This window comes from Flavobacterium sp. PLA-DH12, from assembly GCF_059511845.1.
In genome coordinates this window covers 115,343-173,013 of sequence record NZ_JCAMPD010000007.1, presented here as the reverse complement: position 1 = coordinate 173,013, position 57,671 = coordinate 115,343, and the positions used below count along the sequence as shown (strand labels likewise).

At 33.6% G+C, this 57,671-nt stretch carries 52 protein-coding genes and 2 tRNA genes (2 of these 54 running past the window's edge); 22 read left to right on the top strand and 32 right to left on the bottom strand.

Translation table 11 applies throughout. The features are described from left to right. From AC5ZCW_RS15255 to AC5ZCW_RS15215, 9 genes are all read right to left on the bottom strand, one after another. Window positions 1-418, bottom strand: the start of a protein-coding gene (locus tag AC5ZCW_RS15255) for an RHS repeat-associated core domain-containing protein (protein WP_281631307.1). 497 nt of this gene lie to the left of the window's left edge; only the first 418 of its 915 coding nucleotides appear in the window; it begins with the start codon at window positions 416-418; its stop codon lies beyond the left edge, outside the window. 217 nt (window positions 419-635) lie between these two features. Continuing rightward, window positions 636-1,112: a hypothetical protein gene (locus AC5ZCW_RS15250; protein WP_281631306.1), complete on the bottom strand. Its 477-nt coding sequence runs from the start codon at window positions 1,110-1,112 to the stop codon at window positions 636-638. Between the two features lie 12 nt (window positions 1,113-1,124). Further along, window positions 1,125-2,045 carry an RHS repeat domain-containing protein gene (locus AC5ZCW_RS15245; protein WP_496120735.1) on the bottom strand — a complete coding sequence of 307 codons (921 nt, stop codon included), beginning with the start codon at window positions 2,043-2,045 and terminating at the stop codon, window positions 1,125-1,127. Window positions 2,046-2,502: 457 nt separating this feature from the next. Continuing rightward, window positions 2,503-2,943, bottom strand: coding sequence for a hypothetical protein (locus tag AC5ZCW_RS15240; protein ID WP_109192007.1), 441 nt, complete (start codon window positions 2,941-2,943; stop codon window positions 2,503-2,505). 16 nt (window positions 2,944-2,959) lie between these two features. Then, entirely contained in the window at window positions 2,960-3,526 is a 567-nt protein-coding gene (locus AC5ZCW_RS15235; protein ID WP_343542815.1) for a hypothetical protein, read from the bottom strand. Beyond that, on the bottom strand, window positions 3,523-13,326 hold the full coding sequence (locus AC5ZCW_RS15230; protein ID WP_496120734.1) for a SpvB/TcaC N-terminal domain-containing protein: 9,804 nt from the start codon (window positions 13,324-13,326) through the stop codon (window positions 3,523-3,525). The genes AC5ZCW_RS15235 and AC5ZCW_RS15230 overlap by 4 nt, the downstream gene beginning before the upstream one ends. Window positions 13,327-13,395: 69 nt before the next feature. Beyond that, window positions 13,396-15,363 (bottom strand): T9SS type A sorting domain-containing protein, encoded by a 1,968-nt coding sequence (locus AC5ZCW_RS15225; protein ID WP_496120733.1) that lies wholly within the window; start codon window positions 15,361-15,363, stop codon window positions 13,396-13,398. 32 nt (window positions 15,364-15,395) lie between these two features. After that, entirely contained in the window at window positions 15,396-16,127 is a 732-nt protein-coding gene (locus AC5ZCW_RS15220; protein ID WP_496120732.1) for a porin family protein, read from the bottom strand. An 11-nt stretch (window positions 16,128-16,138) separates the two neighbouring features. After that, window positions 16,139-16,840 (bottom strand): outer membrane beta-barrel protein, encoded by a 702-nt coding sequence (locus tag AC5ZCW_RS15215; protein ID WP_343542820.1) that lies wholly within the window; start codon window positions 16,838-16,840, stop codon window positions 16,139-16,141. Window positions 16,841-17,247: 407 nt separating this feature from the next. Here AC5ZCW_RS15215 and AC5ZCW_RS15210 point away from each other — a divergent pair, with 407 nt between their 5' ends. After that, the gene (locus AC5ZCW_RS15210) at window positions 17,248-17,922 is read left to right on the top strand and encodes a hypothetical protein (protein WP_343542821.1); all 675 of its coding nucleotides are present in this window, start codon (window positions 17,248-17,250) and stop codon (window positions 17,920-17,922) included. 187 nt (window positions 17,923-18,109) lie between these two features. Here the strand turns inward: AC5ZCW_RS15210 and AC5ZCW_RS15205 are convergent, their stop codons facing one another. Continuing rightward, window positions 18,110-18,508 (bottom strand): hypothetical protein, encoded by a 399-nt coding sequence (locus AC5ZCW_RS15205; RefSeq protein WP_496120731.1) that lies wholly within the window; start codon window positions 18,506-18,508, stop codon window positions 18,110-18,112. Between the two features lie 268 nt (window positions 18,509-18,776). Between AC5ZCW_RS15205 and AC5ZCW_RS15200 the strand changes: the two genes are divergently transcribed. Further along, window positions 18,777-19,541, top strand: coding sequence for a ThuA domain-containing protein (locus AC5ZCW_RS15200; protein WP_496120730.1), 765 nt, complete (start codon window positions 18,777-18,779; stop codon window positions 19,539-19,541). Window positions 19,542-19,678: 137 nt separating this feature from the next. Here AC5ZCW_RS15200 and AC5ZCW_RS15195 read toward each other — a convergent pair whose 3' ends face one another. From AC5ZCW_RS15195 to AC5ZCW_RS15180, 4 genes are all read right to left on the bottom strand, one after another. After that, the gene (locus AC5ZCW_RS15195; RefSeq protein WP_496120729.1) at window positions 19,679-20,515 is read right to left on the bottom strand and encodes a hypothetical protein; all 837 of its coding nucleotides are present in this window, start codon (window positions 20,513-20,515) and stop codon (window positions 19,679-19,681) included. Window positions 20,516-20,735: 220 nt separating this feature from the next. Next, a complete protein-coding gene (locus AC5ZCW_RS15190) occupies window positions 20,736-21,437 on the bottom strand; it encodes a M23 family metallopeptidase (RefSeq protein WP_343542826.1) in 702 nt (233 codons plus the stop codon). A 2-nt stretch (window positions 21,438-21,439) separates the two neighbouring features. Next, window positions 21,440-22,168 (bottom strand): hypothetical protein, encoded by a 729-nt coding sequence (locus AC5ZCW_RS15185; protein ID WP_343542828.1) that lies wholly within the window; start codon window positions 22,166-22,168, stop codon window positions 21,440-21,442. A 94-nt stretch (window positions 22,169-22,262) separates the two neighbouring features. Continuing rightward, the gene (locus AC5ZCW_RS15180) at window positions 22,263-23,408 is read right to left on the bottom strand and encodes a helix-turn-helix domain-containing protein (RefSeq protein WP_496120728.1); all 1,146 of its coding nucleotides are present in this window, start codon (window positions 23,406-23,408) and stop codon (window positions 22,263-22,265) included. A gap of 431 nt (window positions 23,409-23,839) precedes the next feature. Between AC5ZCW_RS15180 and AC5ZCW_RS15175 the strand changes: the two genes are divergently transcribed. The 8 genes from AC5ZCW_RS15175 to AC5ZCW_RS15140 all read left to right on the top strand — a co-directional run bounded on the left by AC5ZCW_RS15175 (window position 23,840) and on the right by AC5ZCW_RS15140 (window position 31,772). Further along, window positions 23,840-24,376 carry a porin family protein gene (locus tag AC5ZCW_RS15175; protein WP_496120727.1) on the top strand — a complete coding sequence of 179 codons (537 nt, stop codon included), beginning with the start codon at window positions 23,840-23,842 and terminating at the stop codon, window positions 24,374-24,376. A gap of 334 nt (window positions 24,377-24,710) precedes the next feature. Continuing rightward, window positions 24,711-25,808, top strand: a complete 1,098-nt coding sequence (locus tag AC5ZCW_RS15170; protein ID WP_177210709.1) for an exopolyphosphatase — start codon at window positions 24,711-24,713, stop codon at window positions 25,806-25,808. Between the two features lie 138 nt (window positions 25,809-25,946). After that, window positions 25,947-27,239 carry a nucleoside hydrolase-like domain-containing protein gene (locus AC5ZCW_RS15165; protein ID WP_496120726.1) on the top strand — a complete coding sequence of 431 codons (1,293 nt, stop codon included), beginning with the start codon at window positions 25,947-25,949 and terminating at the stop codon, window positions 27,237-27,239. Window positions 27,240-27,685: 446 nt separating this feature from the next. Then, window positions 27,686-29,086, top strand: coding sequence for a DUF1254 domain-containing protein (locus AC5ZCW_RS15160; RefSeq protein WP_496120725.1), 1,401 nt, complete (start codon window positions 27,686-27,688; stop codon window positions 29,084-29,086). 58 nt (window positions 29,087-29,144) lie between these two features. Next, a complete protein-coding gene (locus tag AC5ZCW_RS15155; RefSeq protein WP_496120724.1) occupies window positions 29,145-30,242 on the top strand; it encodes a DUF1214 domain-containing protein in 1,098 nt (365 codons plus the stop codon). Between the two features lie 123 nt (window positions 30,243-30,365). Beyond that, on the top strand, window positions 30,366-30,692 hold the full coding sequence (locus tag AC5ZCW_RS15150) for an ArsR/SmtB family transcription factor (protein ID WP_496120723.1): 327 nt from the start codon (window positions 30,366-30,368) through the stop codon (window positions 30,690-30,692). Window positions 30,693-30,749: 57 nt separating this feature from the next. After that, the gene (locus AC5ZCW_RS15145) at window positions 30,750-31,223 is read left to right on the top strand and encodes a DUF6428 family protein (protein WP_343542842.1); all 474 of its coding nucleotides are present in this window, start codon (window positions 30,750-30,752) and stop codon (window positions 31,221-31,223) included. A 129-nt stretch (window positions 31,224-31,352) separates the two neighbouring features. Further along, window positions 31,353-31,772, top strand: a complete 420-nt coding sequence (locus AC5ZCW_RS15140) for an arsenate reductase ArsC (RefSeq protein WP_343542843.1) — start codon at window positions 31,353-31,355, stop codon at window positions 31,770-31,772. A gap of 276 nt (window positions 31,773-32,048) precedes the next feature. Here AC5ZCW_RS15140 and AC5ZCW_RS15135 read toward each other — a convergent pair whose 3' ends face one another. From AC5ZCW_RS15135 to AC5ZCW_RS15105, 7 genes are all read right to left on the bottom strand, one after another. Continuing rightward, a complete protein-coding gene (locus AC5ZCW_RS15135) occupies window positions 32,049-32,354 on the bottom strand; it encodes a hypothetical protein (RefSeq protein ID WP_496120722.1) in 306 nt (101 codons plus the stop codon). A gap of 601 nt (window positions 32,355-32,955) precedes the next feature. Next, entirely contained in the window at window positions 32,956-34,026 is a 1,071-nt protein-coding gene (locus AC5ZCW_RS15130) for a hypothetical protein (protein ID WP_343542844.1), read from the bottom strand. 77 nt (window positions 34,027-34,103) lie between these two features. Then, window positions 34,104-34,583, bottom strand: coding sequence for a hypothetical protein (locus AC5ZCW_RS15125; protein WP_496120721.1), 480 nt, complete (start codon window positions 34,581-34,583; stop codon window positions 34,104-34,106). Between the two features lie 37 nt (window positions 34,584-34,620). Then, window positions 34,621-35,100 (bottom strand): YybH family protein, encoded by a 480-nt coding sequence (locus tag AC5ZCW_RS15120; RefSeq protein WP_281631328.1) that lies wholly within the window; start codon window positions 35,098-35,100, stop codon window positions 34,621-34,623. Between the two features lie 81 nt (window positions 35,101-35,181). Further along, on the bottom strand, window positions 35,182-36,252 hold the full coding sequence (locus AC5ZCW_RS15115) for a type II asparaginase (RefSeq protein ID WP_496120720.1): 1,071 nt from the start codon (window positions 36,250-36,252) through the stop codon (window positions 35,182-35,184). Window positions 36,253-36,273: 21 nt separating this feature from the next. After that, window positions 36,274-37,722 (bottom strand): aspartate ammonia-lyase, encoded by a 1,449-nt coding sequence (locus AC5ZCW_RS15110; RefSeq protein ID WP_343542851.1) that lies wholly within the window; start codon window positions 37,720-37,722, stop codon window positions 36,274-36,276. 38 nt (window positions 37,723-37,760) lie between these two features. Then, window positions 37,761-38,987: a DcaP family trimeric outer membrane transporter gene (locus AC5ZCW_RS15105; protein WP_343542852.1), complete on the bottom strand. Its 1,227-nt coding sequence runs from the start codon at window positions 38,985-38,987 to the stop codon at window positions 37,761-37,763. 435 nt (window positions 38,988-39,422) lie between these two features. On the opposite strand from AC5ZCW_RS15105, the gene AC5ZCW_RS15100 reads away from it, so the two are divergent. Next, window positions 39,423-41,003, top strand: a complete 1,581-nt coding sequence (locus AC5ZCW_RS15100; protein WP_496120719.1) for a tetratricopeptide repeat protein — start codon at window positions 39,423-39,425, stop codon at window positions 41,001-41,003. Between the two features lie 70 nt (window positions 41,004-41,073). On the opposite strand, the gene AC5ZCW_RS15095 is transcribed toward AC5ZCW_RS15100, so the two are convergent. Beyond that, window positions 41,074-41,532 carry an Lrp/AsnC family transcriptional regulator gene (locus AC5ZCW_RS15095; protein WP_111377338.1) on the bottom strand — a complete coding sequence of 153 codons (459 nt, stop codon included), beginning with the start codon at window positions 41,530-41,532 and terminating at the stop codon, window positions 41,074-41,076. Window positions 41,533-41,693: 161 nt separating this feature from the next. Between AC5ZCW_RS15095 and AC5ZCW_RS15090 the strand changes: the two genes are divergently transcribed. Further along, window positions 41,694-42,596, top strand: coding sequence for an EamA family transporter (locus tag AC5ZCW_RS15090; RefSeq protein WP_496120718.1), 903 nt, complete (start codon window positions 41,694-41,696; stop codon window positions 42,594-42,596). A gap of 8 nt (window positions 42,597-42,604) precedes the next feature. On the opposite strand, the gene AC5ZCW_RS15085 is transcribed toward AC5ZCW_RS15090, so the two are convergent. Both AC5ZCW_RS15085 and AC5ZCW_RS15080 read right to left on the bottom strand, forming a co-directional pair. Beyond that, window positions 42,605-42,847 carry a hypothetical protein gene (locus AC5ZCW_RS15085; protein ID WP_496120717.1) on the bottom strand — a complete coding sequence of 81 codons (243 nt, stop codon included), beginning with the start codon at window positions 42,845-42,847 and terminating at the stop codon, window positions 42,605-42,607. Between the two features lie 221 nt (window positions 42,848-43,068). After that, complete coding sequence (locus tag AC5ZCW_RS15080) at window positions 43,069-44,535, bottom strand: glycoside hydrolase family 130 protein (protein ID WP_496120716.1); 1,467 nt, start codon at window positions 44,533-44,535, stop codon at window positions 43,069-43,071. A 189-nt stretch (window positions 44,536-44,724) separates the two neighbouring features. Here AC5ZCW_RS15080 and AC5ZCW_RS15075 point away from each other — a divergent pair, with 189 nt between their 5' ends. Together AC5ZCW_RS15075 and AC5ZCW_RS15070 are read left to right on the top strand one after the other, a co-directional pair. Next, on the top strand, window positions 44,725-45,264 hold the full coding sequence (locus tag AC5ZCW_RS15075; protein WP_343542860.1) for a helix-turn-helix domain-containing protein: 540 nt from the start codon (window positions 44,725-44,727) through the stop codon (window positions 45,262-45,264). 88 nt (window positions 45,265-45,352) lie between these two features. After that, on the top strand, window positions 45,353-46,291 hold the full coding sequence (locus AC5ZCW_RS15070) for a hypothetical protein (RefSeq protein WP_496120715.1): 939 nt from the start codon (window positions 45,353-45,355) through the stop codon (window positions 46,289-46,291). A gap of 28 nt (window positions 46,292-46,319) precedes the next feature. Here AC5ZCW_RS15070 and AC5ZCW_RS15065 read toward each other — a convergent pair whose 3' ends face one another. Further along, window positions 46,320-46,562: a hypothetical protein gene (locus AC5ZCW_RS15065; protein ID WP_496120714.1), complete on the bottom strand. Its 243-nt coding sequence runs from the start codon at window positions 46,560-46,562 to the stop codon at window positions 46,320-46,322. 418 nt (window positions 46,563-46,980) lie between these two features. On the opposite strand from AC5ZCW_RS15065, the gene AC5ZCW_RS15060 reads away from it, so the two are divergent. Then, window positions 46,981-47,526 (top strand): DUF4494 domain-containing protein, encoded by a 546-nt coding sequence (locus AC5ZCW_RS15060; protein ID WP_343542866.1) that lies wholly within the window; start codon window positions 46,981-46,983, stop codon window positions 47,524-47,526. Window positions 47,527-47,613: 87 nt separating this feature from the next. Here AC5ZCW_RS15060 and AC5ZCW_RS15055 read toward each other — a convergent pair whose 3' ends face one another. After that, complete coding sequence (locus AC5ZCW_RS15055; RefSeq protein WP_343542868.1) at window positions 47,614-48,033, bottom strand: hypothetical protein; 420 nt, start codon at window positions 48,031-48,033, stop codon at window positions 47,614-47,616. 231 nt (window positions 48,034-48,264) lie between these two features. Here AC5ZCW_RS15055 and AC5ZCW_RS15050 point away from each other — a divergent pair, with 231 nt between their 5' ends. The 3 genes from AC5ZCW_RS15050 (at window position 48,265) to AC5ZCW_RS15040 (ending at window position 50,478) form a co-directional block, all read left to right on the top strand. Next, window positions 48,265-49,797, top strand: a complete 1,533-nt coding sequence (locus tag AC5ZCW_RS15050; RefSeq protein WP_496120713.1) for a glycosyltransferase family 39 protein — start codon at window positions 48,265-48,267, stop codon at window positions 49,795-49,797. After that, a complete protein-coding gene (locus tag AC5ZCW_RS15045; RefSeq protein WP_496120712.1) occupies window positions 49,790-50,314 on the top strand; it encodes a DUF4269 domain-containing protein in 525 nt (174 codons plus the stop codon). Before AC5ZCW_RS15050 ends, AC5ZCW_RS15045 begins: the two co-directional genes overlap by 8 nt. A gap of 91 nt (window positions 50,315-50,405) precedes the next feature. Continuing rightward, window positions 50,406-50,478, top strand: a tRNA-Met gene (locus AC5ZCW_RS15040). An 86-nt stretch (window positions 50,479-50,564) separates the two neighbouring features. Here AC5ZCW_RS15040 and AC5ZCW_RS15035 read toward each other — a convergent pair. The 4 genes from AC5ZCW_RS15035 to AC5ZCW_RS15020 all read right to left on the bottom strand — a co-directional run bounded on the left by AC5ZCW_RS15035 (window position 50,565) and on the right by AC5ZCW_RS15020 (window position 53,116). Beyond that, window positions 50,565-51,095 (bottom strand): DUF6985 domain-containing protein, encoded by a 531-nt coding sequence (locus tag AC5ZCW_RS15035; RefSeq protein WP_343542877.1) that lies wholly within the window; start codon window positions 51,093-51,095, stop codon window positions 50,565-50,567. 57 nt (window positions 51,096-51,152) lie between these two features. Next, entirely contained in the window at window positions 51,153-51,530 is a 378-nt protein-coding gene (locus tag AC5ZCW_RS15030; RefSeq protein WP_496120711.1) for a nuclear transport factor 2 family protein, read from the bottom strand. Window positions 51,531-51,624: 94 nt separating this feature from the next. After that, a complete protein-coding gene (locus AC5ZCW_RS15025) occupies window positions 51,625-52,425 on the bottom strand; it encodes an SDR family NAD(P)-dependent oxidoreductase (RefSeq protein ID WP_496120710.1) in 801 nt (266 codons plus the stop codon). 193 nt (window positions 52,426-52,618) lie between these two features. Then, the gene (locus AC5ZCW_RS15020; RefSeq protein WP_496120709.1) at window positions 52,619-53,116 is read right to left on the bottom strand and encodes a CAP domain-containing protein; all 498 of its coding nucleotides are present in this window, start codon (window positions 53,114-53,116) and stop codon (window positions 52,619-52,621) included. Window positions 53,117-53,788: 672 nt separating this feature from the next. On the opposite strand from AC5ZCW_RS15020, the gene AC5ZCW_RS15015 reads away from it, so the two are divergent. Beyond that, window positions 53,789-53,860, top strand: a tRNA-Glu gene (locus tag AC5ZCW_RS15015). Between the two features lie 105 nt (window positions 53,861-53,965). Then, window positions 53,966-55,165 carry an outer membrane protein assembly factor BamB family protein gene (locus AC5ZCW_RS15010; RefSeq protein ID WP_496120708.1) on the top strand — a complete coding sequence of 400 codons (1,200 nt, stop codon included), beginning with the start codon at window positions 53,966-53,968 and terminating at the stop codon, window positions 55,163-55,165. 73 nt (window positions 55,166-55,238) lie between these two features. Here AC5ZCW_RS15010 and AC5ZCW_RS15005 read toward each other — a convergent pair whose 3' ends face one another. Together AC5ZCW_RS15005 and AC5ZCW_RS15000 are read right to left on the bottom strand one after the other, a co-directional pair. Further along, the gene (locus AC5ZCW_RS15005) at window positions 55,239-55,544 is read right to left on the bottom strand and encodes a hypothetical protein (protein WP_177210753.1); all 306 of its coding nucleotides are present in this window, start codon (window positions 55,542-55,544) and stop codon (window positions 55,239-55,241) included. Between the two features lie 260 nt (window positions 55,545-55,804). Beyond that, on the bottom strand, window positions 55,805-56,647 hold the full coding sequence (locus tag AC5ZCW_RS15000) for a leucine-rich repeat domain-containing protein (RefSeq protein ID WP_496120707.1): 843 nt from the start codon (window positions 56,645-56,647) through the stop codon (window positions 55,805-55,807). Window positions 56,648-56,827: 180 nt separating this feature from the next. Between AC5ZCW_RS15000 and AC5ZCW_RS14995 the strand changes: the two genes are divergently transcribed. Further along, window positions 56,828-57,316, top strand: a complete 489-nt coding sequence (locus AC5ZCW_RS14995) for a DUF1761 domain-containing protein (RefSeq protein WP_177210755.1) — start codon at window positions 56,828-56,830, stop codon at window positions 57,314-57,316. Window positions 57,317-57,433: 117 nt separating this feature from the next. After that, on the top strand, window positions 57,434-57,671 hold the 5' portion of the coding sequence (locus tag AC5ZCW_RS14990) for a peptidogalycan biosysnthesis protein (RefSeq protein WP_496120706.1). It continues 908 nt past the right edge of the window; 238 of the gene's 1,146 nt are visible here — the first part of the coding sequence; the start codon lies at window positions 57,434-57,436; its stop codon lies off the right edge, out of view.

The following is a 57,671-nucleotide window of genomic DNA, read 5'->3' as shown; positions in this document are numbered from 1 at the left end:
AACATCTTAAAGAAGCTTCTTTAGCTATTATTCTAGATACCGCATATCTAGTGCCTTTTTTAGTATAGTCAAGTCCTGATAAATACCTTAAGCCGTGTTTTGTTTGTATCATAATTTTAGTGCCTACACCTGTATCTCTAATCAATCTGCCTGAGGCACTATAAATTCTATCCATTCCATCAGGATCTACAAAAGCAATAGGATTATTACCACAATATATATATGAGCTTTCATGCGGATATTTTTCCATTTTTGGATCTGTAGTTAACCAAAGCGAAGTCTTCATATCCAAATATCTAGCCCCATAGTAAGAAAGATTAGTCTCTCTATCCAGCTCCTTCCCATTAAACAAATAAGGCGAAGAAAAACTAGACGAATGCTCCTCAAACAAAACCTCCCCAAAAGCAATATACTCCACATGCTGGCTAATGCTTCCGTTTTTGGTTGTAATATACGAAGTACTTCCTAAATGATCAGAAAAATAATAAGTCTAACTATAAAACACAAAAAACCTCGCAACTTGCGAGGTTCTATTTTTGCTATTCTTTATCGATTATCTTTGCGCCTCACGAAAGGATTCGTGCGGGAGCGAGGGAAAGGCGGATATATCCGCGTGATCGTTTTTTTTTCTAAATTTATTCTTTAAATAAATTTCTATATTTTAAACAATCCTTCTTTAGATAAATTATTTTATCAGAATTAAAATTAGAGTAACAATATTTATTACACCTAAAATCAAACTTTGCAACACCAATCATTTTATTTTTTTTATAAAAGATTAAAATATCTTGGTAACAATTTAAACATTTATAATCTGGATAATATTTTCCCGGATTTTGATTTGTAAAAAAATCATCTATCTTTTCTGAGAAGTTATTACTAATTTCAATTTTTACAAATCCAAAATGCGATAGGTTTTCATAAGTAGTTTTAGCTTTTTTTTCCACAAAATCAGAATAATAAATATCAAATTTTTTAGTTCCATCTGGTGGACCAGGAATATTATAATGATCACTATGATAATATTCTACTTTGTCATAAAAAGAGTTTTGTTTTTTATCTTTAACACAACTAAGAAAGATTAAACTTATTAGAATAGAAGAAATTTTCATTTGAATATTAATTTATTTACTATCGATTATATTTTTTACGTCTTTACTATTTGGCTTCCAATTCCATGGAAATGATTTAATTACTTTACCATTTTTATAGACATTCCAAGAACCTTTATTTTTAGTACCATTAGATGCTGTACCCATATATTCTCCTTTTTCATCATATAGTACATTTCCAGTAGCCCCCACGGTAATTAAACCTGTATTTTTATTTTCCTTAGAAAGTGTTTCTGCTATTGAATTCTCTCCGTAAGCACTTCTGCATCCGTGAAGTATTAATATTTCATCTTTTTTAGATAAAAAATCACTTTTAACATTATTACTTGCAAGCCAATTTTTTAAATCTTCAGTATTCCGAATAGCAAAATGTTTTTGTTCTTTTTCGTAAAAAATTGATAAATAAGAAAATCCTTTAGAGTTTTTATCTCCATCAGTATACCATCCGTGAGAATAAATATGTGTTGTATTTTTCTCCTGTTTTTGATTTAATGCATTTTTATATATTGAAGCATTCGTTCTTATATGAGATTGTTCTGTTATTCTGTCAACTCCTCGTAACAAAGGATCTATCTTAGTATTTTTGTTAGCATTAAAAATAGTTCCATTATTTGTAACTTCAGTTTGTTTCCCATTTGGGTCAATGTATTTGATTGGATTTTGATAGCAGTAGATGTAAGAGCTTAGATTTCCACTATAAAAAACCCCTCCATTATGTTGTCCATCAAAATAAAATTCTTCTTCAAATATAGGATTATATAAAGCCAGCGGATCAACATTCAACCACAAACTTGTCTTCGCGTCATAATACCTAGCCCCATAATAACTTAAATTCGTTTCCCTATCCAGCTCCTTCCCATTAAACAAATAAGGCGAAGAAAAACTAGACGAATGCTCCTCAAACAAAACCTCCCCAAAAGCAATATACTCCACATGCTGGCTAATGCTTCCGTTTTTGGTTGTAATATACGAAGTACTTCCTTAATGATCCGGATGGAAATAGAAAATATCATTTTCTGGCATTCCTGTTCCGGTAAAACCTTCCCCAGATTTTACGGTTTCTGGTTCTATAGGTGGGCCAAATTGTACTGGCGGTCCAGGAACATCACCGGGTGCATTGAAAACTGGATTTCTCGGCCAGCCTGCTGGAGGTTCTTGGTTTTCTTCTACGGGTTTAATGACCTCGCTTGGGTACTGTAATTTTAAGGCTCATTAAAAGCAAAAAAACAAAAGAGACGACCAACGGGTCGTCTCAATTTTATGTAAATTTCACTAACGTTTAATTCTTTATCAGCTATTTACAGTACTTTTTTATAAAAACACCTAATCTGAAACATTACCCGAAGTATAATTATTTACTCCGTTAAAATGCTTTTAACTTAAAAATAAATTATTTATCTAAATTTAAATTAAAAATTTTCGCAGCTTGTTCAATTTCATCATCTAAGGAATCATCAATTTTTAATGAAAATAAAATCCATTTATCATTTGGCTTGTACAGCTTAAAAATAAATCTAATTGGTTGCCTATCATATTTAAGCATGTAGGAGTACAAAATAAAGCTATCTGATAGTTGTTTTTTTACTATTAACTCGTTTCCATAATATTTCCCTACATAATCAACAGTAAGCTTATTAACTTCATTTTTCATTTCTTCAATCCCATCGGTCATCCTCATTGTCCAAGTATTTGTATTGTAAATTTTTTCCACTGCCCTAGATGGACTTTTTGAATACTCAGCAAAAAAATTTTTGATAATTTCATCTGATGACACTTGTGAATATGTCAATTTACAGAAAAAAAATGTCGTAATTATTAATATTCTTTTCATTGTTAATATTTAATTTTTATAAAATTTTATTACTATTCTCTATAAGCAAATCATAATCGGGTTTAGTAACATTTTTTAAAACTAACTTATAAAAAGGATCTAATGAATTTTTAGGTTTTACTACAATTGTTAATTCACCATTTGCATAAGTACTTATCGAATCTATATAAAACATACCGGATTCAGCTTCAATCTCTCTTTTAATATAAAAGGGTCCTTCATATATACCTATGAAATTACTAAAATACATATAGATAACTTGATCGTCAAAAAAAAACCTCACAAAAGATATCTGATTATTACGTTCTATAAAACCTTTTGTTGTGTAGCAACTGACTCTGATTTTTTTTGTATTCGATAACAAATTTACGTTACTGATACCTTTCGGATTAACCAATTTGATTGCAGCCCAATAACCTAAAAAAGGAAGCGAAACAAGGAGCGCCGTTTTAAAAAAATCAACAATCTTCTTATTAAAATCTATTCCCCATAAATCCAAAGAGCCTAATATAAATATTAGAATAAATGCTCCCAAAATACAACACAAAGCTAATTTATTAGCTTGTTTAGACAACTTTATCATTTATTAAATGTTTTAACTACTTTTTCTGTGATTTTTACGATCGGTATCTCTACCAAAACTCCAAGTTTTGCTCCAATTTCGAGACCCAACATTTCAGTGCCCTTTATTACCAAATTTCCTTTTTTAGCATCAAAATATATTCCAACGTTTGCTGCAGCACCTACACATTCAATACACCCTCCTTTAGTTGTTGCCATTTTAAAACCAAAATAAGTTACTCCAGAATTCACTTCTCCTTTAAATGCTCCTGCTTCAGCACCTCCTCCAAAATTAAATCCATATTTCCCCGTCTCTCCTGTTAATATACCATTATCTGCAGTTGCTTCAGCATATAAAACAGAGCCTTCCGCATTATAGAAAATATTAAAGTCTTCAGTGCCTAATCTATTTTTCGTTTCCCCGTGAATCCCTCTAGCTTTTGCAGAAAGTGACTTAGAATATCGACCGCTTACATTTTTACCTTCAACATTAAATAATTTCACATTACTTTTAGTGGAAAAATTCTTTTTTTCTTTATTATAGCCAATAGTAACACCCGAAAAACCTTTTGAATCAGAATTCACGTAATCCCCATGTCTTCTATAAAAACCATCCTGTTTAGATAGATCAAAATCTTTTTTCTTACTCGGTGGATCAATACTATCTTCTCCTTCTAAACCTGTTGGATCAGTAAAACGAACTGGGTTATTAAAATTGAATACATAAGTACCATAAGCTGGCATTTTCTCCGCCAAAGGATCAATATTCAACCATAAACTAGTCTTCGCGTCATAATACCTCGCTCCATAATAACTCAAATTAGTCTCCCTATCCAACTCCTTACCATTAAATAAATAAGGAGAACTAAACGAAGAACTATGCTCCTCAAACAAAACCTCTCCATAAGCAATGTATTCCACGTGCTGCGAAATAGAGCCATTTTTGTTGGTAATATACGAAGTACTTCCCAAATGATCAGGATGGAAATAGAAAATATCATTTTCTGGCATTCCTGTTCCGGTAAAACCTTCTCCTCCTTTTACAGTTTCAGGTTCTACTGGCGGTCCAAATTGTACCGGCGGTCCTGGCACATCGCCTGGTGCATTAAAAATTGGATTTCTTGGCCAACCTGCAGGCGGTTCTTGGTTTTCTTCTACAGGTTTTAGTACTTCACTTGGGTACGGGTCGCCTGTAAATTCTGGCGTTGCATAGATACCCTGTTGGGTTGGCGGTCCAGGAGGCACTCCTAAACTTTTCACATAGATATCTAATGCTTTTTGCTGTTCTGCTGTAAGCTTGCCGTAATTAACGCCTCCTGCTGTTATTTTTAAAGGCTGTGCAAAAGCTCCGTTGCCCAGTTTACTCACGATACGTCCTGCTCCTTCAAAATAGTGCTTGGTAAATTTCCCTTTGCTTATTACAAAATATGGCGAAACATAACCTGTGTAATCATCTGTATGAACAATGGTTGCGGCTGTTTCACCGTTTATGGCTACATTCTGCGAGTCGCCTGAACTTTTTATTACTCTTTCTCCTCCTGCATCATAAGTATATTGGTGAATTCTTCCGTTATCGTTAATTCCCATTAAACGGTTTTCTTCGTCCCAAGTCATTTTTCTGAAATTCTTTTCTTCGGTATAGCTTGTCGGGTTTCCGTTTCCATCATACACATATTCTCTTGGCTGTACTTTTCCTGCTTCTGCAATTTTGTTCGGTGCGTTAGGGTGCAGTTCGTTGTCGTAATTATAATCTAATACATATCCTTTTTGCTCATTATTTACAATATGCACCAAATCTTTCTTAATAATATTATGCATTTTGTTATAGCTCATATTCAGCTCATAACTCGCTTTGGTAAACTCGCCTTGATAAACTGCTTTAGCAGATTTTAAACGGTAAAAATCATCGTACTGGTATTCGTGCGAAGCAGTTCCTCCCAAAGTATTATTAACGATTGGCGCTGTATTTTTTATACTCAATACATTTCCGACCAAATCATAACCGTAGGCATTATTCATAACCTGTCTTGAACCGCTTTTTACCTGCAGCTGCTGTAATCTGCGCATAACAGGATCGTAAGTATAATTGGTTTCGGTGTCGTTTCCGTATTTTAAATATTTGCGCTGTTCAAATTCATCATAACTCAATTGTTTGATGTAATCGTAGGTATGGCTTTCTTTTTTACCCTGCATGCTTTGCAAGTTTCCTGCGCGGTTATAGGTATATTCTACCACTTCGCCATCTGGATATATCATTTTCTGGATTCTGTTCCAAGTATCATATTCGTATTGAGAAATATAAGTCTGTATATCTGTAGGCGTAATACGGAGGGTTCGAATTTCTTTTTCCACCTCTCCTAGTTTACCATAGAAAAATTCCTGACCACCGCTGGCATCTTGTACAAACCACAATCTGCCTCGGCGAGATGGTGTGCCGTCTGCTTTACCATAATTGTACTGCACGTTGTTCTGCGGGTTTTTAGGATATTTAATACTCTCTAAACGGTTGTAATTGTACACGTATTGTATAGCGCCACCATTAGGAACTGTATTTTTAATGTCTTGTGTAATACGAGTAGTCAAATTACCCGCTAAATCATATTCCATTTTCGTTGTTCCAGCATCTGGATGCGTAAATTCGATGCGTCTTCCGAGCCAATCGTACGTACTTTTGGTGATATGATCCATGGCATCGGTAACTTTGATCATTTCGCCTAATGCATTAGTATCAAATTTCGTTGTCAAATCGTTTTGCATACTGGCTACATTCTGTCCTGTAGCATCGGTATACGTTGTATTGGTTTTGTTTAATGCGTCGGTTTGTGTAGTTTTTAATACTGGAAGACCATCATAACTTTCCAAAGCGAAAACTGTAGTATTGGAACTTCCGTCTGGCAAGGTTACTTTTATGGGGCGGTTTACCTCATCATAGTCTGTTTTCGTTGGTGCAACAGTAGAAACTGCCGTACTGAAATTATTGTCTAAAGTTGTACTTGTGGTCGGGTAATAACTGGTTATAGCTCTTCCTAATCCATCATAAATTACTTTTCCAGAAATAATATGCGCTTCTTGATCGGCGCTTCCTGCAGCGGTAAATAAACTGGCAGTTTTTTTAACCTGCAAAGCTCTTCCTAATCCGTCTGTATAAGTATAAGTCTCAATATCTTTATCCAATTCTGGATCGTAATTTCTGGTTTTGGCATACGGCACTTTGGCTTCTGGGAAGTACTCATAAGCAATCGTATACGGTTTACCCGAAGCAATTTCATAAGGCGCACGAATCGTTGCAATACGGCCTTTTGTATCCAAAGTATAATCTGTACTTTGATCGTTACGGTCTGTTGTTTTAACTGGTACTCCAAAACGGTAATTGTATTCCATTTTGTTTTGATAACCAAAAGCATCTTTAATCTCCGTCATGTACTGATGATTTTCTGCATCGTATACATATTCTAAAGTCATACGCTGGTCTTTGTGATTTGAAGGACCTGTAATTTTCTGCAAGTTTCCGTATGCATCGTATGCGATATCGGTAATCGCAATTTTATCTGCTGAAGCGTAATTTTTAATCTGCGTCACTTCGGCAGTTGTTGTATTAATCGTTGTCGCTCTTTTTCGGCGCAGACCATCGGTTGTAAATACTTCTAATTGTTTTGGAATACCGCCAAAATAAGGCGTTGTACTTTCGTAATAACTGATTTTTGCGCTTACTTTATCAGCCGCGGCACCGTTGCCTAAATCTTCGTATTGAATAATGTTTCCGTTAGCATCATACGTATTAAAAGTATTCGTTTCCAGATAATCGCTACCGCCTTCATAGACTTTCTGATTGGCATGAATTAATCCAACAAAAATACGTTTGGCATCGCAAGAAGGTAAATTCAATTCTGAAACGGGAACGCTCGCCTGTGTTGCCACATCTATAAAACTATATTCATTTTCAGACTCTTGGCGTATTTTTCCGTTTTTGTCTAACGTATAACTGTGTTTCAACAGATTTTTTCTGAAATAATCCTGATTGTAAAATTCCTGAACAGTCGTCATAAAAACCGAATTGTCTACCGCATCAATCTGCTCTTGAATTACTTTTCCGAAACCGTAAAACTCTCTTTCACGACGATCCTGATAACCGTCTTCGTATCTGAATTTGGCAATAGAATGATCAATTCCGTCACCAGTATGTCCGTCAAAAACATCAACACTTTGTAAAACCCATTTTGCTGAAGGGTTTTCGTAGCTTGGTTTTAGTAATTCGTAATCTACCGTATAACTGTTTCCCGCGCCATTTGTAACGCTTTTTAGTTTGTTGGTTCTTTTGATGTTGGACAATTGTGCTGTTAAATGACCATCATCTTTAGAAACTACATAATCTAAATTTCCATCGCCGTCGATATCCATAAAAGTACCTTCAGAACGGTTGGTACTCCAGCCTTTACTTCCTCCTATTGTTGGTGTAATACGTAAGAACCAAGCAATTATATCCAATGATACATTTGCATTTAATCCATAACTCACGCCTTTATTCTGACTCATTTCTGGAAATCTAGGATACACAACCGGCGCATCAAACGAGTTTCCTAAGTTTAAAGAAACCAACATAGTGCTGCCTACATATCTAATCTTATCTGCAAGTCCGTCACCATTAATATCCATAAAAGATTCATCACTATCCGACTGTGATCTGGCATAATTGGCTCCACCAGAAATTGATCCCTGTTTAATGCTGTATCCTAAACCTGCACTCCAATCTGTAGAGTTTCCTTTGTTGATACTCGCTAAGTTCCATTTTTCTGCTGGCAAAAAGCCGTAACCTGTATTTAAAAACACATCTCCAGATTCTGTTATTTTATCTGGCAGTCCATCGCCATTAATATCACTATGAATCAGTACAGAACGGTCCTCACCTTTACCCTGTGAAGCACTCACAGAAATGCTGTTTCCTCCTTTTTCAGCTTCTTTTGAGGCCGTTTCTTTTGCAGAATCTCCTTTTACTTTCGATTTTGCCACCGTAACACTCATAGAATTGGATGGCGCACCGTGACTGTAGCTTCCACCAAAATTAGGTCCTTCAGAGCTTGTTCTAGAATGACTGAAATTATCTCCAATATTTACGATTTGGTCCGAAACTTTTCCGACAGGCGCTGTCAATTGTATATTTCCTCCACGAATATAATCTGGAAAACGGTCACCATTAAAATCGCTCATGGTCTGGGTCATATACGAATCTCCGTCAATCGATTTACTGTATCCAAAACTTGCTGAACCTCCTGCAGAAACTCCCCCAGAAATACTTTTACTTTTACTTTCGCTGATCATATCTAAAGCAGAAGTGCTTCCTCCCTGCAAATTCGGAAGAGTAAAATCGGTATAATCAGCAATATCATCTTCTCCTAATCTCGATGTCCCGATGGTTTGTCCTTTAATGTAAATTCCTTCTTCTAGACCTTCCCATTTGTATTTACTATAAGACGGATTTAATGATACAAAATAACTATCAGCAATTTCATAACCTTTTCCATCATAATTATCAGGATCTGTATTGTTTAAATCTGGTTCTGTATTGTAAGCATCTGACTGTTTTAAAAGCGTTTGATCAATAGTATTGGAAGCTAAATTTCCGTTAATCACAAATCCGCCCCATTGACGATGGTACAAACCGAAAGTTCTTTCATCAGCGTTTAAAAGACTATAAATGGCAAAATCATCTGTTGCAGTATTTGAAATTACATCATCTGTTAAATCGGCTATATCCTTTAAATCGGTAATCTGAACTTGAATATTTAAGGCATTGGTTTTTGGATAGTTTTTAATAATGGTCACAGACTGCGCATTAGAAACCGTCATTTCCAATTGAATTGGAGTTCCTAAAACAGCATCAGGATAGTTGACCGCATTATCAAAGGTATTATTCACTAAAACCATGGTTCCTGCTGTGATTCTGTAACGATTGCGTGCCAATAAAACATTATTTTGTTTAGCCGAAATAATTACATCTCCATTATAATTATTAATATTTCCAGGATATTGGAAAGGTGTCGCCAACACTAAATCCTGTGGCAATATGCTCAGTTTTACTTTTCCGTTTACTGTTGAAGTTATTCCTGGAATATTATAATTTCCTTCTCTTTTATTGTATAAAGTATGTGAAACTTCCATAGGAACTTCTTCTGCAACACCACCTGCATAAGCTGGCACTGTAACCGTTGGAGCAAAAGAAATAGTTTGCCAATTGATGTTGGTTTCGGTTTGAAGAGCCAAACTAATCTGTGTTTCGGCTTCAAATGCAGGAAGATTTACTGACGCTAAATTAAATGATGCTACTTCATTTGCTAAAAAAGTCTTTTCAAAAACAACTACAGCTGGATTGGTTTGATCCAAATAGTTTTTCGTAATAACCAATTTAATATGATCTGATGTTACTGGTTTGTTTAAAATTCCTTTTAATACAACGTTGCCAGCAGTAGCAATTGTTTTTCCTGCAACAGAACTGCTGAAAAAATCTGCATTTGCATTATATGAAGCCAAAGAATACTCATTGACATCTTTTAAAGTGGCAGGAATTATAAAATCGGTCTCCGTCACATTTCCACTTAAACCGCGGTCAAAATGTTTTACTTGCGAATAAGTGACAACAGGATTCCAATTTACAGCATCAAAATTTCCATCCTTTACCGAACTTACTCTAAAGTATAGTCGTTCTCCTTTTTCTACTGCAATTCCAGTATTTTGTTTCGTTTTAATAGCATAATCTTTTGGACCGATCGCCTCATTCCATAGCAATTGGTTTCCTTTTTGAAAATACAAATGAACACCGTCTGCTTTATCATTTCCTGCATTATTTACGTATGCTGCACGAGCTTTTATTCCATCAGGAGTGGTATCTTCAATTAATTGGTATTGATGCGAAACAGACACTATTCCTTTTACAGGCGCTTCCCACATACGCACCACATCATGAAGTGGATTCTGTTTTTCGATTTCTTCTGCAGAAATCGTAGTAAAACCTGGAATTGTTATATCTCCTCCTCCAAAAACGGGCGAAGGTGTTCCTGTACTGCTATTTCTAAAAGTTGGTACTCCATTCTCCAATCGGTTATAATATACTTGTCCGTTTTTAACAAAATCTACCAAACCGTCTCCATTAAAATCCATAAAATACGCTTTAGTTTTATTGGTAGATCTTTGCTGATCGTAACCAATATTTCCATATTTCAGATTTAAGTCGACACCCCAATTGAATGAAGTTGATTTTGAAAATCCAACTTCACTAATATTAATTTCTTGTAGTTCACCAAAACCTAATTGTCCAGAACCAGCCAAATTTTTTCGGTAATAAACCCCATTTTTATTCTTGAAAACTTTGTCTGGTAATCCGTCACCATCTAAATCTTCTAGACTTACTGCTGTATCAGATGATCCCCAACTGTTTCCTCCGTGACCTCCAACCGTAAAGCCTTTCAAACTTCCTGCATTAGTTGCCAAACCAATTCCAAGACGGTAGCTTACGCCATTTGTAGCTCCTTCTGAACTGCTGACTAAAGAGTGTTTTCCTGAAAAAAGCACATCGCTGAAAGCTGGAATCGAGCTATTTTTTAAATTATCATTTGGAACATTCCAAACTTGTTCTGCTCCAAACGGACTGTATTTTCCTGATGCGTCACGAACATCATCAAAGTAATCTAATTTATTCGTATAAAACAGTTTAGACTCTGAATCGTATTCTGAAATGGACTCTAGCAAAGTCTTTTTGAAAGCACCTTCTTTAAATTTCAATTCGTAACTGCGAACCAAGTCATTTTTGTAACGGACTTCTATTTTTCGTAATAATTGATTGTTCAGCTGTTTAAAACCTAATCTGGCCGAAACCTGAACATCTGCTCGGTTTGCTTCACCAAGATCTGAGTTTTTTACGAAAGTGACACTGTAATTTCCTTTTTGCGATCCAGAACCAGTATAATATACTTTTTTAAGATACAATTCGCCATCGCGTTTGTCGTATTCGTACTCCACTGTATTCCCTTTTAAATCGACTTGAAGACAAAGTGCCCAATGTCCGATATTTCCATTTGCGTCCTGTAAAACACCATTAGCAGATAATCCAGATGGTGTTCCGCCATAATAACTCGCAACACCACTCTTATCTTTTACAACCCAATAATAGTTTTTAGGAGATGATCCTTTACGGATAATCTGCTGAAAAGCACCTTCTCTTCTTGGATAAAACTGCTTATCAGCAGTTCTGGCAATCCATTCTGCTCTATGTGAGTTCGGAATCAAAGCTTCTCCTGCAACAGCATAACTTTCTGTTTCATTAACTGCATCATATCTTGGTGCACCCCAGCGTGTTTCAATACTTACTGCCGGCGCCGAAATATCCCAGCCCATTCCTGCCCAGCTGTGTCCGCCATCACTATCATACTGTAAGTTAAAAGACGGTTGCATACCTCCTCGCCCATTCGGAATAACGATGGAAAAACCTGTACTCATGGTTCCTCTTCCGTTTGCCGAAGGCGGTGCAATAGATTGGATTCCTACCAAGGGACTGGCCGCTTTTAGATCTTTAATGCTTGTTGGCGTGTAACCCGAAGTTTCAGGCGATTCGGGCATTTTGATAATTCCCGCAATAAAATCTGTGAAATGGGTTGTTTTGGCCTTAATAATTCCTTGTTTGATGTCAAGAGAATCTTTGGTTACTTCCTGCCAAAGACGTTTGTTCTCGTCAAAATAAAATACATTGATGTCTTTTTCTGTATAACCTTCGGGAATTGTTTTTTTATCGTAAGGAAGTGAAAGTGTTACGGCTTTCTCAAAAATAGTTCCGTGTGGCAGTAAACGAAAACCTGCATTTACAGCGGTCACATTTACCATTGCCGAGTTTAATGGCGCAATATCAATTTTACGTAAACCGCTTACCGATACTTTTACATTATTTTTTAAAGCTCCGGCAGGAAAAACAGCCAAGAAATCTTTATATTCTAAAGCATTAGCTGTTTCAAAATTGATGATTTTTGAAACACGTTCTTTTGCACTCTCAATTGGTCTGAAACTTTCTACATTAGAAAATTGCTTTACTTTTATTTCTTCATTTAGAATAACTCCCGAAGCAGTTTCCTTTAAAACTGAGAAAGATTCTCCGATCTTTTCAGCATCCAAAACCAATTCAAATTCCGGCTGAGTGACATCTACCGTAATTCCGGCAATAGTCATTTTTTTTAACTGAGAAGGAAAATTAGTTCCTTTGATATATAATTTATCAGCTGCTTTTAAAAGCGTAAAATTGGAATTCTGATTTCCGTTTTTATATACTATTCGTACATTTTTAATTTTGTATCCATTCGCAGTTCCTTCAGGCGCTGTAAACAAAAGCACGTTATCTCCTTTTCGCAATGATTTTTCAGATAATAATTCAGACTGACTAGTCCATGCTTTGTTATAAGACAAAAATTGCCCGCCAATACTGGGCTGGTTATTTAAACTTCTGGAAATTGAGGCTGCTTGATCGTAACCGAATAATTCGTATTCTAAATAAGCGTTTTCATTTTGTGCGGGAAGTTCATCTACTTTTAAATGAAAAACATTATCGTAGGCATCATCAATATCCTCAGGATTATCAACACCAATTATACCTTCTTTAATATCAGCTGCGAATAACTTTGTGGTTTTATTTTCATTTTTTTGAACAACCGTAGAATCAGAGACTGAAACTCCCTTTTCTTCCACTGTGTTTTCAGAAAACAGAGAAGCTATTTTATATTCGCTGATATTAGCGGCAAACAAAAATGCTCCTATTAAAAATACCAATACTATAATTCTATTTTTCATAAGTAGATTAAATCGATTTGAGGCAATCGGTTTATATTATTGAATTTGACAAATACTTTCTTTGTCTAATTATTTCACAATTACTTTAAAAGTCTTATTTCCAAAATCTGAACTCACATTAACCAAATACATTCCTGACGGTTCTTTTATATTATCTTCATGCAGGTAAGTTTCAATCTGATTGTATTTTTTCTCTTTTAAAAGTGATCCCGTCAAAGAATAAATACGAATCGTTGCGTCGGTCTTTTTAGGAAACTGCATCGCAATTGCAAACTTTCCGTCTCGAGTTGGATTCGGATATAAAATCAAGATACTAGAATCTGTAATTTCTTTTCCATCTGTCGCTACAGCAATCATTTTAGACGTTTTACATTCCTGCCCGTTTATTAATCGAAGCTCATAATTACCAGGCTGATCGATTAATATCTTCGGATTGTCATCTATAAAATTCCCTTCATAAAACCATTGGTATTGATAATTTCCAGACGGCAGAGCTGCACTGGCATCCAAAAGAAGCGCATTTCCATCTGTCAGCAGATAATCTGATTTTAGATTAGGAAAAGTTCCTTCCTTATCTGCCACAAATACGGTTTCTGAATACAGATTTCCTTTTTTATCTTTTACGATATAATCATAAGTTCCTGATGAAAGCTGCACGCCGGTCTGACTTTTTGCAGCTTGACTCCATTGTTTTACAACTGCTTCACTGCCTTCCTTTTTAACTGTAACCGTAAAAGGAGCTTCTCCACCTTCAATGGTATAATTTAATTCGCCAGATCCTGAAACGCCACAAAGTGCTTCGGTTATCCAAACTCTGCTGAACATTTGCGGGGCTACTTTTAAGGTAAATTTTGCTGTCCCAGATTTCTGTTTATTCCAGTCAAAATCTTTTAAAACCAATTTTTCTGTGCTGGAAGTACTTCCTAAACGAATGTATTCTGAATCGTTTTCATCATAAGTTCCCTTTCCAGAATAATCAACTAAAAGCCAGTAATAAGTGTCTTTTGGCAGTGTTCCTTTTATAAAAGCAGGATTAAATGTCCAGTCTAAACTAAGATCACTTGGGTTCGCATAATCCAGCTGCCATTCTCTAGAAACTCCGATTGGTTCTCCTTGCTCTTGCTTTTTAACTAAGAGATTCTTTCCGTTATCGCTCCAAAAAGCAAAATAATCATTAGGAATCTTGTCCGATTTACTTTTTACTTCAAACGTCATCATTCCTTCTTCTATCATATTGCTGCTTTTGGTTTGCAGCAAACCGCTCGCGTCGTCACGTCCGACTGCGGTAATTGACGACGTAAATCCTTTGTGTTTTTCTGCATCCCAGATCTTTTCTCCTTTACTGTTTAAATAGTTTTTATTGTCAAACTGAGAAAGTGAAATTCCGTATTTAATGGCTAAATAACTCGCCGCTTTCTGCGTTTCTAAACCAGATAAAACGCGGTTGTAAATCAAGATTTCGCTTATGCTTCCTTTAAAATCTTCTGGCGGCAATTTCTCCATTTTTGATTTCTGGCCAATAGTTAATGAAGACAGTTTTGCAACGCTATCAGTTACATTCTGCTGAAAAAAATGAATATTGGCTTTATGAGGCTTTATCTTTTCCTGATAAGACTGGTAAGAATATTTTTTTAAGTCAACCAAACGTTTGTTTGTCGCAGCCGAAATTATTTTTTGAGGATCATTAATCGTCCATAAAAATTGTTCTTTCAGACTGTCCTTTACTTTGTATACCATAAAAAGTGTCTGGCGCCTTTTACTATCTGAGCCAAGAGGCACAATTAAAGAATCCTGATCCGTATCAATAACAATACTGGGATTAAAATTAAAAGCAGCGCCATTGTATTTCTTTACAGGCACCTTTGCTTCTTTATTGTTTACGAGACTTTCCCAATAGTAACTCTCTCCCGTATTTCTGGATTTAATCCAAAAAAAAGGTTCTGAAACTGCTCCTGGAACTATTTTTTCCTGCGAAAAGACAGCATTCACAATTAGAAATGCTGTTAAGTTTACCAATAAAAAAATCCTTTTATTCATATTCTAAAGTGATTTTTATGATGATGTTTTTTTTAGAAATTTCCTAAATCATCAAAGTCAAATGAATAACCAATAATTAGTGAAATACTATTGATTTTATTTTTGTTTTCGTTGTAACGATGTCCATTTTCTTCGGTCATTAAAGCATCTGTAAGCCCCAAAGAGTATCTTGCTCCAATAGAAAGATTATTGCCAAATTCATATCCTGCAGATAAAACTCCGTAGAAATAATTTTTACCCGTCAAAGATTCTTTCAATACTTTCTGAACATTGGCATCTGGCTCAAAATAAACACCAGAATCTGCAAATAATTCCTGTGCGTTTGAAGAGTATTTTATATTATCACTCGCAATATTAAATCCTACATAAGGCCCAACGCCAATATAAAATCCTTCGACAGGATAATATTTAAACTGCGCTCCGACATTGATATAACTATAACCAAAAGTCATTTTATATTTGAGTCCTTTTACATCTTCGTAATTCAAATCGGTTCCCTGACCTGAATAGGAGATTTCGGTCTGAATAGCAACTTTTGCATAAGGATATTTCCAATTAATAAACAAACCGCCCATTCCTCCAAACTTGCCTTCTTCTTTTAAAGTATAACCTTCATAAATACCTTTCGGCACTATCACATCTGGAAGATTGGACATTTTAGAATAGATTCCGCCGCCAAAAAGACCATACGTAATTTCTCGATCACCCTGCGCCAATAAAGATTTTGTGCTTACTAATAAAAGAAGCAAAATAATTTTTTTCATTTTTTTATAAATTACCATTCGTGAAAACTGTAGCCTAACGAAAAACAAAAGACACTGCTTTTATTTTGATTTTCGATAAACTGAAAAGATGATGCATTACTCTTAATCATGTCCTTTACGCCTAGATAATAGCGAAAGTCAAAGTGTATGCTTTTATGAAGTTCATAGCCTAATGCAAAACACAACGAAAAATCATCGTCTCCATCAAGACCATCTTTATAAAACTGTCTCGTGGCAACATCGTACATACCACCTGCTTCATTAGAATTATATGTTATATCGTTGGGAGATAAATTGATACCATAAAAAGCACCGGCACCAAAATTTAAACCTTCATAAGGATAAACTTTATATAAAGCACCGATTTGCAGAAAAGCATAATTTAATCCGAGTTCGAATTCTTTTCCAACGGCATCTTTGTAAGTCACTTTTTCTCCTGACTGTCTAAATAAGATTTCCGGCTGAATGGCAACTCGTGTATCATGAAGTTTAAAATTTAAAAAGAAACCGCCTTCTAAGCCAAATTTTCCCTTACTTTCCATAACACTGTTATCAAAAGTATTATCTCTCCCTTTTATGCTCTCTGGAAGATTACTGAAGGTGGAGTGCAGAACACCAAATTTTAATCCGTAGGTAATGTTAGTTTCGTTTTGACTGTAGATTGGGGCACTAAAAAAAAAACTAAAAATTATTAAGTGTAATATTACTTTCATTAGCAAAAATTTCTGCGAATATATGTATTAATTTTAGCTTACAATTAAAAAAATCCGATAAAAGGCACAAAAAATCCGATTATATACCTAATTGCAGGTAATTTTTGTTTTCAGGATTACTTAGACATTTGCTTGAGTGTCACAAATAAATTGTATTACATTTACTATAAATTTTTAAATCCTAACAGCTCGGCGAGCTCATATCCGCCGCCGCGGACACAGGTTTGAGTCCTGTTCCCGCTACAAGGTAAAAGCTTCAGAGAAATCTGGAGCTTTTTTTGTTTATATACCTTTCTCATTCTCTTCGCGAGCACAGATTGCAAATCTCAACTATCGTCGTCTACATATTGGAGCGATCGGGTTTTAATTACAGAAAATTAAATAACTTCGCTTTAAACAAAATTAACATGAAAATTATCTGTATCACATTATTGCTTCTCATATTTTTGGGTTGCAAAAAAAATGTAATAGAAAAAGAAATGAATGCAATGAACGAAATGAATTTCGTTCCAACCAAAAGCATGAAAATAAAAAATTTATTACCCTTTAAAAACCACGATGTTTGTATTGGTTCTTATATCTTAAAAAATGACTCAATTATCTCACAATATGAAATTGAATCAAAGTACTCATTAATAGTCATAAAACTTAAAAATATTTCTCAGAATTTCACATTCAATAATCATCAATCAACTAATTATTCAACACCAGGTTATTTTTCTACAATTAATGAAGGTTTATTCGAAGTTAATTTGAGTCCGGAAGTATTTAAAGATGACTATAAAATTAATCGCATAGATTTTTTTTCAGATAATGAGATAAATTACCAAATAAATAATGACACTATAAAAAGCTTTAATCTAAATTTCAGTAACTATGTCATCAAATTTAACAATAAAGATTCAAAAGTAATATATAGCAAAATAGAATATTATGGATTAAAAAACATAAATGCTAACATAGTATTTTATCATAATGAAGATAAACAATATATCTTCATCATGACACCTCTGAAGAAAAACGCTCCTATAGATAAAAATAAATTGTACGATCATCTTTTTGGAAATAATTTATTAAAATAAAATATCTAAATTGGATTTAAGTTTTTTAAATCATCTTTAAAATGGTTCGAAAATTGTCCCGTTAGGCTACAGAGACAAAAGCTTCAGAGAAATCTGGAGCTTTTCTTTTTTAGTCTTTATTAGATTAAATCTAAATCCTTTGTGGTGCTTTTATGAGGTGGATTTTATGCTTTTGGAGATGGTTTCATTATTCTAGATTTCTCCAACCTGAAACATTTCCAGATTTTAATTGAAGTACGATAAATAAAAGTATTACTCCTGATAATCCCAAAAAAGACACAATTATTCCTATTCCAACATATAAATTAAGCAGAAAAGTTAAAACACTAATTGTTAGAGTTCCCCAAAATGCCCATTTTTTCCATTTAAAAAGGAAAAATGTAAAAAGCAAATCTAGAATCGTGAAGACAACATAACAGTAATTTATTTTTTCGGCAAGATCAATTAAATCATTATCTGGATTTGAATCTAAAATTGTTTTCAAAGTATAGAAATCGGCTATTAGAAATAGTGAAAGCAAAATTGTAACTATTATATTCCTTTTTTTAGAATTTTCTATATCGCTTTTATTTGTATTGATCATCATTTGTTTCTGTTTTTTTCTGCTTGCACATAACTTATTATATGTGCGATAACTTTCACAAAATATTTATTTTCAAATATATAATTTCCCCACCACAAACTGCCAAAAGGACTGTAATTAAATTTATGCTTTTTGGTACTAAATGAGGAGCCTCTTCCCGCTACTAAGAAAAACACCATTTGTTTTTTTGTTTATAGCATTTTGCGACAGCGAGTAAATACAACCTTCAGAAATATTTTTTTCCTATCTTCCCAAAATAAAATTTTCTAAAATGAGCCATCAGTTTTCAATAAAAAAATCATTTTTATTCTGCTTCATTGTACTAACAAGCTATTTTCTAGTTTCTTTCCATATAAAAAACAAAGAACAGACCACTTCTTATAAAGCAAAAAAAGTACTGATTTTTTCTAAAACCAATGGCTTCAGACATGAAAGCGTTCCTGCCGGAATTGCAGCGATAAAAAAACTGGGACAGGAAAATCATTTTATTGTAGACGCTACCGAAGATTCTCTGGCAATTAATTCAAAAAACTTAAAGCAATACCAAGCCGTTATATTTTTAAGTGCCTCAGGTAATGTTTTAGACAAAAATCAAAAATTGGCTTTGCAAAAATTCATAGAAAATGGAAATGGTTTTGTTGGTATTCATTCGGCTACCAACTGCGAACCAGATTGGTCTTGGTACACGCAAATGATTGGCGGAATTTTTGAAGGGCATCCTGAACCACAGAATGCTAAACTTATAATTGTAGACCATGAACATTTGTCTACAAAACATCTTCCTGCAATTTGGGAACGAAAAGACGAATGGTACAATTTTAAATATCTAAATCCAAACGTAAATGTGCTTATAAAAATTGATGAGTCTTCATACAAAGGTGGCAAACATGGCGCTAATCATCCCCTGGCATGGTATCATGACTATGATGGCGGAAGAGTATTTTACACTGCTTTAGGCCACAGCTCTGAAAGTTACAATGATCCTCTTTTTGTACAGCATTTGTTGGGGGGAATTACTTACGCTATAGGCAAATAAAAAGATGAAATGATGATAAGACTTGAAAAATAAATCATTTACAAAAATATATTAATTCACATCATCCGATATTAAAACAAAAGCTTCAGATTTCTCTGAAGCTTTTTTATTTTATTTTTTCCACAGGTTTTATTAAATTATATTTCAGGCATCACATTTTCGAACACATATTTTTCCCATTGCTCTTTACTAAAAACTACATTGCCACATTTTACATTTTCAACCTCTGAAACTAAAACGATTTGTTTTATTTTATCCATAAAATCTACTAGTTTTTTCTCAATAAAGTCAAACCTAACCGTTTTAAACTCATCAGAATTGTTGATTATACAAATTTTCGCGCCTAGACCTGAGCCCTGCTCTTTAACAGGACGAATTGACCAATCACTATAATTGTCTGAACAAACTTGATCAATATCTACTGGATTACAGAAATAGTCAATATAAGATGCTTCTATTCCTTCTGCTGCTAATTTATCAATCCAAAAAGTAGAATTCGGCAGATTCTTAGATTTATACTTAAAATCAAAAACATCCTCTGATAACTTTGGTTCTAGTATTTTTACTTCGACTTCATCTAGTATAATTGTAAAATTTTTATAATCAATTATTGCACTAAAATCCTGCCACCAATTTTCGATTTTAACAGCATATTTATTTTCAATTGGTATGATTGCAAAAGTATCTGAACCACTAATTTTTGAAGAAAAATCTTCATTGGAGATATCTTCTCTTGTTATTTTGTGTCTACTTTCTTGTTCACACCAATTATTTTGAACTGAATAAATTCTACTAATTTGTTCAAGCTTAAATGATATTTTATGAAATAAATATTTTTCGAAAGCAAATTTCCCGCTTGTCTCTTTATAGTCTAATGAAATTTTTATACCTGTTTCCGTAAACTCAATTTTCAGTTTTGAATATTCAAAGTAATTTTTAGTATGCAACCATTCATGAAAACTGTTATTATCCATAGCAATATTTAATTTTTGTTTGAGTTTATAGCTAGCTTATTTTTTTCAAATGTATAACTTTTGCACTACTAACCTTCAAAAGCACTTTAAATTTTATCGATGCTTTTTGCCACTTATATGAATGCATCTCGCTACTAAGTCAAGCTTCAAATTTCCCTCATTTTTTTTGCAACTCAATAATTCAATTTATAATTGATTGACATTCAAAAAATATTCTTTTTCACTTCTTCCTCACAATTTGACCCGTAATAGGTTCTCCTTTTTCTGTAAAAATATCATCGGCATAGTAGTTCTGAAACTGCATAGGAAGACCGACACCCGTTACAAGTGACGAAGTTGTCTGAAGATGGTAATGCAAATGCGGACCTGTAGAATAACCGCTGTTTCCGGCTAAACCTACCTTCTGGCCTCTTTCTACATTATCGCCTACGGCTACTATAATAGAATTCTTTTTTAAATGAAGCATAAAAGAAAATTCTCCATTCAAATGGTCTATAATAATATAATTTCCTAACGATTGTTTGCTATTTTTAATTCCTGGAATATTATCCTCAATATTGTTCTCTACAGCTATTATTTTTCCATTTCCAGGAGCATTTAAACGTTTCCCAAAACAATAATAATCTTCATTTTTGGTTCCGTCTCCCTTATTTCCTTTTCTGTCTATGACGTGAACAATATCTAGCGCATATCTCTGGTGGCGGTTAGGAGTAAAATGATGATTTAATTCTAGAGATTTTCCCCCCGCAACTATATACCAGTCGTCTTCAAAAGGCAGTTCTAATACTGTTTTTGTCTTGTAATTTAAATAAATATTCTCATCATATTTTCCTTCGTCACCCATTAAAGTATCTACACATGAAGTAAATAGAAGCGTAAATAGGATTGCAAAAAAGTAACCTAAAGATTTGATTGGTTTCATGATTAAAATTTGTAGTTAATACCTAGGTTTAATTGATGCTGCAGTTCTCTATATGCACTTGGCACCTGAAGTCTGGCGTAATTAAAGTTATACGTTGCTTTTATCTCAAAATGATTCGAAAGCTTATAGCCATAATCCAAATCCCATAAAACACTTTGATAGTTGTTTATTGTATAAAACTTTCCTTCAGCGTTGGTAACTCTAAGCAAAACTACAGGAAGGGTTAATTTTGACGATAAATATTGTTTTTCATTAATTTGGTATCTGAATTTACCCGCTATTCCAAATTCCTGATGCAAAGTATAATAATCATCATTATTAAAAGTCGAAGTATTCGGATTACTGTAAATAGAAGTATTAGTCTGCGATTGGAGTCCTACATATATGGTAAACTTATCTTTGCTATAAATATCTTTCAGATAAGAAAAACCTAAACCGACTTTTGAATAATCTGTATTGAGATTAGAAAGCCTATCCGTTTTTAGTCCAGCTGAAAGATAATCTAGCTTAACTTCAAATAGATTATCATTTTTGCTAGTTCGTGTGTAGTTTAATTTATACACCAGCCCTTCATATTCATACATTGCTACTGGAGCAAATTCTAGATTTTTTAAGAAGCCAAAATTATTTCCAACAGAGAATTCCAGCTGGTTCTTTTTTTCGGTCGTTTGCGATTGAACCGCTACCGCAGACAAAACTGCAGTAGTAATTAAGAGTCGATTTAATTTCATATAAATTGCAATGATTAAGTTGATTATCACAGCAAACCTAAATGAAATAAAAACCGACAAAGTCCAAATATCTTAAGACTAGAGAAATCCGAACTTATTTATTAGTATTCCGAAAACTATTTGGTGTCATACCTGTAGATTTTTTGAAGGCGTTATGAAATGTTGTCTTCGAAGTGAATCCAGATTCTAATCCTATTGCAAGCAAGCTGTAGTTTTCATAGTCAGAATCGAGAATCATTTCTTTCACGGCTTCAACCCGATAGTTATTTATATAATTAGCAAAGTTATCTCCCGTAATCACATTAATGAGCTGTGAGACATATCCCGCACTTATTCCTAACTGCTCTGCTACTTTCTCTCTGTTTAGATTGCTGTCTTTATAAATCTGATGCTCTTCGCAAAGTATTTCCAGTCGCTTAAAATAAGGATTTTCTTTTGTAAAGATTTCTAAACCATTTGCATCATTCCCTTTTTTAAGAGTTACTTCTTCGATAAGCATTTCATCATCTAATACAATTTTTTTATTTAACCGTTCTTCTATTCCTATTTTATTGTCGGCTAGCCTATATCTAAAAACACCATAATAAGCTGTACAATGAATTAAAAATGTGGCAAACAACGCCAGAATCTGCATAATGTACGAGAGATCATATTCAAAAAGCAATCCCATCAGAATAGCCACCATCCAGGAAATCATTAATATATAAACCAAAAACCATAAAAAAGTGATCCATTTCTTTTCCTGTTTATCTTTTGAAAATTTAATAAACCTGAAAGTATAAACAGCCATAAAAGGCATAAATACCAAAACAAGATAAAAATCAAAACTCCCTATAGTTTCTAAAATGCTTTTAAAAAAGTGCGGAATTGTAAAAATATGCGCAACAGCATCAAAGTCATAAAAAACATTTGTAACAGCTGAATATAGAAACGGAGCATACAGCCATAGATTTTTTTTGGAATTTCTAATAGGGTGGTTTACCTGATGTATAACAAACATAAAAATCAGAACCGGAAAAAGAAATGCCCATTCGACATCATCCAGAAAACGCAGAAAAGGCATGCTGCTGTAAAGATCAATTATTTCGAAAATGAGATTGGCAATAAGCACTGAAAGAGTGAATATTGCATAAGCCAGATATCTATTGGCCTTACTCTTAAATAGTGGTGATTTTAAAATAATTGCTCCAAGAACTATTCCTTGAAAAATTGCCGTGTTAAAAAAAATAGTAAAGATCAATCTATATAGTGGTATTTAGTTACGATGCTGTTTCTGTTTTTTTTAGGTAATTACCTATAATTTTCCATGACGAAACTATACTTAATTGATTTTATTTACTGTTAAAGGAATTACAATTAAAACTAAACAAAATGACAATTAATAAGATCTGAATTACAAGTTATTATTTGATTATTGCTTAAAAACTATAATAAATCAGCTCTATTTCAATGTTTCGCGTTGCTAAGAAAAAGTTAAGGAATAGCTAGAAATATACGCGGGCTATATTTTACAAATTAGAACCAAATTAGCTGGAGACAACTTTCTTAATTACATTAATGGATATAAAAACATCAGTAAATAAGTACCAATTTATCCACTTTTAAGGTTTTGAAACCTTTTATACTTTTTTTTACATCAATTTTGGCTTCAAATAATTCAAATCAATTTTTATGAAAAAAATTTTATTGCTAGCTGTTTTTACAGTTTTAGGATTTGCGAATGTTAATGCCCAAGAAATTAAATTTGGAGCTAAAGCAGGTTTAAACTTTTCAACTGTTAATGGAAGTAAAACCAATAACATTGATTATGTAACATCTTATCATGTTGGCGTTGTATCGGAAATTCCAATATCTGATAAATTTTCCTTCCAGCCAGAAATAATGTATTCTCGCCAAGGATATACCTTCAATAATGATATAGTTGCTATGAATTATTTGAACATTCCATTAATGGGAAAATATTACGTAACAAAAGGATTGAGTCTTGAAGCTGGACCGCAAATAGGTTTTTTACTTTCTGCAAAAAATGAAGGAGTGAAAGTAACAAATTCATACACGACTTTTGATTTTGGCGCTAATTTTGGCATCGGCTATAAACTAGAAAATGGACTTAATTTTAGTGCCAGATATAACTTGGGAATAACTAAGGTTGATACTGATAATAGAAATGGAGTATTTCAAGTATCTGTTGGCTACTTCTTTTTCTAAAATTTAATACTCTCGCTTTTATACTTGGAACTCCTTCAAAAAAGAAGATTATCATAACCAATGGGTATAGATTAAAAAAAAAGCTTCAGATTTCTCTGAAGCTTTTTTTTATTAATATACTTTATCGAAATAAATCCCGTTATTTCTTTACAATAATTTAATATCAGGTTTTCTCGATAACTGATTTTATATTATTAAATGTTTTCTTAAATTCGCAATTCCGTAATGAAATCATTTGTTTTCATTCTAAAATTGTGATTTTCATATCAATACCACAAAAAAGAAACTTTGTAATCTCTTAAAAACAAATATATTATAACTACAATTCAACACAATGCTTAAAAAACACAACCCCAAATTTTTATTTTTTACCCTTCTAACTTTATTTTTTTCTGTTACTGCATTTTCACAAAAAAGTATTTATGCTGGAATCGAAATTGGTCGTAGAGCCATAAAAGTTTCGGTTATTGATGTAAATAACATCAGAAAAGCCGATTATAAAATTCTTTCTTTTTGGACTGAAAGAATTCCGTTTGCTGACCATATTACTGCTAATGGAGAACTTACTGCAGAAGATATCACTAAAACTAGTGTTATCGTTACCAACCAATTGCAAAAGATTAAAGCGGAAAACAAAATTCTTGAAGAAAACATTTTTGTTGTGGCTGCTCCTGTTTTTGCATCTGCCCGTAACATCGATGTATTAAAAAACAAAATCGCTCTTTTAACTAGCAAACAGCTAGAAATATTAGACGTTAACGAGGAAGCAAAAACACTTGTAAAAGGTGCTATACCGCCCGTTGATTTTGCTAATGCTTTCCTTCTTGATATTGGTGCTCAAACTACAAAAGGAGGTTATATTGACGAACTTAAAGACGGTAAATTAGAATTTGTTCCATTAGAACTTAGTTTTGGAACAATGACGCTTACTGATGCCGTAGAAAAGACAGTGGTAAACAAAAGTCAAGTAAACGATATGTCGACTTATCAAGAAAAATCTTTTGATTATAATGTAATTCTACGCAAAAAGACTAAAGAGTTATTTGATGCCAATCCTCCTTTAGCAAAAAAAGATAAGCTATATTTATCTGGTGGTGCTGTTTGGGCGTTTTCAACTCTTTTCTATGATGAAAATGTGAATAAAGATCATTATGTTTCTTTAACCCTTCAAGATGTTATCGATTATGATGCTGTTCTTAAAAACAACTTCGGTAAGTTTACAAACCTTGCAAAAACAAACAAAGAGGCCGCAAGAGTTTTAAGCACTTACGATCAAAAATACTTAATTTCTGCTAACAACATTCTTGTAACTTGTCTTGAAAGTATTCCAGATTATGCTACAAAGAAAATCTACTTTGTAAAAGAAGGACAGGTAATCTGGTTAATCTCTTACATTGCAGATCGTTCGAAAAAAATAAATACTAATTTCTAAAAAAGTATTTTTCAATATTATAGAGCCTCAGAGAAATCTGGGGCTTTTTTATTTTCAGTTCAAATCAAATCGAATCAAAATTTTGATATCTTAGCAATATTGCAATCGATTACATTAAACCGACAAATCATTTTTGCTATGAGAATTTCTTTCTATCTATCTTTCTTTTTCAGCTTTTTTATGGCTGCTTACTCTCAAAAACCAACACCTGAGAAACCTCGAATACTAATTAGTACAGATATTGGAGGAACAGATCCCGATGACAATCAATCTATGGCGCATTTATTAATGTACAATGAAAAATTTCAAATTGAAGGATTGGTTTCCTCGCCTTCTTATGGAAATGGAAGCAAGCAGGAAATAATTCGAATGATTGATCTTTACGAAAAAGATCTTCCGAAACTTCAAAAACATCAAACAGGTTTTGCTACGCCAGAATATCTGCGTTCGATATCGAAACAAGGTTATCACGGAAATGTGTCTTTTATTGGCTATTCTAAAGCTACTGAAGGATCTGACTGGATTGTAAAATGTGCCAGAAAAAAAAGTTCTCAACCTTTATGGATATTGGTTTGGGGAGGTTTAGAAGATCTTGCTCAGGCTTTGCATGATGCTCCTGATATTCAAACTAAAATTAAAGTATATTGGATTGGCGGCCCTAACAAAAAATGGAGCGCAAACAGTTATGCTTATATAGTTGCCAATTTTCCGAATCTATGGTTTATAGAAAATAACTCTTCTTATTACGGTTTGTTTTCTCCTAGTGAAGAACCTGATAGTGTGGTTATTTCAAATTATTATAGTAAACATATTCAAGACAAAAGTGCTTTGGGAAAAGATTTTATCAACTATTATAAAGGCGAAGTAAAAATGGGAGATACCCCTTCTCTTTTATATATGATGGACGGCGACCCGAATGACCCAACACGCGAAAGCTGGGGAGGTAGTTTTGAAAAGTTTAATTATAGTTCGAGAACTGTATTTGATCGTACAACAACTATTAAAGATACTGTGGCTTATTGTTCTATTATGGAACTTCGTTTTACTGTGCCAAAGACCAACGCCAAAAAAGAATCAATCTGTTTTTGGATGGAAGTGCCTTACGGAAAAACCGTTCAGAAATGGCCTGGATATTATATCGGAAATGACGTTTATGCCATTAGATATATTCCGAAAAAAGCTGAGGTTTTACATTATAAATTAACTTCAGACCTTCCAGAAATTAATGGTAAAGAAGGCGCAATTGTGGCAACCAACTTATGGCCAGGCAAAAAAAGTCAAACCGATTATAAGTTAGGAACCAATTGGTTTACCGACAAACAGGACAAAAATCTCTATTTTGGAAAAATTCAAGGAGGAATAACCGTCTCAAAATGGAAAGAAGAGATTTTGCTAGATTGGAGCAAAAGATGGAAATGGCTAAATGAATAATTAAACTTAAATACATTATTTTATAATATATAAAGCTTCAGAGCAATCTGGAGCTTTATTATTTGATATTATAGCAATATTTTATCTTCCAACAGGAATATCTCATCGATAAAAAAAATATCATTTTGGATTGTGTCCTGTACGGACAACTAATTTGCGAAATGAATTTTGTGAACATAATCAAGCGTTCTTACGGAATATACATGTATGAATCCAATTAAAAAAATCTACTAACCAAACATTCCTACGGAATGATGAGCTTCTTAAAAATTTTAAACCTGTTAACTTTTTTCAGGACAACTCTCCGTTTTAAAGCTCTTTAATTTGAAAATGGTTGCAACTTATAATTTGAAACCATGTTTGCCATTCAAAAAAGTATAATTTTTCTTTTAAACCCTAATTTTAAAATCAGGAAAAAATCATATATGAAATAAAACCTCCCGATTATGAAAAATTTAACCGCTTTTTTTATGGTAACTCTTTTAGCAGTAACTGCCTGCAAAAAAGAACCATCAAAAGATAATCAAGAAACAGCCAATACACTGTCTACTGACTCCATAACTGCTATTGCAAAAGAAGCCTGGATATACGGCTATCCAATATTTTATAATTACAAAGCTATTTACTCCAGTGCAATCAACAAAGAAGCTAAAGAATATTCCGGATTTAACAAATTCAAAAGCGTAGCTGCAAGCGCAACTCCCGCAGATACTTTAATCATAACCATAAATAACGATACTCCGTACTCAATGGCGCCGATTAATGTTTCAGACGAACCTGTTATTCTTGAAGTGCCGAAAATAGAAAACGACCGATATTATGTAATGCAGTTAGTAGATCTCTACACCTTCAATTTTGAATATGTAGGATCGCGAGCAACTGGCAATAATGCAGGTAAATATCTCATTGCAGGACCAGATTGGAAAGGAGAAACTCCTAAAGGCATTGATAAGGTTTTACATTCTGAAACCAATTTAATATATCTTGTAGGCCGTACTCAATTACACGATCCAGCCGATGTATCAAATCTTAAAAAAATACAGGCGCAGTATAAATTAATTCCGTTGCATGAATACACAAAACAGCCTGCTCCTCCTGTAAAAAAATACAATCTACCTTTGCCAGTCTGGAAAGAAAGCGATTATGATTCGCTTCAATTTATCAGTGCATTAAATGCTTTATTACAATATGCAAACGAAGACAGCAGCGAAAAAGAACTGAGAAAGCGTTTTGCCAAAATTGGAATTGTGCCAGGACAACCTTTTGACAGTTCAAAATACTCGCCAGAAACGATAAAAGCAATTGAAAAAGGAATTGCCGAAGCCAAACAAGAACTGAATTCTAAAATAGACAATGTCAAAGATGCCGGAAGTCTTTTTGGCACACGTGCAGAACTTAAAAATAACTTTCTAAACCGTGCAATTGCTGCAGCTGCCGGAATTTATGGAAACACTAAAGAGGAAGCTGTTTATACTGGAAGTAACGTTGATAAAAACAATCAGCAACTTTTAGGAAACAATAAATATGTATTAAAATTTACTAAAGATCAGTTACCTGAAGCCAAATACTTTTGGAGCATCACGATGTACAATCTTCCTAAACGTTTTCTTGTACCAAATTCAATTAACAGATATTCTATCGGCAATAAAACAAAAGGCTTAAAATATGAGTCAAACGGAGATTTAGTTATTTATCTGCAAAGCACTTCTCCTGGAAAAGACAAAGAAAGCAACTGGCTTCCGACACCTAAAGATGAAAAATTCATATTTGTGATGAGAATCTATGGTCCACAACCAGATGTTATTAATAACATTTGGAAAATGCCTCTTCCAGAAATTGTAAAATGAGAACCATTAGTACAGAAATAAAATCATAACCATTTTTCTAATTTTAATTTCAAATAATATGAAAAATTACAAATTCTTATCAGGCCTATTTTTAATTGCTATATCGCTACTGACTTCATCCTGCAAACAGAATAATAAATCAGAAACGGATTCTTCTGCATTAAAAGATTCTACTGCTGTGACTTCTGATTCAGTCGCACAAAAAAATAGTGTTCCAGTTACTGCTGCAAATTTTAACCGCGCAGAAACAGATCTCTACTTTACAACTTCGGTTAAAGATGCTGGTGGTATTGGTAATGTACATCATTATAGAACTTTAATGCCAATTGACAAACAAGCTGTAATTCGTGCTAACCGAGATGTCTTGTATTCTTCTGGAGTTTATGATCTCGATGCTGGACCAATAACCGTTACACTGCCAAATCCAGGAAAACGTTTTATGTCTATGCAGACTATCGACGAAGATCACTATTCTGAAACGTATTACGCTCCCGGAACTTTTACTTTTACAAAGGAAAAAATCGGGACACGCTATCTGATGTTAGGAATAAGAACTTTTATTGATCCTAACGATCCGAATGATTTACCGAAAGTTACAGCATTGCAAGATGCAATTAAAATTAGCCAAAAAGATAAAGGAACTTTTTCGGTTCCAAATTGGGATCTAGTGAGTCAAAAGAAAGTTAGAGATTCTTTAATTGACGTTTCTAAAAAATTATCTGATACAAAAGGAATGTTTGGAGTAAAAGGTAAAGTCGATGAAACACGCCATTTATTAGGAAGCGCAACAGGATGGGGCGGAAATCCAGAAAAAGATGCACTTTATCTTTCTGTTTATCCTAAAAAAAATGACGGAAAAACGGTCTATAAACTTAAAGTAAAAAATGTTCCTGTAGATGGATTTTGGTCTATAAGCGTATACAATAAAGAAGGTTATTTTGAAAAAAACGATCTCAATATGTATACCTTAAATAATATTACAGCAAAAAAAGATGCTGACGGATCGATCACTATTCAGTTTGGAGGTTGTGACGGAAAAACACCAAATTGTATTCCGGTTACTGCAGGCTGGAATTATTGGGTTAGACTTTATCGTCCGCACAAAGAAATACTTAATGGCTCATGGAAATTTCCTGAAGCGGTTGAAGTTAAATAAATAGTATTGCCAATAAAATTAAGGCTTCAGAGAAATCTGGAGCTTTTTTATTTAAATTAATCTGTTAAAAATTTCATCATCTAAAAACTATATCGTAATATTGCAATATTAATATAATCTAATATGGGAGCAACTAAGACGAAACATTTTACAGACGCACAAAATCAAATTGCTACAATTGCTAAAGCATTAGGGCATCCTGCAAGAATTGCTATAATCGAATATTTACTAAAAGTGAATGAATGTATTTGCGGCGATATTGTAAACGAATTGCCTCTTGCCCAACCTACAGTTTCTCAGCATTTAAAAGAGCTAAAAAACGCTGGCATTATAAAAGGAAATATCTCAGGAAATGCTATTTGCTATTGTATTGACGAAAAAACAATCGATATTTTAAACTCCTATTTTTTAAACATTACACAAACTATTTCAAAATCAAAATGTTGCTAAAACATTTTTTTGCCCCATTATATCGCAATATTGCAATTAACAAATAAATAAAACAAAATGAAATTATCAGAAGTAAAACAGATTTTACCAACATTAGATAATGTGGAATTTCAATTAGAAAATGGAACTTTTGTACCAGAACATTTTCATGTAACAGAAGTCGGAGTAGTTACTAAAAATTTTATTGATTGCGGTGGCGTAATCAGAAATGAAAAAGCAGTAAACTTTCAGCTTTGGGATGCTAACGATTTTGAACATCGTTTAAAACCTAATAAACTATTGAACATTATTCAGCTGTCTGAAGATAAATTAAATATCGAAGACTTAGAAATTGAAGTAGAATACCAAAGCAATACAATTGGCAAATATGATTTAGAATTTAACGGAAAAACGTTTATTCTAAAAAATAAAACAACGGCTTGTTTAGCACAAGATGCTTGCGGAATTCCAGCAGAAAAACAAAAGATCAATCTTACCCAATTAACCAGCGACACTGCTTCTTGCTGTACTCCAAATTCAGGATGCTGCTAAAAATGAGGTGGCAAATCTTTAAATACAAAAAACCAATTGTAATAACCTCATCTGTTATTTTACTACAGCTTATTTTTGGTTTTGAACCAAAATTCTGCATTATAAATATCATTTGGCTATTTGTTTAATATGAAAAAGAAAATACTAATACTTTGTACAGGAAACAGCTGTAGAAGTCAGATTGCCGAAGGTTACATGAAGTTTTTTGCTGGAAATAATGCTGAGGTTTATAGCGCTGGTGTAGAAACTCATGGCGTTAATCCAAAAGCTATTTCGATAATGAAAGAGGACGGAATAGACATTTCAAATCACACATCAAATAATATTGATGAATATGCAAATATCGATTTTGATTTTGTGATTACAGTCTGTGATAATGCTAAAGAGCGATGCCCGTTTTTCCCAACAAAGGCAGTCAAGTTTCATTATAATTTTCCAGATCCAGCAAAAGCAACAGGAACAGACGATGAAATTATGGAACAATTTAGAAGCGTTAGAGAGCTGATAAAAGAGTATTGCAAAAACTTTGTGGCAGAAAATTTAAATTAAAATTTCTGCCAGCTAGCATCAATAGCGACATTTTATATTCCGTTAGGAATATCTCATCGGTAGAAAAAAAATATGTTTTTACATTGTGTTCTGTAGGGACACCTGATTTGCGAAACAATTACCGATCAAACGTTCCTACGGAACGTATAATCATGGTTCATGCTAATTTTTACCAACGAGACGTTCCTACGGAACGTGTAATCGTGATTTAAATTTCGTTTCTACCGATGAGACATTCCTACGGAATGAATTGCTCCAGGTTTCTTTGGAGCTTTTTTATTTAACCTCAGCATAAGATTCTTTAATCTGCATTTCATTAATGATATCCAACAATTCCATTTCATCTGTTGGAAATAATTGAAGCGCTTGTTCCAAAACCAATCTAACATCTATTGAAGGTTTTTTATAATTATCATTTTCTAATGCCAAAATACACAGTTTAAGCATATTTGTTATCACACAACCTAATTCGGAGTAATTTAAAACATTGAGTTCTGCATAATAACCTTTATCAGCCGTTTTTAAAATATTTAAATATTGAGCTGATTGTTTTTTTAGGTACTCTATTTCTGTCGCTTTCATTCTTTGAATTTTATATCATTTTCAATAATTCAAATGTCATAATATATTTTCACTAATCGGTTATCTTATATGATAACCAGCAAAATAAATACACTTTTTAGATAAAAATTCTACTCAAAACGACCTTACTACAGAATGAGATTTGAATCAGAAATATACGTTCCATAGGAACGTCTCGTCGGTAGAAAAAAATGATATTGTTTTGCAATGTGTCCTGTAGGGACACCTGATTTGCGAAAATTTTACCAATCAAACGTTCCTACGGAACGTGTAATCGTGATTTAAATTTCGTTTCTACCGATGAGACGTTCCTACGGAACGTATATTCTTGATTCAAATCTCGTTTCTACCGATGAGACATTCCTACGGAACGTATATTCTTGATTCAAATCTTGTTTCTACCGATGAGACGTTCCTGCGGAACGTATATTCCTGATTCAAATCTCGTTTCTACCGATGAAACATTCCTACGGAATGAGTTGCTTCAAAAATCTTGTACATATTTTTAAATATAACCTCATCAAATACTAAAAACCAAAAATGCGCAAACCCAAAAAGGACTTACGCATTTTTTCTGATGAAACATTATAAAAAACGCCGTTTATCTTCTTCTTCCGCCGCCTCCGCCGCCAAAGCCACCGCCTCCCATACTACGAGAGCCTCCTCCCATTTGGCCAGCGCTTGGTCTTGACGAAGCACCTCCGCCTCTATTAAAATTGGATCCTGAAGAACTTCCTCTATTAAGATTTGAAGTCCCTGCACTTGGTGATGCACTTTGTCTCGTTCTTCCAGATGCACTTGTATTTCCTGCACGATTGGAATTTCCTGCTGATGGTCGTGTGCTCGCAGAAGGACGCGAATTGCCCCGATTACTATTGTATCTATTATTGGTCGAATTGTCTCGCACTGTAGTAGATCTCGACCTATTGTTGTTGTAATTATTAAAACTGTTTCTGTTATTAATATATACATTGTTATGTCCACCATGATAGTGCCCGCCATGATAACCATGATGATGGTAATAATGGTTGTGACGATAAATTCCTACTGCCATTACAGTGAAAGCAGCGAAATAAGGCGGATAAAATCCGTAATAATATGGTGGATAGTACGGAACGTAAGCTGGTGAATATACATATTGCACAATTGGCACCGTTTCTACCACAACTGCAGTTACAGCTGGCGAGCTTTGTACGGGTTCATCTCCTGTATAGGCAGGATTTGCTGTTTTTGCTGGAGATGATTTAGCAACTGGCTCAATGACATAATCTTTTCCGTACAGCAGCTCATCGCCCACAATCTGCATTTTTACCTTTCCGTTTTTGTCTTTATCGACCAAAATAACAGCAACGTCTTGGTTTTCGTTCTTGTTTACGGCAACTTGAAGAATAAACGTAAACGAATTACCGTTTTTCTTTGTGACTACTTTTATAAAGTCTACTTTTTTATCCAGATTCAAATCCAGATTATTGATTCCTGTTTTCTCCAGATTCAGATTTTTTTCAAATTCCTCAATAGTTTTTGATTTCTGAAACAAGGACATCACAGCATATAAATCAAGATTGTCGCCAGGAAGCCCAAGTTCTGGACCATCATTTTCAGCTTGACAAAAAATCAACTGGGCAGACATGATTAATGCGACTGTCAAATATTTTGTAAATATCTTTATCATAGTAAGAGTATAAAATATTAATAAGAGGAGTAGAAAATGATTCTTTCTATACTTTCTACTCTGTACCCAGAAATCGGCTAATGTTTTTTGGCTTTATCCAATTCTCCAATAAAAGGAATAACATCTTGAATCTCTGCTCGTATAGTTACTTGTAAATACTGCTCAAGCTGTACAAATTTTGCTGCATTGATTCCACCAATAACTTTTACCAATTTAGAATGTGTTTTAGCAAGGAGTTTTTCAGATTCTTGATTGTATTTCAAATTCTTTGAAGTTAATTCTGTTGCTTTCGCGTCACTCAAAGTGGCATAATTCTTTCCGTAATCTTCTAAAATCAAAATCTTTTGCTTGCTTAAGGTTTTACGTTCTGTTTCGTATTTATCATAAATAGGTTTAAATGCTGCAGCTTGCGCATCAGATAAGTTTAAGTATTCTTCGACTACATCGGCTTTCGATTTTCCATAAAGGTCTTGGATTAAATTAATTTCGTCAACAGAAGTCTGTGCTACGGCATTTAATCCAAAAGCCAATGACAGTACAAATAGTATTTTTTTCATATTTTTATTTTATAGGTTTATTGTGCAAAAAGGCTAGTTACTCTATCATTCCATCAGAAGCGCTCATGTCTCTTACGCACACATATTTGCCATCTCTTTTTTCGAAAAAGCTCATGTAGTTTCCAGTATTAATTGGCGTTTTGGTAGAATCTGTTACTTTATAATATCCTATTTCTACAACCATATTACCGTCTTTAGAAACAAAAACTTCTTTGGTTTCAAATGATATTGTATTGGTGTTATTAGTTAAATCTGATTTTAAAAATTCATATCTCGCCTCTTTACCAATAATCGGTGGCCTGTTCTGATAAAAAGTTATTGCATCGTCTGCATAATACCCAATCTCTTTCAGCTGGCCAGCATTGTATGTTGCAGCATATTCATTTTCTTTCGCCTGAATTTGCTTCTTAACTTCTTTTAAGTCAATTACAGTATTTTCGTCCTTTTTTGTATTGCAGGAAATCAATAAAACACAGAATCCTGCAAGAACCCCTCTTGTAATTATTTTATTTTTCATATACATTTAATTTTCAAGTTGATATAAGATTATTTCCTTTTACAAACAGGTTCTAAAATTTGTTTGTAAACACAGGTCTTTTTAATACTCTTCAAATATCTTTTGGAGTTCTGTTAAACTTCTTTGTTTCAATAATGCTACCGACAATAAGATTCTAGATTTCTGCGGATTCAAAGCGTATGAAGCGATAAGTCCAAGTTCATCATCATTGCATTCTACATTACGGCTTACAAGTCCAGTTGCAACGCGCGTGCTTCGAACTACGATAATTCCTTTTTTACTGGCTCTTGCACAAGCATCTAGCGAAGCTTTGTTCATATTTCCGTTTCCAACCCCAGCAATTACAATTCCTTTAGCGCCACGTTCTATCGAAGCATCAATTAAATCTGGCTTCATATCGGCATCGGCATAAATAATATCTACACGAGGAAAAGAGCTAACGCCTTTTACATCAAATTCTGAGTTTTTTCCAAATTTTTGACTAGGGTAATTAAAGAAATCGTTTGTTCCGTAAGAAGTTATACCGATAAGTCCACGAAGCGGAGACATAAAAGTCTGAACAGCCGTTGTACTCACTTTTGTTAAAGATTGTGCCGAATGAATCCAATCATTCATCACCAAAAGCACGCCGCGTCCTTTTGCTTTAGGATCGCCAGCTACAGCAATCGCATTATAAAGATTTAAAGGTCCGTCTGCACTAATCGCTGTTGACGGACGCATTGATCCTACAAGCACTACTGGTTTATCTGTTTTTGTGGTTAAATTTAAAAAAAAGGCCGTTTCTTCCATCGTATCAGTTCCGTGCGTAATTACAAAACCGTCTACATCGTTGCTGTTGGCTAATTCATTAATTCGATTAGCTACTTTCAGCATAATTTCAAATGACATATCCTGTGATCCAACATTCGCTATTTGTTCGCCTTTTATATCTGCCACTTTTAAAGCATCCGGAATTGCATTTACCATTGCATCAATAGTAACCTGGCCCGAAGTATATCCGGACTGCACTCCAGTTTTAGCCGAACCTGCAATTGTTCCGCCTGTTGCCAATATTAGCACTTTAGGTTTAGCCTGTCCGAACATGCTGACATTTAGTGACAATATCAGCAGTAAAAGTATTTTTTTGTAAAAGTTGATATTTAATTTCATCATTTTGTCTTTTTAGGTTGAAGATTATTTTTGACCTGTTAAAGTTGCTGGATCAAGCAGTTTTTTAATTTGATCTTCTGTCAGCAATTTCTTTTCGCGTATAAGTTCTAAGATTCCTTTATTAGTTGCTAGTGCTTCTTTGGCCAATTCAGTTGTTTTTTCATAACCTAGAATAGGATTTAGAGCTGTTACAACACCAACACTTCTATCCATATAATGCGCCAAAACGTCTTTGTTTACTGTAATGCCATCAATACAGTTTTTTCTAAACAATGGCATCGCTTTAAAAAATAATCCTTGAGATTCCATCATAGCAATAGCCTGAACAGGTTCAAAAGCATTTAACTGCAATAAACCAGATTGAGCGGCAACTGTTACAGTCAAGTCATTCCCCATTACTTTAAAACATAATTGATTCATCAGTTCTGGCATAACCGGATTTACTTTTCCCGGCATAATTGAAGATCCCGGCTGAAGTGCAGGCAAATTGATTTCGAAAAAACCGGTACGAGGACCAGAAGCCAAAATGATCAAATCGCTGCTTATTTTTGCCAAAGCAACTGCCATGCTCTTAAGTGTAGAAGAATACATTACAAACCCTTGTTGGCTGGTTGTGGCTGCAATAAGATCTTTGCTCATTACGATTGGTTTTCCTGTAATTTTTGCCAAATGCGCAGCTACTTTTTCAGCATAACCTGGAGAAGCTGTAATTCCTGTCCCGATTGCAGTAGCTCCCATATTTTGTTCGCATAAATAAACTTCTGCCTTTTTTAAAGCACTAATTTCTGCGTCAAGCTGATTCCCGAAGGCATGAAATTCCTGGCCAACCGTCATTGGTACAGCATCTTGCCCTTCGGTTCTTCCCATTTTTAGGATGTCTTTAAATTCGTCACCTTTTTTATGGAAAGCTTTAGCCAAAAGATCTGCCTCTTTAAGCAGTTTGTCATTATGAAGCAGCAGCGCCACTTTTATCGCTGTTGGGTACACATCATTTGTCGATTGTCCCATATTAAGATCATCGTGAGGTTCGATGTATTGATATTCTCCTTTTTTATGACCGCTCAGTTCCAATGCAATATTGGCCAAAACTTCGTTTACGTTCATATTGGCAGAAGTACCAGCACCACCTTGATACAAATCGACCAAAAATTGATCATGATATTTGCCGTCAATTACAGCTTGGCAAGCTTTTTCTATAGCAGCAAGTCTATCTTTTTTAAGTCGGCCGACATCAGCATTGGCGCGTGCCGCTGCTAATTTAACCATTGCAAAAGCTTTTACATAATCAGGATAAGATTGCGTAGTCAAGCTACTTATCTGAAAATTTTCTAACGCACGTGCTGTCTGCACACCGTAATAAGCATTTGCTGGGATTTGTTTTTCTCCTAAAAGATCTTTTTCAGTTCGGGTTTGAGCATTAAGAATGCCTAAAGACAATCCGAACAATAGCAGGTATTGTACAGTTTTACACATATTTTCTTTTTTTTTATTAATTAAAAAACAAAAGGCTTTTACTGAATTCTTTTATAAAATGATTGTGAAAAATTATATTTAAAAGAAAACTGTATTTTATTTATTGAAGTACTCCATCCGTCATTAAAATTTTCGCGGTTACCCCACTGAAATTCAACTCCGACCATGCAATTCTTTACAGGAGTAAACAAAAGGTTTCCCAAAACGTACTGTCCCTTTTTAAAGGCATCATCTGTTTGTCCGTCTGAGTTGTCAATATCAATCATAGAATATCCTATTGCAGTGCTAAACTTGTCACTCCAAGTATGATCTAAAAAAGCGACAACACCAACTAGAGGAAGCGCAACACCTTTTACGGGAGTTACAGGGTTACCAAAATTGTTTTTGATACCAATGTCAACAGGAGCATCATTCATGTAGTTTTGTATACCTTCTCCGTATACAACCTGCCCTCTAAAAACATCATTTTCGCTAAAATTGATATTGGTGCTTAAATTAAGTCCCCAGCCTACAGCATCACCAGACAAATTGTACTGATCGTTATTCATATCTTTCCATTCGATTTTTCTCAAAATACCTGCTAATTCAATATAACCCCATCTTGTGCCATAATGGTATTCTGCCGAAAGATCTGGCAGCGGAAATCTTGCCTTTACTCCTTGCAATTCCACACGATTTGCATAATCTCCCTGATCGGCACTTGCTCCTGGTCTTTCTAATGCAATCGTTAATCGAGTATCGCCTTGAATTGGCATATAACGTATCTGAATATTTCTAAAAAACACCATTCCGGTTGGTCCCCAATATTCGAGTGAATTTGGGAATACGCCAATATCCATAAAAGGGCTCCAAGTTTGTCCAGCACCAAATTTTCCTAACTCAGCATAAGCATGACGCAAACGAAAGGTAGTTTGTCCGGCATCGACACCTGTACCGAACAACTCGAATTCAAAATGAGTTTTTAATTCGCCAATTCCTGTATCAAAGTAATTTTTAAATCCTAATCTGGTTTGGCGCACAGAAGCGTAGTAACTGCCGTCTGGTCCGTATTGGTCTTTATAAGCAGGAAGTTTTGTCGGTCTTACCACATCATACCAATCTGATTGTATCTGATTAAAATTATAACCAATATCGGTCATAATAAATCCGTATATTTCCATGCTTTTATTCCCTTCATCTTGAGCCTGAACAAAAACAGAAATGAGAAAACAAATTATGAGGACACAATGCCTCATAGCTGTCATTTGCAAAAACCTTTTTTTCATAATGATTATAGTTTGTTTATTATGGGATACAACTTTTAATCTGATTTTTGCAGTCCTGGCTTAAAATAAAAGTCATTTTATTTTAAAAAATTGATATTTCTCAGTACGAATTTTTATTCACCTTAAAAGCTTTCATCTGATCCTAAAAGCTTTTAGTATGGGAATGCAAAAATTTCAACACCTATACATTACAGTCTTTTTTGGTTAAAAAAAGAAACAAAACCCAGTTTTTACCTGATTATCAAACAAATATAATTAATACAATTGCATCATTAGAGTTATTAACCGTTACATTTAACCGTTAAAATATCAGATAAATAATACTAACATGTTAAATATTTTCATAAATTTATAACATCATAAACATTTGGTCTTTAACATTTTATACGCCCCAGTGACTTTTTTTTGACATTAATAATTTTCAAATAATTTATTATGGAGTCTACAAAAAAAATCCCCTCGGATAAAATTTATAATGAGCTGGAAAATGTATTAAAATTCTATTCTTTTAAGAACTCAACGCTTTTAAGCAATTTTCTGCGCTATATTGTCACAGAAACTATAGATCAAAGGCAGCAATTTATTAAAGAATATTCTATAGCGGTAAATGCGTTAAGTAGGCCTTCCCATTTTAATCCCCATGATGATGCCATGGTTCGCATTCATGCAGGACGATTAAGAAAATTACTTACTGAATATTATTCTTCTGACGGAAAAGACAATCCCCTTATTATTCATGTTCCAAAGGGCGGTTATGTTCCTGAATTTATTCATAATAATAAACTGAGACCTCTTGATCTTCCAATTGTTACCAATAAAAGCAATCCTGTTATTACCGTATTCCCTTTTAAAACAATTGATCAGCGCCCAGATTTAGAGGCCTTTTCCCAAATTCTTTCCGAAGAAATCAGTGCCGAACTTTCCCGTTTTCAGGATATCTCCGTAATAGGTCATTTCCCGTCTGATATCATTTCAAAAATTAATGAAAATATTCTAGAAGCCGCCAACTTGATTGGAGCCGATTTTATTATTACAGGGCATATTCAAATTATTAGCAACAAACTGCAAATAAGAATTAATCTGATAAACCCTTCTTCTGGCAAGTTTATTATGACCAAATTGTTTACTCCTGCCACCCTAGATGATGGCATTAGAATTCAAAATGAAATAGTAAAAGATATTGTTTCTACCATGGGCGGTTACTATGGTGTTATTTTTAATGAAATGGTAAAAACAGCGCCATCTAAAATATCAAACAATTCTGGTATTTTAAGGGCAATTTGCAGTTATCATGAATATCAGCGTTCTTATTCTATTGAAAATTTTGCTAATGCTCTATCCAATTTAACCGAAGCTGTAGAGTTGGATCCAAACCATGCAATTGCTTGGGCCATGCTGGGCGAAATGCATTTGGCTTCTATTGCCCTAGGATTAGACAATTGCAAAAAAACAATTGAGAAAAGCAACCACTGCATTACAAAAGCCTTAAATATTGATCCCAATTGCCAACAGGCTTGGTATGCGCTGACTATTATAAACTGCTTTAAAAAAGATCAGGACGACTGTCTTTCTACCGCAGAACAATGCCTGAAAATAAATCCTAATTCTTCTGGTGTAACAGCAGGAATTGGCTGTGTATTGATTTTTGCAGGCTACTTTGAAAAGGGATTTAATTTATTAGAAAATGCTGTACATGCAAACCCTGCGCATCCGTGGTGGATTAATGTTGGATATTGGTACTATTACATCCATAAAAAAGAATATCAAAAGTCTTTATACTGGGCAGAAAAAATGGACTTTGAAGAGACTATTTGGGATCCTTTACTAAAAGCCGTTTCATTATCGCTGCTTAGTGAAGACGCAAAAGCAAAAATATATCTAAATAACCTTCTAGAACTACAGCCGCAAACTGCGACAGAAATAAAAGAAACGATTTCCTGTTTTATGTTTTCTGATGAAATTGTTTTTAAAATCATCTACAGTTTAAAAAGAATTGGGCTAAAAGATAACTTTTAATTCTTCTGCAAATCGAATAGAAAACTATGTAAAGCCAGATAATCGCTTTACGTAGTTATTTATTTCTAAGTTAAAAATGTAATTTAGTAGATTGCTTAATGTAGCTCATTACAAATGAACTCTGCACTTTACTAATATTCGGAATATCTGAAAGTTTTCTAATAAAATCGTTAAACGATTCTGGGTCTTTCACCACAACTTTCAGAACATAATCGAAAATTCCTCCCGTTACATACCCTTCAACAACCTCATCGAGTGCGGCAACTTGTCGCGAAAACTCTTCTACAAGTTCTAAACGCTGACTGTTTAGCGAAACGTTTATAATGACCGTAAAATTTAACCCTACCCTTTTCGGATCTATTATCGCAACGTAATCTTTAATATAACCTTCGTTTTCGAGTTTTTTAATTCGGTCATAAACCGAAGTTCTCGACATGTTCAGTCGTTCGGTCAAATCTGTAATATCAAATCTTGCATTCTCCTGAAGGATTCGAAGTAACTCTATTTCTTGCTTGCTTAATTCTTGCATCGGATTTTTTCCAGTTAAAGTATAAAAAATAATTTAATTCAGGACAAAAGTCAGAAAAAAGCAAACATAAAAGGAATAAATACATATTTAATTTAAATATATCGATAATTATTCATCAATTAATACTTTTGACCGTACAAAACATATTTCAAAACAACAAAATGAACAAATATATTATCATTGTTGCTCTAGGCGCATTGAGTTTCGGAATGCTTTCTTCTTTTGCTAAAATCGCTTATGGAGAAGGTTATTCGCCTGCTGAAATTACTTTAACGCAAGCACTTGCTGGAACTATAATTTTATGGTCAATCGTAATTTTTAGAAAGCTCAAAAACGGACATAAACTAGCGTTAAACTGGAATTTACTTTTAGCAGGAACCACAATGGGATCTTCTGCCTATACCTATTATTTATCTGTAGCCTATATTCCTGCTTCTTTGGCAATTGTTTTATTAATGCAGATTACGTGGCTCAGCATTTTGGTTGATTGGATATTTTTTAAGAAAAGGCCAAATACGGTTGAGGTAGGATCAGCACTTTTCATCATTTTAGGAACTGTTTTGGCAGGAAATCTTCTAGACTTAAGCAATGCCAACATTTCTTTTACAGGGGTGGCATTGAGTTTATTATCAGCATTACTTTATACACTTTACATTGTTTTTACCAGTAAAATAGGAAAAGAAACACCAATGTTCGAAAAAAGTGCTTTAATGACCAGTGGTTCAGCAATGATTATATTTTTAATTAATTGCGAGGCCATTACTAAAAGCACGCATCTAGATTTTGGATTATTGCAATGGGGAACATTTTTAGCCATATTTGGTACCGTGATTCCGCCAATATGTTTTACCGTCGGAATGCCTAAAATTGGTGCTGGTTTGAGTTCGGTTTTATTAACGCTGGAATTGCCTGCTGCGGTTTTTTGTGCGCATATTATTTTAGGCGAAAAAGTTACTTTTCTACAAATTGTTGGAATTGCAATAATGTTGGGATCGATTGTTTATCTTAACATTTCGAAAGCTAAAAAAGAAAAAGTAGTTCAAAACGAAACTGCAATATGTTAATCAGCACATTAGACTAAGCTGTTGGCTCGTTTTTTCTTTTCCAATAATTTAAGATGATTTTCGGCACATAGAATTTTCTCTGCTGCACCGTTTTTTTGTATTTCAATGAGATAATGAAAATCTCTTTCTTTTGAAGTCGATTTTATGATAAACCCTTTCTTTAAATCCATTTTTCTTTCGATAATGGTTCCCTTGTAAGATCTCCCACTTATTGCTGTGTAGGTTACCTCTTGTCCTTTTACAAATTTCATTGTTTTAGCCGTTTGTTCGTAATCTCTGCTAATACTTCTAAAAAAAACCAATATTAAGGGGGTTAATCAGTTTTTCAATTTCGGCGAATGTATAAAGTTTCGGGAATTTATCAACCCGTATTTATACCTGTTTTCATCTTAAGATTGGCTTAATTTTTAAAGATTATAAACTTGCTAAAAACACATATAACCTTCAATAAATGCTAACTAAAACACAAATCTCACTTACTTTTCTTAAGCGCCTCTAATAATTCTACCATATCTACCACAGCATAAGTTGAACAATAATCTGATACAGCATAAGGCAGAATTAAACTATTGTTATGAATAATCGCTCCACAGGAATACACTACATTTGGCACATATCCTTCTCGCTCATCTTCCAAAGGAGATAGCAACGGTTCTGTAAGCCTCCCTATTTCTTTTGAAGGATCATCAAGATCAAATAATGAAGCACCAATACAATAACGTCTCATTGTACCAACTCCATGCGTAATAACAAGCCAACCTTCTTCTGTCCATAATGGAGAACCGCAATTTCCTATCTGAGTCAATTCCCAAGTAAATTTAGGCTTTTGCAAAAGGATTGGCGTGTTCCACTGCGTGACACGATCAGAATACATAATATAATTGTTCACGCCGTCAATTCTGGCCAGCATGGCATATTTGCCTTTTATTTTTCTCGGAAACAACGCCAGATTTTTATTCTGTGCCCCTTCGCCATGAAGTGGCATAACTCTAAAACTATAAAAATCTTCAGTAGAAATTAATTTAGGCAGGATTGTGTGTCCGTTATAAGCTGTATAAGTTGCCATAACACGATCTGAACCGTTATCATCAACAAAACGTACAAAACGAGCATCTTCTATTCCGCGACTTTCAGAATCAGAAATCGGAAAAATGACGCGTTCCGTTATATCCGAGTCATGTTTGAACTGCAAATCGTAAAAAGAATTTGCCAGCCACAAAATTTCTTCCAGCGCCACCTTTCTTTCTTCGCGAATCAAAGGATCTTTTAAAGCCTCAATCAGCATGTTTTTAAGAACAGCAAATTCAAATTCATCAGGAAGATCCTGCATAATCTGAGCAATATATTTATCGGTTGTATGCATTTCATACAGCTTGGTCAAAAATCGCTCTTTATTAAATAATGTTTTATGCTCAATTTCTGCCTGATCAATATGATTTCCTATTTTCATGATATGCAGATTATTGTCGCGATCTAAAATGGCTCTTCTAAAAACAATCGATGAGATATGGCCTTCTCCCGTTGCACGAAAAGAAATTATAACCCGTTTTTCTCCCATTTCCAACCCTGTCTGATCAAAATCTTCTACAACAGAAGGATTAAAAATCGCAGCCGATTCTATGGCATATTCCATCGTGCAGTAAGACCCAATGAGCATTTTTCGGTCTAGAGACATGGCTTCATAATCAATCTGCATTCCTTCTATAATTGGTCTTATTCTTTCGCAGTGTCTAAAGAATACAGCCGAAATATTTCGATGTCTTCTCGCAAATTCGCGAAGCGTCTGCTCCAAAGTCTGCAGCACCTGTTTCTCATCCAGCATCATTATCCGAAGTATCATTTGCTGGGTCCTTTCCTGCCCGTTCATAAAATATCGGGCAACAACTCTTCTTGAATCGGGCAAAAACTTTACATTTTTTCGGACAACGGATACTCGCATAACTGGGAAATTTTAAGACTGCAACATTAAAGGAATATTTTATTACACAACAAGTTAGTGATTTTTGTTAAAGTAAAAAACTTAATTTTTTATTAAAACTTCGAATTGGTCTATAATCCTAAGTTCTCTTTAACCAATTTTCTCAAAAGTTTTTTCTTAATTTCGTTTTTATACCAGCAACTTAAAGCAATGAAGAATAAAGTTAAATTTTTGAGAGAAGAAAAAAACATGACTCAAAATGAACTTGCCGAAAAATCGGGTCTTTCACTACGAACTATACAGAGAATTGAAGCTGGAAATATGCTCAAAGGTTTTACTTTAAAAACACTTGCCGAAGCTCTAGAAACCAATCCAGAAAATCTTACTTTTAAAAAAGAAAACATCCAAATCGAAAGAGCCAAACTAATTAATCTTTCTGTTTTATCCGGACTTATTATTCCGTTTGGAAGCGTTATTTTTCCTTTAATTTTAACGTATAAAACCCAAGATTCAACAAACAAAGAAATAGGCAAACAAATTCTAAGTCTCCAAATTGTTTTAAGTCTTATTCTTTCGGTTTTAATGATTGCAAGTCCGTTTATTCAAAATTCATTTACTTTAAAATTTCCGCTTTTTATAATTCCATTAATTACTATTCTTAGCTTAAAACTATTGATTGTCATTATAAATGGAATCTGTTTAAACCAAAAACAAGAACTGGCCATCAAACTGAAAAACAACTTCTTATAAAGCAAGTCATAAAAATGACGTAAAACTGTCGTACTGTTTTTTCACGAAAATCAGAATCGAAATCCGAATCTTGCAGAAAAAACAGACCATGAAATTATTTAAGAAAATTGCATTCGTATTTTTAATTGTTATCGTTTTATTCTTGTTGGGAGGATATTTTTATTTCCAAAAGAAATTCACTCCCCCAGAAAACTATTTGAAGGTTTCGGGAATTGCAGAAAAAATTCCAATAAAATGGATTTCAAGCAACGACAACTCGCATTCTGCTTTGCTTTTACCTGTTAAAATAAAAGGAATTAGTTGGACATTTTACATGCAGTTTGATTCGGGTTCGCCTATTACTGTTTTCTACAAAAAATCATTAGAATCTATTGCTGAAAAATTTCAAAATCAGCCGAAAATTGATAATGAAAACATGTCGATTTCTACTGCTTTCACAATCGAAAATATGAATGTAATTTCAGATACATTTGAAATTTTGAATTATGGCGAAGAAATAAATTTTGACGATTTAAAAGCCGTAAATATAATTGGTACAATTGGAACCGATTTATTAGAAAAACGAATTACTATTTTAGATTTTAAAAATAATCAATGCTCTTTTATCGAAAAAATTCAAGAAGATGATTTTGTGGATTTTGAATTTAAAAAACGTAAGATTCTTATTCCGTCTACCATCGAAAATAAAAAATTAAAACTGCTTTACGATTCTGGAACCAGTGGTTATGAATTGATTACTACAAAAGAAATCTGGCGGGAATACAGCAATAAAAATAGCGCTGTAAAAACAGAAAAAGGAAATTCGTGGGGCAATACTTTAATTGTTTATTCCGCTTCCGCGAAAAAAAAAATACAATTTCAAAAAACAATCATAAACCTTTCTGAAGTTACTTACGTTGAAGGCACTTCAGATCTGCAAAAATTTTTAATGAAACGTTCGGGAATGCAGGGAATGATTGGCAACAAACTATTTCTGAACCACAAACTGATTCTGGATTGCAAAAACGAAAAATTTAAATTGGAATAAAAGTAAAATTCTACAATATTAAACGGTTTTAAGAATTGATTTTGATGATGTTTTTGACATTTTCTATAAAAGCTTCAGTGTCTTTGATTTCTTGTTTTATCAATTGATGATGATCAGACAAATCGTGCTGCTCCATCATATCTTTTTTTAAATATTTAATCATCGATTCCAGGCTTCGCGTGTCATCTTGATTTTGTCTTTTTAATTCACGCTGTTTGCTTTCCAGATATTTTAAAGTCTCTTTTAACTTTTGAACGTTTAATTTTCCCAAACCTTTATTTTTAATATTTATAAAAACAATTGCTGGAAATGCAAGAATTCAATATGCTCCAAAAACCAATACCATTTGAATTCAACCTCATCCCCAGCCATTGTTATTGGTACTTACGAACAAATTGATTTTTTGGATTTAGAAATTTTCCTATTTTTTTGCTAATTTTTAAAACAAGAAAATAAACAATTGAATTACAAATATTTAAATTAAAAACAGGAAGAAAATATTTTTAATTTTGAAGCAAAACAGAAAAGAATGAATGTGATTACAAATCATTTTTACCATTAAAAAACACAACTTTCAGAATCTCAAAACATTAGCAAAAATCATTTAAAATTGTGAATATCTATTTGAAGATTTAACTAATTATTTTGCAGTAAGATTTATCTTTGGCATCCTTAAAATTTAAAAAGAGATGAGCGCAATTTGGTACGAATGCAAAGTAAAATATAGAAAGACAGATGAAACTGGAGGACAAAAAGTTTTAACCGAGCCTTATTTGGTTGATGCTTTGTCTTATACAGAAGCTGAAAAAAGAATGACCGAAGAAATGGCCGCGTATACGAGTGAAGAATTTAAAATCACGGCTATTAAAGTGGCAAATTATGCCGAAATTCATCCTTTTGAAAATGCAGACAGATGGTTTAAATCTAAAATCACTTTAATCGCCTATGATGAAGAAAGCGGTAAGGAAAGAAAAACGAGCATGTATATGCTAGTTCAGGCAAATGACGTTCGTGAAGCTTATGACAACACACTTCACATAATGAAAAATACAATGGGCGAATATTCTATTCCTGCTATTACAGAAACACCAATTATGGATGTTTTCCCTTATTTCAGTGGTGAAGAAGGCGAAACAGAAATGTTGGAAAGATTCAATACCTTAAAAGCTTCTAAACCAGAAAAGCCAGAAGCAGAAATAATTGATCACATGGAATTTGAAACTGTCGAGGAATAAGACTTTAAAATTCAAGACTTTTCTAAAAGACTAAAAATAAAAAAAGCAAAATAGATTTCTATTTTGCTTTTTTTATTTCATGCTATTTTAATAGAGCATTTTTGCCAATGGTGTTACCGCCGAAGCCGATTTTGGCAATAAAGCCGTAAGTGCATCAAATTGTGTTGGACTAATATTTTTTTTCATTTTTGAAATAAACGACTCTCTAGTGGTAGTCATTTTAGAAGTATAACCTGCCTTATCAGTAGCCATTGTAGGCAAAATATTCTTCTTTTTGTTTAGAGTTTCATTTACCAATGAATTTACCACCGGTTTTTGAGCATCTGTTAATTTTAATTTTGGAGATAAAACCCCCATAACCTGATTCGCTAAACTAGCAACATCAAAACCTGGTACCGCTGCCGTCGACGCCTTACTCGCCGCTTTTGTAACGTCTCCTATACTTTGTGCATTTGTAAATGAAATTGTCCCTAAAAAGACAACTAAAATCAATAATTTCTTTTTCATGGTATTTTCTTTTAAAGTTATTTGCTTGATACTAAAGGTAATAAAAATGTTAATTCAACTGACATCTTAAAACTATAAATATCTAAATACCTGCACTTTACAGCATTTTGCTCAGAAACATCCCGAATATTCTAAAATCAAAATAAGTTCTATCTTAGCTACAGAATTACGTGTTGATTTGAAACCACTTACAACACAAAAGCCCAAGAAACCTAAGAAACCAAAATCTATATGACCAAAAGAAACCTAATTTTATTCGGATTTATAGTTTTAAAATTCATCCTCCAATATATTTTAATTAGTCCAGAATACGATTTACAGCGTGACGAATATCTGCATCTCGATCAGGCGCATCATTTGGCTTGGGGCTATTTATCTGTTCCGCCTGTTACTTCTTGGTTTTCGTATATTATTTATCTCCTCGGGAATTCGGTTTTCTGGATCAAGTTCTTCCCTGCCCTATTTGGCGCATTGACGCTTTTAATTGTCTGGAAAAGCATAGAACTTTTAAAAGGAAATCTTTATGCTTTAATCCTTGGTGCTTTATGCGTTTTGTTTTCGTGTTTGCTTCGTCTCAACACATTATATCAGCCCAATTCTTTCGATGTTTTATGCTGGACTGCATTTTATTATTTTCTCATACAATACATTACTTCAGAAAACACAAAATGGATTTATTTCGCTGGAATAACTTTCGCCTTTGGTTTCTTGAACAAGTACAATATTTTGTTTTTATTCCTCGGATTAGTTCCTGCTATTTTACTTTCTAAACAGCGAAAAATACTGGCAAAAAAAGAATTTTATTTTGCTCTTGTTTTAGGATTAATACTAATTCTTCCAAATCTTTACTGGCAGTACAGCAATCATTTTCCGATTGTACACCACATGAAAGAATTGGCCGAAACACAATTAGTCAATGTGGATCGAGCCAATTTTCTTAAAGAACAGATTCTCTTTTTTATAGGAGGATTATTGGTGATTTTAGCTGGACTTTATGCCGTTTTATTTTACCAGCCTTTCAAAAAGTACCAATTGTTTTTTGCGGCGTTTATTTTCACACTTTTGATTTTTATTTATTTCAAAGCAAAGGCCTATTACGCTATCGGATTATATCCCATTTATATTGCTTTTGGAACTGTATTTTTATCTGAAATTCTAAACAATGGATGGAAACGTTTTCTAAAACCCGTTTTTATCTTACTTCCACTATTATTTTTTATTCCGATGTACAACATTGCTTTTCCAAACAAAAGTCCTGAATATATAGTGGCGCATCCCGAGAAATACAAAAAAATGGGAATGCTGCGCTGGGAAGACGGAAAAGACCATCATTTGCCACAGGATTTTGCAGATATGCTAGGTTGGAAAGAATTGGCGAGAAAAACAGATTCGCTTTACGCATTAATGCCTAACCAAAAAGAAACTATTGTGCTTTGCGATAATTACGGACAAGCGGGCGCCATTAATTATTATTCTAAAAAAGATATAAAAGCAGTTTCTTTCAACGCTGATTACCTTAATTGGTTTGATCTTAACATTCAGTACAAAAACCTGATTCGTGTTAAGGAATATGACGAAAACAATGAAGAGCTTAAAGAAACAAGTCCGTATTTTGAAACGGCTGTTATTGGCGGTCAAATAACAAATCAATACGCCAGAGAATACGGAACTACAATTTTTGTTTTCACAAAAGCTAAAATCGATATCAATAAGAGATTAGAACAAGAAATTAACGAAGAAAAAAGCGAAATTATAAATGATTAATTTCAAAGATATATCTTATTTAGAAACTGGAAATTCAAAACAGCGAGCTGCATTTCATGTTTTAACCAAACATGGCGTTTTGGAAAAGCTTGCTGAGTTTGATCCTATTTTGGTTGGCACGATTCCGATAGATATTGATATTGAAGACAGTGATTTGGATATTGTCTGTTATTGGCAAAACAAATCTGCTTTTATTGAAAGAATTAAACATTTATTCGAAAAAGAAAACCGTTTTTCGATTCGAGAAATTGTGATTGACAATAAGGAATCGGTTGTTGCAAACTTCTTTATTGAGGCCTTCGAAATAGAAATCTTCGGACAAAATACTCCGACCGAACTTCAAAATGGCTACAGACATATGCTTATTGAAGACCAGATTCTTCGTTCTAGAGACGAAAACTTTAGATTAGCCATCATAAAACTAAAAGAAAGCGGTATAAAAACCGAACCTGCATTTGGCGCGCTATTAGGCTTAAAAGGAAACGTTTACCAAGAATTATTGGATTATAAAATCTAAGAAAAGTCGTCTTTTATAAAAATTATAAAAAATAAAGTACTAAAATTATTTGCATAACCGTATTTAGTGTGTATCTTTGCACCCGAAACATCGCGGGATAGAGCAGTAGGCAGCTCGTCGGGCTCATAACCCGAAGGTCACAGGTTCGAGTCCTGTTCCCGCTACTAGAAAACAAAAAAGCTTCAGATCTCTCTGAAGCTTTTTTGTTTTCTAGAATTTCTCTAAAACTTTTTATATTCGTTGTGTCAAATTATTCTACAGAGTGCAAATTGAATCCGACAGATTCAGCCCCTACCTTTTTCACTTTATAATTCCTCATTTCTATCCCAAGTCCGTGATCTCCTTCAAATGTAGAATTGAAACAGATTCCAAAATAACCTTCATCTATTTTTCCTGCCATATAAATTGCTTTCGGCTTTATCATTGAATCAATAATTTGAGCATCATTATTTATTGGATTAGGATATTTTATGTCGTCTTCAAATTCATTCAAATAATCGTTCCATAGAAATGTGTAATAATCAAAAATACCTTTTCGGATGTCTTTAATAAATGATTCTTGATTTTTAAGAATAGAATCGATTGTTGATTTATGAGTTTCTGAAATCTCTTCATTATCAATTATTAATTGACAATCATCACAATTAAAAATTCTAATTGGCAATCTGCACACTAATTGGTCATCGCTAATTCCGAAGTTTGGATAGGTATAATTCTCCCAAATATATTGACTTGGATATTCTCTTCTATGCCATTCATCAAACGTTTCTTGTGCGCCCATTTATAGTTTTTAAAGTTTGGATTAAATTGTTTTCTAAATTTGAAATATATTAGACTACTATTTTTTTTCCAGTTCTGTTTCGGTATGCATTACACACCCCCACTTATTATTTTCTTTAATCCAAGTAGATGTACAAACACACTTTATAGGCATTTTTGGATTTTGATCTACTATCTCAAAATCGAGGCGATATCCTATTACAGCAGTATTTTCGGCAATTAACTTTTCTTTTACATCATAGATGTTCAGCACTTTTATTTTATTGGTTTGCCCAGAATCGAACATATTTTTGAAATCAGCTTCGCTGATACTTTGAATACCGTTTTTTCCGGCAACTATGCAAGGAAACAGTGTCAGATTTCTTACCGTTTCATAGTTATTATTTTCAACTCCGTGCCAGTATTTTTTTTCCAATTCTATAATTTGTCCTTCCATATTATCTCGTTATTAATTAGACATTTCACAAATTTCACATTAATATTGAAATAAAGCAGCTCTTTTAACATAGATTTAATTCTAAACTTTTTACTTACAAATCTGATTTTGGGCCTTTTGAAATAATAGATCTCATTACGCCAGGAGACCATCTTTGTAACCATACGGCTAGTTTGCCGTGTCCTGTGAAGATGTAATTTCTTTTTCGTTTTAAAATCGCCTTTACCATTACTTTTGCAGCTTTATCTGTAGGCCACATTAAATTTGACGGTCGCGGATCTGACTGTTCAGGATGCCAAATTCCGTCATTATCTATTCTTGCAATTTCCGAAACCACAAATCCAGGATGCACTGTAGTGCAGCTCACGCCCGTTCCCATTAATTCAACCTGCAAAGTTTGACCAATAGAGTTTACAGCCGCTTTTGAAGCACCGTATGCACCTACATTAGGATTAGGAAGATAAGCGCCGACGCTTCCAACCAAACCAATTCTCCCTTTATTTTTCTTTAAATGTGGCAGTGCATATTTTACAGTTAAAGCTAATCCTGTAACATTACCTTGCAATTGCCTGTTCCAATCCTTGGCTGTTAGGTTTTCAATACTTCCAAAAATGCCAAAACCAGCATTGGCTACAACCACATCCAAACGTCCCCACTCTTTAATGATTTGTTGGACTGCATTTTCAATAGAAGTTTCTTCCATTATGTCACACGGAATCACTAGCGCTTCTCCACCTGAATCTCTAATCGAATCAGCAACTTCATCCAGCAGTTCTTTTCGCCTTGAAGAAAGAACCACTTTATACCCTAATCTTGCACATTCAAGAGCCATTGATTTTCCAATGCCAGATGAAGCACCTGTTATCCATATTACTTCTTCTTTTGCTTTTGTCATTTTTACAACATTTATCTCAAAGATATAACTTCTTCATAACAAACCAGATAAAAACAAAAACAAGACTTTCACACTCGTACACCCACGAATGGAACGTTAAAATTAGTGAGAGAAATTCTATATTTAAAATTAAAAAAAACGCAAAGTCGTTTTTGCAACTTTTCAGTTGAATGCATTGGAAAGCATGAAGCTTCTAAATTTTTGCAAAAATATTAGTGTAATATTTTTTACCGTCAGGACTTACCCTCATAGAAATGCCAAAATAATTAAAATCTCCCTCAATATTTTTTTTATGTTCTGGACTATTTAACCATCCATTTAAAACACCTTCTGGGGACTGATAATTGTATCCGACATTTTCGCTTACATTTTTTGCTCCCAATACTCTTCTTATATCTTCAGATCGACTTACAAAATCATTATGGCTTACCAAATTGCTTTCGATCATATTATTATCATGTTCTTCAGCTTTGAAAGAAAGATAATCTTTTACTTGTATAGAATCCAATCCTTTTGATATCCTATAATCATTTAATAATTTCATCGTTTCCAATTCAACCGAATTATAAGTATAATCCGCCATAATTTCATCTTTATAATTTGTTTCCATCCCTTCAGATGAATCAGCAGAACAAGCATTTATAATAAAGATAAATGCTATCAATAATCCTTTTTGCAATGTTTTTTTCATTTTTACCTCATATTGCTTATGTTGTAATACAAAAGCTTTGTTTTTAAATCCATTATTTATGGTGCAAATTTCAGATTACGAAAAACAACAAAACCCCTATTAAAGACTAAAAAACAACACAATAAGACTTAAAAAAACAAAGCAAATCAACTACAAACGAAGTACTTAAAAAATTCTCACTACAAACTTGATCTTAAAATCAAACCAAATAATAGTATAAAAAATGAACTGCCTTTATAGTTTACATAACAAAACCTTTTTGTAATAATTTCATAATCATACTTTTTTATTATCAGGCAAATGTATAAGGACACAAATAAAAAATAAGGAACGATATTTATCCAGTCAAATTCGTCTGTTAGAATAGCAGAAACAATTATTATCCTAATTTGACCTTTCATTTCCTTAGCAAAAACCACAAGATTATTCTTTCAAAATAAAAATTGCTTAATATTTGTAAAAAATATTTTGCCATTAAAAAACAAACCTTTTCTTTTCATACACATAAAACAACAAATTATTAATCAAACAAATACACACACATTAACTTAATTAAAACTGGAAAAATAATCAGCTAAAACAATTTCCAATCAAAAAAAATTAAAAATTTTTCTCAAAATCCTTTGTACATCTCAAAAATAGTTGCATTTTTGCACCCGCAATAGCAAAGCAGGTCCGTTCGTCTATCGGTTAGGACGCCAGGTTTTCATCCTGGTAAGGGGGGTTCGATTCCCCCACGGACTACTTACTAAGACAAAAGCTTCAGAGAAATCTGGAGCTTTTTTTGTTTATATTTACTCCGTTAAATGTTTTAAAAAAGACAATCAAAAAATCAACCCAAATCTTAAAATGAAACACAAATTAATAGCCCTTTTATTTGTATTCGCCTTTGCAAATATGTCTGGACAAGCGCCCGCCAGCAAAACCAATTACACAAACAGTAAATTACCTACAGAAGAAGCTGTTACTAACAAGTCTCTAAAACCGCTTAAAAAGATTTCTCTAGATGATTCCTCAATTTTAATTTACGATTACGACGGTTCGCTTTTTTCATGGGATTTAGAAGTAGAAAGCATTGTTTGGACCGTAAAAGCTTCAGACGCCCACACAGAGATGTGTGCCAACAAAATAACCATACACGATGGTGTTGTATATATTCCGTTTATTAATGGGGAAATTTATGCCGTAGATAACGGAACGGGTACTATCTTCTGGAAATCTAGAATAGGAAACATTACAGACCAAATTGTTTTAAAAGATCAGACTCCGATTATAGCTAACGGAAAACTTTTTATCACTGCCCAAAATCAGAATCAGAGCAGTAATTTATATGCTTTGGACTTAAAAGATGGAAGCTTGGCTTGGAACTACAAATTAGACACTCCAAATAACGATATTGAGCCACTATTTTTCGACAATAAGATCTTTACCCAAAGCGCAAACAATGTGTATTGTTTTGAAGCTAATACAGGAAAACTGCTTTACCAAAAAAGCTTTGACGAAACCATGACTGGAAAACCAGTTACAGATGGCGAAAGCGTTTTTATAGCGGGTGACAAAAATTGGCTTTATGCTTTAAAACCAAACAGCTTAGATGTTTTATGGCAATTTAAAATAGACGAAAACCAAAACAACGTTAAAGAACGCATAGTATGCCACGACAAAAAATTATATTTTGCGGCACAAGGTCCTGAAGTTTCATCTATTTACGCTGTAGATTCTAAAACAGGAACACAGCTTTGGAAAACAGATTTTAAAGGCGATAATGTAGAATACATAGTAAAAGAAGTTGATAATCTTTGGGGATATACGCGCAAAAAGAAACTTTTTGAATTGGACTTATCTAATGGAGAAATCGCTTTTGAAGAAAAATTAACTACACTGCCTATTTCTAATATTGAATTTCCTGCCGACGACAACCTGCTTTACTATTATTGTGATGCAGGCTTAATTCAGTTTGATTTAAAAGAAAAAGACGAAAACGTATACTACATGCGTACTTCTATTAAAGATGACGCTTATAGCGCCTATTTAAAGATAATTCGATAAGAGCTTCTTGCTTTTTGAAATAAAAAAAGACCATTTTTTCAAATGGTCTTTTTTATCCTCTTTTGAGAAAAATTTATGCTCTAAACAAAGCATATTTATTGTAGTTAAACAAAACTACATCATAAGGAACATAAAGCGAAACTATTTTCTCTGTTGATTCATTGAATGTGATTCCGTTGTGCTTTCTAAACAAGTAAATTTCTTTCAGGCAATTAGAAAGACTTTGATGAATCTCGCTTGTAAAAGTTGGCAGTTTTTTGTCGCCCACCAAAAGATCAATCTGGTAGTTTGAACTGCTTTTTGACAAGTTATTTCCAATAATTCTAATTGTAAAAGTTGTTGGTTTTCCGTACTGCTCACCTTGATATTGTAGTGTCATGATTTCTTCTTATTAAGTAATTAGTAATACCGCTGATTAATCGGTTTTTGGTTCTCCGGATACTTTTATTAAAGTTATAAAATTTTAGACAAACATAAAGAATTCAATTCTAAATTAAATGTTATTTTTTTTAAAGACAAAACCTCTAGAAACCATAAAACCGTAACATAGTTACGGTTTTGGCAATTAACTAAATATATTTAATCAACTTGTTTAACGAGTGTAAAATTCATTCATAAGCATCGATTAATTTTGGGTAACTATTGTAATTTATTTTCTTGGTTTATTTCTAATAAAAACGGATTTCCGTTTTCGTCCATCATGGTCATATTTAAAGCATCTAACAATGCTGTCTTTTTTGAAACTTCGCCTGTAAATTTATTGTACGAAAGATTTAATTCTCCCAAACTGCCAAGCTTTTCAATTTCTTGCGGAATCGCGCCCGAAAATTCATTGTCAAATAAACTAAAATTCTCCAACGCACTCCAATTAATAATTTCATTTGTCAAATTTCCCGACAGCTTATTATTATTCAGAAGCAATACTTTTAGACCAGCGATTTTATAAATCGAAACAGGCAGTTTTCCGTTTATCTCATTATGGCAAACAGCTAAAATCTCTAACTGATTCAGCTTTCCAATTTCCGACGGAAGCTCTCCTGAAATCTTATTCATAAAAAGCTCCAAATCTTTCAATTTTGTCAATTGGCAAATCGAAGACGGAATTGTTCCTGACAATTTATTATCGGCAATATTAAGCGTTTCCAATTCTTTTAGATTAAAAATGGAAGAAGACAAACCTCCTTCAATTTTATTCTTTTCCAAATTGAGCGATTCCAAATTTATAAGATCGTAAAAAGCCTCGGGCAATTCTCCTTGTAGATTATTGTCTGCCAAATTTAATGCAACAACTTTTCCGTTTTCAGCTTTTACACCGTACCAGGTAGAAACAGATAGACTTAAGTCCCATTTATTTTTCCATTGCAAACCATTTGTTGCATGATACAATTTTATAAGCGCTTCTTTTTCTTTATCCGAAACAGCATCTGCCAAAACATTTAGCGAAAAAGCAAATAATAGAGAAAGAGTAAATACAATTTTCATAACAGATTTGGGGATTTGTTATAAGGGTAAAAATATACAATTCGTAGGTAAAATACACTAAATATCGGCAAACTGTTAATAAAAATTTTACCTGTAAGATTTATACTACTTTTTAATATTTTTAAAAACCTGCATTTTTTTTGACTACATTTGATCAACTAATTCTAAAAACCTCACATTATGCAAATTAACTTCGTTGCTTTATTCATTGCAGCCATTGTCACACTCGTAACTGGTTTTATCTGGTACAGCCCAAAAGTATTCGGAACCATCTGGATGAAAGAAAATAATCTTACTCAAGAAGAGTTAAGAAAAGGGAATATGCTTAAAATCTTTGGACTTACGTATATTTTTTCTTTAATGATTACAATGACTTTAATGTCTCTTACTATTCATCAGTCTGGAGCTATCGGAATGGTTGGCGGACCTCCTTTAATGGATAGCGCAAAACCTTCTTTTGCAGCTTTTATGGCAGATTACGGAATGGCTTACAGAACTTTTAAGCATGGGGCGCTTCACGGCTTTATGTCGGGACTATTTTTTGCTTTTCCGTTAATTGGAATCAATGGTTTGTTTGAAAGAAAATCTTGGAAATATATTTTCATCCATAGCGGATACTGGATTCTTACTCTAACTCTTATGGGGGGAATCATTTGCGGATTTGCTTAATATCATTTATAAAAAACCCGTTTGAAGAATAATCTCAAACGGGTTTTCTTAATAATAACTTAAACCCCTTTAGTTATTATAAATATTCTCTAATTTTGAAGAAATTAGCTCACTCTTTTGAATACAACATATTCTTTCCAGATTTACAAAAGCGCATCATTACTGCCTGTAGAATGGAACTCGCTTGCAGCAAATAACATTTTTTTGACACGCGAATATCTCGAAGTGCTGGAAAACTCTTGTCCGGTAAATATGACTTGCCATTTTATCGGTCTTTTTGAAGAGAAAAAGTTAATCGGAATTGCGTTAACACAGTTCTTATTTGCAGAAAAACTCGAGTCATTTGGAGAACGCG

Coding starts and splice junctions, on each gene's coding strand:
- AC5ZCW_RS15250 (WP_281631306.1), bottom strand. CDS start 1,112: ATGAAAATTTCTTCTATTCTAATAAGTTTAATCTTTCTTAGTTGTGTT.
- AC5ZCW_RS15240 (WP_109192007.1), bottom strand. CDS start 2,943: ATGAAAAGAATATTAATAATTACGACATTTTTTTTCTGTAAATTGACA.
- AC5ZCW_RS15235 (WP_343542815.1), bottom strand. CDS start 3,526: ATGATAAAGTTGTCTAAACAAGCTAATAAATTAGCTTTGTGTTGTATT.
- AC5ZCW_RS15230 (WP_496120734.1), bottom strand. CDS start 13,326: ATGAAAAATAGAATTATAGTATTGGTATTTTTAATAGGAGCATTTTTG.
- AC5ZCW_RS15225 (WP_496120733.1), bottom strand. CDS start 15,363: ATGAATAAAAGGATTTTTTTATTGGTAAACTTAACAGCATTTCTAATT.
- AC5ZCW_RS15220 (WP_496120732.1), bottom strand. CDS start 16,127: ATGAAAAAAATTATTTTGCTTCTTTTATTAGTAAGCACAAAATCTTTA.
- AC5ZCW_RS15215 (WP_343542820.1), bottom strand. CDS start 16,840: ATGAAAGTAATATTACACTTAATAATTTTTAGTTTTTTTTTTAGTGCC.
- AC5ZCW_RS15210 (WP_343542821.1), top strand. CDS start 17,248: ATGAAAATTATCTGTATCACATTATTGCTTCTCATATTTTTGGGTTGC.
- AC5ZCW_RS15205 (WP_496120731.1), bottom strand. CDS start 18,508: ATGATGATCAATACAAATAAAAGCGATATAGAAAATTCTAAAAAAAGG.
- AC5ZCW_RS15200 (WP_496120730.1), top strand. CDS start 18,777: ATGAGCCATCAGTTTTCAATAAAAAAATCATTTTTATTCTGCTTCATT.
- AC5ZCW_RS15195 (WP_496120729.1), bottom strand. CDS start 20,515: ATGGATAATAACAGTTTTCATGAATGGTTGCATACTAAAAATTACTTT.
- AC5ZCW_RS15190 (WP_343542826.1), bottom strand. CDS start 21,437: ATGAAACCAATCAAATCTTTAGGTTACTTTTTTGCAATCCTATTTACG.
- AC5ZCW_RS15185 (WP_343542828.1), bottom strand. CDS start 22,168: ATGAAATTAAATCGACTCTTAATTACTACTGCAGTTTTGTCTGCGGTA.
- AC5ZCW_RS15175 (WP_496120727.1), top strand. CDS start 23,840: ATGAAAAAAATTTTATTGCTAGCTGTTTTTACAGTTTTAGGATTTGCG.
- AC5ZCW_RS15170 (WP_177210709.1), top strand. CDS start 24,711: ATGCTTAAAAAACACAACCCCAAATTTTTATTTTTTACCCTTCTAACT.
- AC5ZCW_RS15165 (WP_496120726.1), top strand. CDS start 25,947: ATGAGAATTTCTTTCTATCTATCTTTCTTTTTCAGCTTTTTTATGGCT.
- AC5ZCW_RS15160 (WP_496120725.1), top strand. CDS start 27,686: ATGAAAAATTTAACCGCTTTTTTTATGGTAACTCTTTTAGCAGTAACT.
- AC5ZCW_RS15155 (WP_496120724.1), top strand. CDS start 29,145: ATGAAAAATTACAAATTCTTATCAGGCCTATTTTTAATTGCTATATCG.
- AC5ZCW_RS15150 (WP_496120723.1), top strand. CDS start 30,366: ATGGGAGCAACTAAGACGAAACATTTTACAGACGCACAAAATCAAATT.
- AC5ZCW_RS15145 (WP_343542842.1), top strand. CDS start 30,750: ATGAAATTATCAGAAGTAAAACAGATTTTACCAACATTAGATAATGTG.
- AC5ZCW_RS15140 (WP_343542843.1), top strand. CDS start 31,353: ATGAAAAAGAAAATACTAATACTTTGTACAGGAAACAGCTGTAGAAGT.
- AC5ZCW_RS15135 (WP_496120722.1), bottom strand. CDS start 32,354: ATGAAAGCGACAGAAATAGAGTACCTAAAAAAACAATCAGCTCAATAT.
- AC5ZCW_RS15130 (WP_343542844.1), bottom strand. CDS start 34,026: ATGATAAAGATATTTACAAAATATTTGACAGTCGCATTAATCATGTCT.
- AC5ZCW_RS15125 (WP_496120721.1), bottom strand. CDS start 34,583: ATGAAAAAAATACTATTTGTACTGTCATTGGCTTTTGGATTAAATGCC.
- AC5ZCW_RS15120 (WP_281631328.1), bottom strand. CDS start 35,100: ATGAAAAATAAAATAATTACAAGAGGGGTTCTTGCAGGATTCTGTGTT.
- AC5ZCW_RS15115 (WP_496120720.1), bottom strand. CDS start 36,252: ATGATGAAATTAAATATCAACTTTTACAAAAAAATACTTTTACTGCTG.
- AC5ZCW_RS15110 (WP_343542851.1), bottom strand. CDS start 37,722: ATGTGTAAAACTGTACAATACCTGCTATTGTTCGGATTGTCTTTAGGC.
- AC5ZCW_RS15105 (WP_343542852.1), bottom strand. CDS start 38,987: ATGAAAAAAAGGTTTTTGCAAATGACAGCTATGAGGCATTGTGTCCTC.
- AC5ZCW_RS15100 (WP_496120719.1), top strand. CDS start 39,423: ATGGAGTCTACAAAAAAAATCCCCTCGGATAAAATTTATAATGAGCTG.
- AC5ZCW_RS15095 (WP_111377338.1), bottom strand. CDS start 41,532: ATGCAAGAATTAAGCAAGCAAGAAATAGAGTTACTTCGAATCCTTCAG.
- AC5ZCW_RS15090 (WP_496120718.1), top strand. CDS start 41,694: ATGAACAAATATATTATCATTGTTGCTCTAGGCGCATTGAGTTTCGGA.
- AC5ZCW_RS15085 (WP_496120717.1), bottom strand. CDS start 42,847: ATGAAATTTGTAAAAGGACAAGAGGTAACCTACACAGCAATAAGTGGG.
- AC5ZCW_RS15080 (WP_496120716.1), bottom strand. CDS start 44,535: ATGCGAGTATCCGTTGTCCGAAAAAATGTAAAGTTTTTGCCCGATTCA.
- AC5ZCW_RS15075 (WP_343542860.1), top strand. CDS start 44,725: ATGAAGAATAAAGTTAAATTTTTGAGAGAAGAAAAAAACATGACTCAA.
- AC5ZCW_RS15070 (WP_496120715.1), top strand. CDS start 45,353: ATGAAATTATTTAAGAAAATTGCATTCGTATTTTTAATTGTTATCGTT.
- AC5ZCW_RS15060 (WP_343542866.1), top strand. CDS start 46,981: ATGAGCGCAATTTGGTACGAATGCAAAGTAAAATATAGAAAGACAGAT.
- AC5ZCW_RS15055 (WP_343542868.1), bottom strand. CDS start 48,033: ATGAAAAAGAAATTATTGATTTTAGTTGTCTTTTTAGGGACAATTTCA.
- AC5ZCW_RS15050 (WP_496120713.1), top strand. CDS start 48,265: ATGACCAAAAGAAACCTAATTTTATTCGGATTTATAGTTTTAAAATTC.
- AC5ZCW_RS15045 (WP_496120712.1), top strand. CDS start 49,790: ATGATTAATTTCAAAGATATATCTTATTTAGAAACTGGAAATTCAAAA.
- AC5ZCW_RS15035 (WP_343542877.1), bottom strand. CDS start 51,095: ATGGGCGCACAAGAAACGTTTGATGAATGGCATAGAAGAGAATATCCA.
- AC5ZCW_RS15030 (WP_496120711.1), bottom strand. CDS start 51,530: ATGGAAGGACAAATTATAGAATTGGAAAAAAAATACTGGCACGGAGTT.
- AC5ZCW_RS15025 (WP_496120710.1), bottom strand. CDS start 52,425: ATGACAAAAGCAAAAGAAGAAGTAATATGGATAACAGGTGCTTCATCT.
- AC5ZCW_RS15020 (WP_496120709.1), bottom strand. CDS start 53,116: ATGAAAAAAACATTGCAAAAAGGATTATTGATAGCATTTATCTTTATT.
- AC5ZCW_RS15010 (WP_496120708.1), top strand. CDS start 53,966: ATGAAACACAAATTAATAGCCCTTTTATTTGTATTCGCCTTTGCAAAT.
- AC5ZCW_RS15005 (WP_177210753.1), bottom strand. CDS start 55,544: ATGACACTACAATATCAAGGTGAGCAGTACGGAAAACCAACAACTTTT.
- AC5ZCW_RS15000 (WP_496120707.1), bottom strand. CDS start 56,647: ATGAAAATTGTATTTACTCTTTCTCTATTATTTGCTTTTTCGCTAAAT.
- AC5ZCW_RS14995 (WP_177210755.1), top strand. CDS start 56,828: ATGCAAATTAACTTCGTTGCTTTATTCATTGCAGCCATTGTCACACTC.